This window comes from Nocardioides sp. J54 (genome assembly GCF_000519005.1).
Lineage (GTDB): Bacteria > Actinomycetota > Actinomycetes > Propionibacteriales > Nocardioidaceae > Nocardioides.
Window position 1 is genome coordinate 20,528 of the sequence record NZ_KI912530.1, and the last position, 55,331, is coordinate 75,858.

The 55,331-nt window shown below is 72.5% G+C and carries 54 protein-coding genes and 1 tRNA gene (1 of these 55 cut by a window edge); 14 read left to right on the plus strand and 41 right to left on the minus strand.

Annotated features, from left to right (window positions below; all coding sequences use genetic code 11):
* Nucleotides 1-336: 336 nt before the first annotated feature.
* From NOCJ54_RS0122710 to eno, 8 genes are all read right to left on the minus strand, one after another.
* A tRNA-Leu gene (locus NOCJ54_RS0122710) sits at nt 337-410 on the minus strand.
* Between the two features lie 28 nt (nt 411-438).
* Complete coding sequence (def, locus tag NOCJ54_RS0122715) at nt 439-993, minus strand: peptide deformylase (RefSeq protein WP_028657305.1); 555 nt, start codon at nt 991-993, stop codon at nt 439-441.
* Nucleotides 990-1,514 carry a glycine cleavage system protein R gene (locus NOCJ54_RS0122720; RefSeq protein WP_028657306.1) on the minus strand — a complete coding sequence of 175 codons (525 nt, stop codon included), beginning with the start codon at nt 1,512-1,514 and terminating at the stop codon, nt 990-992. The genes def and NOCJ54_RS0122720 overlap by 4 nt, the downstream gene beginning before the upstream one ends.
* Before the next feature lie 18 nt (nt 1,515-1,532).
* Complete coding sequence (locus tag NOCJ54_RS0122725; protein WP_232221867.1) at nt 1,533-2,255, minus strand: uracil-DNA glycosylase; 723 nt, start codon at nt 2,253-2,255, stop codon at nt 1,533-1,535.
* Nucleotides 2,252-3,166: a Ppx/GppA phosphatase family protein gene (locus tag NOCJ54_RS0122730; RefSeq protein ID WP_028657308.1), complete on the minus strand. Its 915-nt coding sequence runs from the start codon at nt 3,164-3,166 to the stop codon at nt 2,252-2,254. Before NOCJ54_RS0122730 ends, NOCJ54_RS0122725 begins: the two co-directional genes overlap by 4 nt.
* A gap of 10 nt (nt 3,167-3,176) precedes the next feature.
* Nucleotides 3,177-3,671, minus strand: coding sequence for a DUF501 domain-containing protein (locus tag NOCJ54_RS0122735; RefSeq protein ID WP_051486318.1), 495 nt, complete (start codon nt 3,669-3,671; stop codon nt 3,177-3,179).
* A gap of 26 nt (nt 3,672-3,697) precedes the next feature.
* Nucleotides 3,698-4,306, minus strand: coding sequence for an FtsB family cell division protein (locus NOCJ54_RS29245; protein ID WP_084255647.1), 609 nt, complete (start codon nt 4,304-4,306; stop codon nt 3,698-3,700).
* Nucleotides 4,307-4,319: 13 nt separating this feature from the next.
* Nucleotides 4,320-5,597, minus strand: coding sequence for a phosphopyruvate hydratase (gene eno / locus NOCJ54_RS0122745; RefSeq protein ID WP_028657310.1), 1,278 nt, complete (start codon nt 5,595-5,597; stop codon nt 4,320-4,322).
* A 133-nt stretch (nt 5,598-5,730) separates the two neighbouring features.
* On the opposite strand from eno, the gene NOCJ54_RS0122750 reads away from it, so the two are divergent.
* A complete protein-coding gene (locus NOCJ54_RS0122750) occupies nt 5,731-6,648 on the plus strand; it encodes a sterol desaturase family protein (RefSeq protein WP_028657311.1) in 918 nt (305 codons plus the stop codon).
* Nucleotides 6,649-6,666: 18 nt separating this feature from the next.
* Here NOCJ54_RS0122750 and NOCJ54_RS0122755 read toward each other — a convergent pair whose 3' ends face one another.
* A complete protein-coding gene (locus tag NOCJ54_RS0122755; protein WP_028657312.1) occupies nt 6,667-7,368 on the minus strand; it encodes a ferritin-like fold-containing protein in 702 nt (233 codons plus the stop codon).
* Nucleotides 7,369-7,640: 272 nt separating this feature from the next.
* Here NOCJ54_RS0122755 and NOCJ54_RS27815 point away from each other — a divergent pair, with 272 nt between their 5' ends.
* A complete protein-coding gene (locus NOCJ54_RS27815; RefSeq protein ID WP_232221871.1) occupies nt 7,641-9,164 on the plus strand; it encodes a DEAD/DEAH box helicase in 1,524 nt (507 codons plus the stop codon).
* A 99-nt stretch (nt 9,165-9,263) separates the two neighbouring features.
* Here NOCJ54_RS27815 and NOCJ54_RS28775 read toward each other — a convergent pair whose 3' ends face one another.
* On the minus strand, nt 9,264-9,998 hold the full coding sequence (locus NOCJ54_RS28775; RefSeq protein WP_051486306.1) for a L,D-transpeptidase: 735 nt from the start codon (nt 9,996-9,998) through the stop codon (nt 9,264-9,266).
* Nucleotides 9,999-10,001: 3 nt separating this feature from the next.
* Complete coding sequence (locus NOCJ54_RS0122770) at nt 10,002-10,793, minus strand: ParA family protein (RefSeq protein WP_028657313.1); 792 nt, start codon at nt 10,791-10,793, stop codon at nt 10,002-10,004.
* A 75-nt stretch (nt 10,794-10,868) separates the two neighbouring features.
* Here NOCJ54_RS0122770 and NOCJ54_RS0122775 point away from each other — a divergent pair, with 75 nt between their 5' ends.
* Complete coding sequence (locus NOCJ54_RS0122775) at nt 10,869-11,630, plus strand: SDR family NAD(P)-dependent oxidoreductase (RefSeq protein WP_028657314.1); 762 nt, start codon at nt 10,869-10,871, stop codon at nt 11,628-11,630.
* Between the two features lie 272 nt (nt 11,631-11,902).
* Here NOCJ54_RS0122775 and NOCJ54_RS0122780 read toward each other — a convergent pair whose 3' ends face one another.
* The 4 genes from NOCJ54_RS0122780 to NOCJ54_RS0122795 form a co-directional block, all read right to left on the minus strand.
* A complete protein-coding gene (locus NOCJ54_RS0122780; protein WP_028657315.1) occupies nt 11,903-12,511 on the minus strand; it encodes a MarC family protein in 609 nt (202 codons plus the stop codon).
* On the minus strand, nt 12,508-13,383 hold the full coding sequence (locus tag NOCJ54_RS0122785) for a PHP domain-containing protein (RefSeq protein ID WP_028657316.1): 876 nt from the start codon (nt 13,381-13,383) through the stop codon (nt 12,508-12,510). Before NOCJ54_RS0122785 ends, NOCJ54_RS0122780 begins: the two co-directional genes overlap by 4 nt.
* A 73-nt stretch (nt 13,384-13,456) precedes the next feature.
* Complete coding sequence (locus NOCJ54_RS0122790; RefSeq protein ID WP_051486307.1) at nt 13,457-14,131, minus strand: DUF6758 family protein; 675 nt, start codon at nt 14,129-14,131, stop codon at nt 13,457-13,459.
* 61 nt (nt 14,132-14,192) lie between these two features.
* A complete protein-coding gene (locus tag NOCJ54_RS0122795; protein WP_028657318.1) occupies nt 14,193-14,753 on the minus strand; it encodes a histidine phosphatase family protein in 561 nt (186 codons plus the stop codon).
* A gap of 55 nt (nt 14,754-14,808) precedes the next feature.
* Here NOCJ54_RS0122795 and NOCJ54_RS0122800 point away from each other — a divergent pair, with 55 nt between their 5' ends.
* Entirely contained in the window at nt 14,809-15,996 is a 1,188-nt protein-coding gene (locus NOCJ54_RS0122800; protein ID WP_028657319.1) for an MFS transporter, read from the plus strand.
* Here NOCJ54_RS0122800 and NOCJ54_RS0122805 read toward each other — a convergent pair.
* The 7 genes from NOCJ54_RS0122805 to NOCJ54_RS0122835 are packed head-to-tail and all read right to left on the minus strand — an operon-like array spanning nt 15,962 to nt 23,848.
* Nucleotides 15,962-16,603: a TetR/AcrR family transcriptional regulator gene (locus tag NOCJ54_RS0122805; protein WP_051486308.1), complete on the minus strand. Its 642-nt coding sequence runs from the start codon at nt 16,601-16,603 to the stop codon at nt 15,962-15,964. The genes NOCJ54_RS0122800 and NOCJ54_RS0122805 overlap by 35 nt on opposite strands.
* Nucleotides 16,604-16,613: 10 nt before the next feature.
* Nucleotides 16,614-17,198 carry a hypothetical protein gene (locus NOCJ54_RS0122810; protein WP_028657321.1) on the minus strand — a complete coding sequence of 195 codons (585 nt, stop codon included), beginning with the start codon at nt 17,196-17,198 and terminating at the stop codon, nt 16,614-16,616.
* Nucleotides 17,199-17,201: 3 nt separating this feature from the next.
* Nucleotides 17,202-18,830, minus strand: a complete 1,629-nt coding sequence (locus tag NOCJ54_RS0122815) for a choice-of-anchor P family protein (RefSeq protein WP_028657322.1) — start codon at nt 18,828-18,830, stop codon at nt 17,202-17,204.
* A complete protein-coding gene (locus NOCJ54_RS0122820; RefSeq protein ID WP_028657323.1) occupies nt 18,827-19,546 on the minus strand; it encodes an ABC transporter ATP-binding protein in 720 nt (239 codons plus the stop codon). The genes NOCJ54_RS0122815 and NOCJ54_RS0122820 overlap by 4 nt, the downstream gene beginning before the upstream one ends.
* The gene (locus NOCJ54_RS0122825) at nt 19,543-20,358 is read right to left on the minus strand and encodes an ABC transporter ATP-binding protein (RefSeq protein ID WP_028657324.1); all 816 of its coding nucleotides are present in this window, start codon (nt 20,356-20,358) and stop codon (nt 19,543-19,545) included. The genes NOCJ54_RS0122820 and NOCJ54_RS0122825 overlap by 4 nt, the downstream gene beginning before the upstream one ends.
* A 1-nt stretch (nt 20,359) precedes the next feature.
* Nucleotides 20,360-22,327: an ABC transporter permease gene (locus tag NOCJ54_RS27825; RefSeq protein WP_084255651.1), complete on the minus strand. Its 1,968-nt coding sequence runs from the start codon at nt 22,325-22,327 to the stop codon at nt 20,360-20,362.
* Between the two features lie 12 nt (nt 22,328-22,339).
* Nucleotides 22,340-23,848, minus strand: a complete 1,509-nt coding sequence (locus tag NOCJ54_RS0122835) for an ABC transporter substrate-binding protein (protein ID WP_028657325.1) — start codon at nt 23,846-23,848, stop codon at nt 22,340-22,342.
* A gap of 195 nt (nt 23,849-24,043) precedes the next feature.
* Here NOCJ54_RS0122835 and NOCJ54_RS28780 point away from each other — a divergent pair, with 195 nt between their 5' ends.
* Nucleotides 24,044-24,547: a DUF6174 domain-containing protein gene (locus NOCJ54_RS28780; protein WP_051486309.1), complete on the plus strand. Its 504-nt coding sequence runs from the start codon at nt 24,044-24,046 to the stop codon at nt 24,545-24,547.
* Here the strand turns inward: NOCJ54_RS28780 and NOCJ54_RS0122845 are convergent.
* The 6 genes from NOCJ54_RS0122845 to NOCJ54_RS0122870 form a co-directional block, all read right to left on the minus strand.
* Nucleotides 24,534-25,568 (minus strand): MaoC family dehydratase, encoded by a 1,035-nt coding sequence (locus tag NOCJ54_RS0122845; protein WP_028657326.1) that lies wholly within the window; start codon nt 25,566-25,568, stop codon nt 24,534-24,536. The two genes, NOCJ54_RS28780 and NOCJ54_RS0122845, sit on opposite strands and share 14 nt — an antisense overlap.
* Nucleotides 25,565-26,617: a glycosyltransferase family 2 protein gene (locus NOCJ54_RS0122850; protein WP_028657327.1), complete on the minus strand. Its 1,053-nt coding sequence runs from the start codon at nt 26,615-26,617 to the stop codon at nt 25,565-25,567. The genes NOCJ54_RS0122845 and NOCJ54_RS0122850 overlap by 4 nt, the downstream gene beginning before the upstream one ends.
* 99 nt (nt 26,618-26,716) lie before the next feature.
* Nucleotides 26,717-27,910, minus strand: a complete 1,194-nt coding sequence (locus tag NOCJ54_RS0122855) for an acyl-CoA dehydrogenase family protein (protein ID WP_028657328.1) — start codon at nt 27,908-27,910, stop codon at nt 26,717-26,719.
* A 138-nt stretch (nt 27,911-28,048) separates the two neighbouring features.
* Nucleotides 28,049-29,164 carry a hypothetical protein gene (locus NOCJ54_RS27835; RefSeq protein ID WP_051486310.1) on the minus strand — a complete coding sequence of 372 codons (1,116 nt, stop codon included), beginning with the start codon at nt 29,162-29,164 and terminating at the stop codon, nt 28,049-28,051.
* 24 nt (nt 29,165-29,188) lie between these two features.
* Nucleotides 29,189-30,571, minus strand: a complete 1,383-nt coding sequence (locus tag NOCJ54_RS0122865) for an endonuclease/exonuclease/phosphatase family protein (protein WP_028657329.1) — start codon at nt 30,569-30,571, stop codon at nt 29,189-29,191.
* Nucleotides 30,572-30,820: 249 nt separating this feature from the next.
* A complete protein-coding gene (locus tag NOCJ54_RS0122870) occupies nt 30,821-32,887 on the minus strand; it encodes an acyltransferase family protein (RefSeq protein WP_028657330.1) in 2,067 nt (688 codons plus the stop codon).
* A gap of 102 nt (nt 32,888-32,989) precedes the next feature.
* Between NOCJ54_RS0122870 and NOCJ54_RS0122875 the strand changes: the two genes are divergently transcribed.
* On the plus strand, nt 32,990-34,069 hold the full coding sequence (locus NOCJ54_RS0122875) for an endonuclease/exonuclease/phosphatase family protein (RefSeq protein WP_028657331.1): 1,080 nt from the start codon (nt 32,990-32,992) through the stop codon (nt 34,067-34,069).
* On the opposite strand, the gene NOCJ54_RS0122880 is transcribed toward NOCJ54_RS0122875, so the two are convergent.
* From NOCJ54_RS0122880 to NOCJ54_RS30140, 5 genes are all read right to left on the minus strand, one after another.
* Nucleotides 34,017-35,129 (minus strand): hypothetical protein, encoded by a 1,113-nt coding sequence (locus NOCJ54_RS0122880; protein WP_028657332.1) that lies wholly within the window; start codon nt 35,127-35,129, stop codon nt 34,017-34,019. The two genes, NOCJ54_RS0122875 and NOCJ54_RS0122880, sit on opposite strands and share 53 nt — an antisense overlap.
* A 15-nt stretch (nt 35,130-35,144) precedes the next feature.
* Nucleotides 35,145-35,339 (minus strand): DUF6752 domain-containing protein, encoded by a 195-nt coding sequence (locus NOCJ54_RS27840; protein WP_157515027.1) that lies wholly within the window; start codon nt 35,337-35,339, stop codon nt 35,145-35,147.
* The gene (locus NOCJ54_RS27845; RefSeq protein WP_051486312.1) at nt 35,336-36,931 is read right to left on the minus strand and encodes a class I SAM-dependent methyltransferase; all 1,596 of its coding nucleotides are present in this window, start codon (nt 36,929-36,931) and stop codon (nt 35,336-35,338) included. Before NOCJ54_RS27845 ends, NOCJ54_RS27840 begins: the two co-directional genes overlap by 4 nt.
* Nucleotide 36,932: 1 nt before the next feature.
* Nucleotides 36,933-38,318: a phospholipase D-like domain-containing protein gene (locus NOCJ54_RS0122895; RefSeq protein ID WP_028657333.1), complete on the minus strand. Its 1,386-nt coding sequence runs from the start codon at nt 38,316-38,318 to the stop codon at nt 36,933-36,935.
* Nucleotides 38,319-38,437: 119 nt separating this feature from the next.
* A complete protein-coding gene (locus tag NOCJ54_RS30140) occupies nt 38,438-38,848 on the minus strand; it encodes a hypothetical protein (RefSeq protein WP_186449883.1) in 411 nt (136 codons plus the stop codon).
* Between the two features lie 71 nt (nt 38,849-38,919).
* Between NOCJ54_RS30140 and NOCJ54_RS0122905 the strand changes: the two genes are divergently transcribed.
* The 4 genes from NOCJ54_RS0122905 to NOCJ54_RS0122920 all read left to right on the plus strand — a co-directional run bounded on the left by NOCJ54_RS0122905 (nt 38,920) and on the right by NOCJ54_RS0122920 (nt 42,338).
* Nucleotides 38,920-40,173, plus strand: coding sequence for a magnesium transporter MgtE N-terminal domain-containing protein (locus NOCJ54_RS0122905; RefSeq protein ID WP_028657335.1), 1,254 nt, complete (start codon nt 38,920-38,922; stop codon nt 40,171-40,173).
* The gene (locus NOCJ54_RS0122910) at nt 40,170-40,727 is read left to right on the plus strand and encodes a DUF1003 domain-containing protein (protein WP_028657336.1); all 558 of its coding nucleotides are present in this window, start codon (nt 40,170-40,172) and stop codon (nt 40,725-40,727) included. Before NOCJ54_RS0122905 ends, NOCJ54_RS0122910 begins: the two co-directional genes overlap by 4 nt.
* A 50-nt stretch (nt 40,728-40,777) precedes the next feature.
* The gene (locus NOCJ54_RS0122915) at nt 40,778-41,923 is read left to right on the plus strand and encodes an Mrp/NBP35 family ATP-binding protein (protein ID WP_036519564.1); all 1,146 of its coding nucleotides are present in this window, start codon (nt 40,778-40,780) and stop codon (nt 41,921-41,923) included.
* Nucleotides 41,924-41,987: 64 nt separating this feature from the next.
* Nucleotides 41,988-42,338: a sec-independent translocase gene (locus tag NOCJ54_RS0122920; protein ID WP_028657338.1), complete on the plus strand. Its 351-nt coding sequence runs from the start codon at nt 41,988-41,990 to the stop codon at nt 42,336-42,338.
* A gap of 78 nt (nt 42,339-42,416) precedes the next feature.
* On the opposite strand, the gene NOCJ54_RS0122925 is transcribed toward NOCJ54_RS0122920, so the two are convergent.
* Nucleotides 42,417-42,956, minus strand: a complete 540-nt coding sequence (locus tag NOCJ54_RS0122925; protein ID WP_028657339.1) for a hypothetical protein — start codon at nt 42,954-42,956, stop codon at nt 42,417-42,419.
* A 120-nt stretch (nt 42,957-43,076) separates the two neighbouring features.
* Between NOCJ54_RS0122925 and NOCJ54_RS0122930 the strand changes: the two genes are divergently transcribed.
* The 3 genes from NOCJ54_RS0122930 (at nt 43,077) to NOCJ54_RS0122940 (ending at nt 45,537) form a co-directional block, all read left to right on the plus strand.
* Nucleotides 43,077-43,739, plus strand: a complete 663-nt coding sequence (locus tag NOCJ54_RS0122930; protein WP_028657340.1) for a LysM peptidoglycan-binding domain-containing protein — start codon at nt 43,077-43,079, stop codon at nt 43,737-43,739.
* 12 nt (nt 43,740-43,751) lie between these two features.
* Nucleotides 43,752-44,255: an Rv3235 family protein gene (locus NOCJ54_RS28785; protein WP_051486313.1), complete on the plus strand. Its 504-nt coding sequence runs from the start codon at nt 43,752-43,754 to the stop codon at nt 44,253-44,255.
* Between the two features lie 82 nt (nt 44,256-44,337).
* Complete coding sequence (locus NOCJ54_RS0122940; protein ID WP_036519515.1) at nt 44,338-45,537, plus strand: hypothetical protein; 1,200 nt, start codon at nt 44,338-44,340, stop codon at nt 45,535-45,537.
* A gap of 102 nt (nt 45,538-45,639) precedes the next feature.
* Here NOCJ54_RS0122940 and secA read toward each other — a convergent pair whose 3' ends face one another.
* From secA to folC, 3 genes are read right to left on the minus strand one after another with little or no spacing between them, the layout of a single operon-like run.
* A complete protein-coding gene (secA, locus tag NOCJ54_RS0122945; RefSeq protein ID WP_028657342.1) occupies nt 45,640-48,525 on the minus strand; it encodes a preprotein translocase subunit SecA in 2,886 nt (961 codons plus the stop codon).
* A 23-nt stretch (nt 48,526-48,548) separates the two neighbouring features.
* A complete protein-coding gene (locus NOCJ54_RS0122950) occupies nt 48,549-49,013 on the minus strand; it encodes a DUF4233 domain-containing protein (RefSeq protein ID WP_232221868.1) in 465 nt (154 codons plus the stop codon).
* The gene (gene folC, locus NOCJ54_RS0122955) at nt 49,010-50,362 is read right to left on the minus strand and encodes a bifunctional tetrahydrofolate synthase/dihydrofolate synthase (protein WP_028657344.1); all 1,353 of its coding nucleotides are present in this window, start codon (nt 50,360-50,362) and stop codon (nt 49,010-49,012) included. Before folC ends, NOCJ54_RS0122950 begins: the two co-directional genes overlap by 4 nt.
* Nucleotides 50,363-50,405: 43 nt before the next feature.
* Between folC and NOCJ54_RS0122960 the strand changes: the two genes are divergently transcribed.
* Nucleotides 50,406-51,614 carry a glycoside hydrolase family 43 protein gene (locus tag NOCJ54_RS0122960; RefSeq protein ID WP_157515030.1) on the plus strand — a complete coding sequence of 403 codons (1,209 nt, stop codon included), beginning with the start codon at nt 50,406-50,408 and terminating at the stop codon, nt 51,612-51,614.
* Nucleotides 51,615-51,629: 15 nt separating this feature from the next.
* Here the strand turns inward: NOCJ54_RS0122960 and NOCJ54_RS27855 are convergent, their stop codons facing one another.
* The 4 genes in view from NOCJ54_RS27855 to metG are tightly spaced (at most 31 nt apart) and all read right to left on the minus strand, a layout consistent with a single transcriptional unit that may run on beyond the window.
* Entirely contained in the window at nt 51,630-52,538 is a 909-nt protein-coding gene (locus NOCJ54_RS27855) for an alpha/beta hydrolase (protein WP_051486314.1), read from the minus strand.
* Between the two features lie 17 nt (nt 52,539-52,555).
* Nucleotides 52,556-53,482: a GNAT family N-acetyltransferase gene (locus NOCJ54_RS0122970; RefSeq protein WP_051486315.1), complete on the minus strand. Its 927-nt coding sequence runs from the start codon at nt 53,480-53,482 to the stop codon at nt 52,556-52,558.
* Nucleotides 53,483-53,513: 31 nt separating this feature from the next.
* Nucleotides 53,514-54,362, minus strand: coding sequence for a hypothetical protein (locus tag NOCJ54_RS0122975; RefSeq protein ID WP_036519517.1), 849 nt, complete (start codon nt 54,360-54,362; stop codon nt 53,514-53,516).
* A protein-coding gene (gene metG, locus NOCJ54_RS0122980; protein ID WP_028657348.1) for a methionine--tRNA ligase crosses the window boundary here: on the minus strand, nt 54,362-55,331 show its 3' portion. Its footprint extends 821 nt past the window's final position; only the last 970 of its 1,791 coding nucleotides appear in the window; the start codon falls outside the window, past its right edge; it ends in the stop codon at nt 54,362-54,364. The genes NOCJ54_RS0122975 and metG overlap by 1 nt, the downstream gene beginning before the upstream one ends.

Here is a 55,331-nt window from a genome sequence, read left to right on the forward strand (position 1 = left end):
GCCCCCGCCGGTGGTTGAGGTGCGAGGCCGCCCGCGGCCGAGCCTCGAAACCACCCGCCCCGGTTCACCGGACTGTGCCGGGCACAGCCCGCCTCGTGGGGCCCGGAGGTTTCGAGGCTCGGCGCCGGGGCGCCTCGCACCTCAACCACCGGAAGTCCGGCGAAGCGAACCCAGGGCCTGCCGCCAGGCGGACTGTGCCATCCACCGGAGCCAACCGCGTGCGCGGCAGCGTGGCGCCCGCGCCGGAGGCGCGTCGAGGGCAAGTGCGGGCCGAACTTGCGAGTGCCTGCGCGCCGCCCTCGACAGGCGACACGCTCGCGCAAATCAATCCAGGGGTGCCCCCGCCGGGACTCGAACCCGGAACTCGCCGCTTTTAAGGCGGCTTCCTCTGCCAGTTGGGATACGGGGGCGGGCGACGGCCGGGGCCGTGTCAGGTGTTCACAGGTAGGTCTGGCGGGGGTAGATCGCGTGGGCGCCGGCGACGCGGTCGAGGAAGAGGAAGCCGTCGGTGTGGTCGATCTCGTGCTGGAGGGCGCGGGCCTCGAAGGCGTCGGTGGAGAGCTCGACCTCCTCGCCGGTCAGCGGCAGCTGGCCACGGACGGTGAGGCGGGAGGCGCGCTTCACGTCGCCGGTGAAGTCGGGGACGCTCATGCAGCCCTCGCGGGCCTTCTCGTTGCGGCTGGACGCGACGACCTCGGCGTTGCAGAGGACGAAGGTGCCGTGGTGGGTGCGGGTCTTGGGGTGCTCGGTGACGTCGACGCAGAACATCCGTACGCCGACCCCGACCTGGTTGGCGGCGAGGCCGACGCAGCCGGGGCTGACGCGCATGGTGGCGACGAGGTCGGCGGCGAGCTGGACCATGTCGGCCGCGGTGGGGTCGACGTCGGCGCCGCGCTCGGAGAGGACACCGGCGGGGGCCGTCACGACGTCGAGGACACGGCCCTCGACGCCGAGCTCGGCCTCGGTCCAGGCCGCGACACGTTCGCTGCTCACAGCTCGTCGGCCTCCACCGGGCGCAGCGTGGCGGTCACGCCGACCCGCTCCGCGGCGGCACGGATCGCGGCCTCGACGCCGGTGGCGTCGGCGCCCTCGGGCAGCGCGATCTCGGCGACGAGCAGGTAGAGGTCGCCGGAGAGGCGGGTGGTGAGGTCGGTGATGTTGCCGCCGGCCTGGGCGACCTGGCCGACGACCTCGGAGACGATGCCGGGACGGTCGCCGCCGTGGACGGTCAGCACCCACGAGGTGCCGCCGGAGCCCGGGGCGACCTCGTCCACGACCGGGCGGACCGACACGTCCAGGTCCCCGCCGGCGGCGAGCGGCGCGAGGGAACCCTCGACGTCGGAGGCCGCGACGGCGCCGCGGCACAGCAGCATCATCGCGAAGTGCCCGCGCAGGAGGGTCATCGTCGAGTCCTCGATGTTGAGGCCCAGCCCGGCGAGGCCCGCGGTGGTCTCGGCGATGATGCCCGGCCGGTCGTGGCCGATGACGGTGACGGCGTACAGGTCGTTGCTCACCGGGCCATCATCCCAGCCTCAGTCGCCGGCGAGCTCCCGGGCACGGCGGAACACCTCGTCGGTCATCGGCGCGGTGAGCCGGCCGGTGAAGGTGTTGTGCTGGCTGGGGTGGAAGCAGCCGAGCAGCGTCACCTCGCTGCGGCGGGTACGACGGGAGGCCGGTGCCAGCGCCACCTCGGCGCCGTGGCCGAACTTCGGGCGCGGGCGGGGCACGGTCCAGCCGGCCCGGCCGAGCGCGTGGAGGGAGGCGTTCCAGCCGATCGCGCCGAGGGCGACGACGACGCGCACCGACGGCGCCAGGATCGCCAGCTCGCGGTCGAGCCAGCCGGCGCAGCTCTCCCGCTCCTGGGGCGTCGGCTTGTTGGCCGGCGGGGCGCACCGCACGGGGGCGGTCATCCGCAGGCCGTGCAGCTCGAGGCCGTCGTCGATGCTGGTGCTGGTCGGCTGGTTGGCGAGGCCGACACGGTGGAAGGAGGCGACCAGCCAGTCCCCCGACTGGTCGCCGGTGAACATCCGGCCGGTGCGGTTGGCGCCGTGGGCGGCGGGAGCGAGGCCGATCACGAGGATCCGCGCGTCGACCGGGCCGAAGCCGGGGACGGGGCGGCCCCAGTACTCCTCGTCGGCGAACGCGGCCCGCTTCTCGCGGGCGACCAGCTCGCGCCAGGCGACGAGGCGGGGGCACTTCCGGCAGCGGACGACGCGCGCGTCCAGCCGCGCCATCGCCTCGCCGGGGTCGCTCACCGCAGCGACCAGGCGATCCCGTCGAGGATGTCGGTCTCGGCGACCCGGATCGTCGGCACGGCGACCTCGCCGAGCACCCGCGAGACGATGAGCGCGCCGGCGTCGATCACGTCGGCGCGGCCGGGGTGCATCCAGCCGAGGGCGCGCCGCTGGGCGACGCTCATGCCGAGCAGCCGGCCGACGAGGCGCTGCACGTCGGCGACGGCGAGCTCCTGGCCGTGGATGGCGTCGCGGTCGTAGGCGGGCAGGTCGAGCACGCCGGCGGCGATGGTGGTGCTCGTGCCGGCGACCGCGACGACCGTCGCGGCGGCGGCCGGGTCGACCGGGCAGGCGGCCAGCGCGGCCTCGACGTCGCTGACGACGTTGGCGATCTCCACCACGTCGATCGGGTCGTGCCGCACGTGGCGCTCGTGCAGCCGCACCGAGCCGACGTCCATCGAGTGCGCGGCGCTCGGCCCCGTGGCGGGGTCGCCGAGGATGAGCTCGGTGGAGCCACCACCGACGTCGACCACGAGCACCGGTCCGGCGAGGTCGGGACCGATGCCGCGGACGGCCCCGTCGAAGGCGAGCCGTGCCTCCTCCTCGCCGGAGAGCACCTCGGGCGCGACGCCGAGCCGGGCGAGGACGCCCTCGGTGAACTCGGCGGCGTTGCCCGCGTCGCGGGTGGCGGAGGTGGCGCAGAAGCGGACCTTCGTGGCCCCGGCGTCGCGGATGATCGCGGCGTACTCGTCGATCGCGGCGAACGCGCGGTCGAGCGCCTCGGGCGCGAGCACGCCGGTCGCGTCGACGCCCTGGCCGAGGCGGATCATCCGTGCCTCGCGGCGCACCCCGTCGGGATCGCCGGCGGGGTCGCCGACGAGGAGCTTGATGGTGTTGGTGCCGCAGTCGATCGCGGCGATCGGCTCGCCCATCAGCGGCTCATCAGTCGGCGGCGACGGCCTCGTCGACCGTCACGCACGGGCCCTTGGCCCACCAGTCGCCGAGCAGCTCGAGGACCTCGTCGCCGAGGGGGTTCACGCCCGGGCCGGCCGCGAGGGCGTGCGCGGCGAGCACGTGCAGGCACTTCACGCGGTTGGGCATGCCGCCGGCGGAGATGCCCTCGATCTCGGGCACGTCGAAGCCGCCGGCGCGGGCGACGGCGGCGCGGTCGGCGAGGTAGGCCTCGTGGGCCTGCTGGTACGCCGCGGCGAGCTCGGCGTCGGTGCCCAGCCGGTCCTGCATCTCCTTCATCACGCCCTCGGCCTCGAGGGTTCCGATGCGGGCGTTCGCGCGGGGGCAGGTCAGGTAGTAGGTCGTCGGGAACGGGGTGCCGTCGGGCAGCCGGGGCTCCGTGGTCACCACGTCCGGGTTGCCGCACGGGCAGCGGTGCCCGATGTCGTGCACCCCGCGCACGGGTCGACCGAGCTGGGCGGCCATCACCGCCTCGTCCTTCTCGCGCTCGGTCACTCTGACGGGTCCTCCAGGTCTTCCTTGGGCGCCCGGATCTCGTTCTTCGGGGCGGGCACCCTCGTGGGCGGGTTGCCGGCGACCTTCACCGAGTCCCAGGCGTCCTCGTACCACGCCCGCTCGTCGGGGTCGTCCAGCCGCGAGGGGTCGCTGAGCTCGGCGGAGGCGTCGATCGGCTTGCCGTCGGGCCCGATGGCGACGAACGGCGTCTCGCCGCGCGGCACGTACCCGAAGCGGGCGCGGGCCTGCTGGCCGACGTACGCCGGGTCCTGCCAGCGCTCTTTCTCGCGCTTGAGCTCGGCGATGTTCTCCTTGCGCTCGTCGATCTGCGCCTGGAGCTGGTCGATCTCCTCGCGCTGCTGCAGGTAGGCCCGCAGCGAGGACGCGTAGGAGACCGCCAGCACGGCGAGCACGAGCACCAGGATCGCCGCCCGGCCGGTGAGCCGGGAGCGGCGCTGGTGCTCGGCGCGGGCGCGGACGAGCGCGGCCTGCCGGTCGCGGGCGGCCTGCTTGCGCTGGGCCTTGAGGCGCTCGGCGTACCGCGGACCGGACCGCCCCGATGCGGGGCGGCCCGGCTTGCGGGACGTTCGGCGCTCGTCGGCCACGGCTGGCTCCGGGTCAGCCCTGGTAGCGCGGGAAGGCCGCGGCGCCGGCGTAGCGCGCGGCGTCGCCGAGCTCGTCCTCGATGCGCAGCAGCTGGTTGTACTTCGCGACGCGGTCGGAGCGGGCCGGGGCGCCGGTCTTGATCTGGCCGCAGTTGGTCGCCACCGCGAGGTCGGCGATCGTGGTGTCCTCGGTCTCGCCCGAGCGGTGGCTCATCATGTTGCGGTAGCCCGCACGGTGGGCCAGGTCGACGGCGTCGAGGGTCTCGGTGAGCGAGCCGATCTGGTTGACCTTGACCAGCATCGCGTTGGCCTGGCCGCCCGCGATGCCGCGCTGCAGGCGCTCCACGTTGGTGACGAACAGGTCGTCGCCGACGAGCTGGGTCTTGTCGCCGAGCTCCTCGGTGATGGTCCGCCAGCCGTCCCAGTCCTCCTCGTTGAGGGGGTCCTCGATGGAGACGATCGGGTACGCGCCGACGAGCTCGGCGTAGTAGGCGGTCATCTCGGCGGCCGTGCGGGACTGGCCCTCGAAGGTGTAGGCGCCGTCGGCGTAGAACTCGGTGGCGGCCACGTCGAGCGCGAGCGCGACGTCGGAGCCCAGCGTGTAGCCGGCCTTGTCGATCGCCTCGGCGATCAGGTCCAGCGCCGCGCGGTTGGACTCGAGGTTCGGCGCGAAGCCGCCCTCGTCGCCCAGGCCGGTGGAGAGGCCCTTGGCCTTCAGCACCGACTTCAGCGCGTGGTAGACCTCCGCGCCCATCCGCAACGCCTCGCGGAAGGTCGGCGCGCCGATCGGGGCGATCATGAACTCCTGGATGTCGACGTTGGAGTCCGCGTGGGCGCCACCGTTGAGGATGTTCATCATCGGGACCGGCAGCAGGTGGGCGTTCGGGCCGCCGACGTACCGGTAGAGCGGGAGGTCCGCGGAGTCGGCGGCGGCACGCGCCACGGCGAGCGAGACACCGAGGATCGCGTTCGCGCCGACCTTGCCCTTGTTGGGGGTGCCGTCGGCCTCGAGCATGGTCTGGTCGATGAGCCGCTGGTCGGCGGCGTCGAGGCCCTCGATGGCCGGGCCGAGGGCCTGGATCACGCCGGTGACGGCCTGCTGCACGCCCTTGCCGGCGTACCGGTCGCCGCCGTCACGCAGCTCGACCGCCTCGAAGGCGCCGGTGGAGGCGCCGCTGGGCACCGCCGCCCGCGCGAAGGATCCGTCGTCGAGGAGGACCTCCACCTCGACAGTGGGGTTGCCGCGCGAGTCGAGGATCTCGCGGGCGCCGACGGCTTCGATGGCTGCCACTTCTCTTGTGCCTTCCGGTGCGGGGAACGTCGCACGCCAGCCTAGTGCTCCCGGGGCCCGCGTCCGGGAAGCGACCACCGCGCGTTCACCGGCGGGGTAACTTTCCGACGAGTCACCCCTGCGAGGAGCTGCTGTGCACGACCTGCTCGACCCGATGAAGAACCCGGTCACCTACGCGGTGCCGTTCTTCTTCCTCACCATCGCCATCGAGCTGGCCGCCCTGAAGTGGCTGGACCACGACGACCCGGTCAGCGGCCGCGAGCCGACCGGCTACGAACGCCGTGACGCCCGGACGTCGATCTCGATGGGCGCCATCTCGCTCTTCTTCACGCTGGCCTTCAAGATCGGCTCGTTCGTCGTCTACTCGCTGGTCTTCGTCCACCTCGCGCCCCTCGAGCTGCCCACCGACGCGTGGTGGTACTGGCCGGCGGTGATCCTCGCCGTCGACCTCGGCTACTACGGCTCGCACCGGTTCGTGCACCGGGTCAACATCGGCTGGGCGGGCCACCAGGCCCACCACTCCAGCGAGTACATGAACTTCGGCACCGCGCTGCGGCAGAAGTGGAACCCCTGGTTCGAGTTCTTCTTCTGGCTGCCGCTGCCGTTCCTGGGCTTCGCCCCGTGGACGATCTACGTCGCGTTCGGCTTCAACCTGATCTACCAGTTCTTCGTGCACACCGAGACGATCGGGAAGCTGCCGCGGCCGATCGAGTTCGTGTTCAACACCCCGTCGCACCACCGGGTGCACCACGGCTCGGACCCGGAGTACCTCGACAAGAACTACGGCGGGATCCTCATCATCTGGGACCGGCTGTTCGGCTCCTTCCAGCCCGAGCTGCACCGGCCGACGTACGGACTGACGAAGAAGGTCGAGACCTACAACCTCCTCACGCTGCAGTACGGCGACTACGCGCAGATCACCCGCGACGTGCGGAGGGCCCGGTCCTGGCGCGAGCGGGCGGGCTACCTCTTCGGCCCGCCGGGCTGGACGCCGGAGCCGGTCGAGCACGCGGAGCAGGCAGAGCCGGCCGGGGCGGGCAGCCAGGGCTGACCGGGGAAGGAGCCGGGCTCAGGCGTCGAGGCCGAGCTCGCCCATCCGCTCCATGTGCCGCTCGGTGAGCCGGGTGAACATCCGGCCCATCGCGGCCAGGTCGAGGCCGGGGCGGTCGACCCCGCCGGAGAGCAGCGCGGTGAGCGCGTCGCGGTCGGCGGCGACCCGCTGGGCCTGGGTGAGCGCCTCCCCCATCAGCCGGCGCCCCCACAGGGCGAGCCGGCCGTGCAGGCGGTGGTCCTCGGCGATGGCCGCGCGCACCCGGTCGACGACGAACGCGGCGTGGGTGCCGGTCTCCATCGAGGTGATGACCAGGTCGCGGGTGGCCGGGTCGAGGTAGGCCGCGATCTCGCGGTAGAAGTCGTTGGCCAGCCCGTCGCCGACGTAGGCCTTGACGAGGCCCTCGTACCAGTCGGCGGGGGCGGTGTGGCGGTGGAACTCGTCGAGCGGCTCGCGGAAGGGCTCCATCGCCACGAACGGGTCGGCGCCGAGCTCGCGGATCCGGTCGGACAGCGCGTGCACCTTGGTGAGCTCGGTGCTCGCCATCGTCGCGAGGTCGACCTTGTCGGCCAGCGTGGGCGCCAGCTTGGCGTCCTCGGCAAGGCGCTCGAAGGCGGAGATCTCGCCGTACGCGATGACCCCGAGCAGGTCGACGACGGCCTCGCGGTAGGCCGGGTCGGCGTCGGCGGAGGACAGCGTCGCGTCGGCAGATTCAGCCATGGGAGCAGGCTACAAGTACACTGGAGGTCGGCGAGAGCCAGTCCGATCCCCCGATCCGGACCGGCACCGCCCGGGCACCCGCCCACGTATGTGCGCGGCTGAGTGTGAATCGGCCGCTTTGACTCTGGCGCCTGCCACCCCGGCCGACGACACTCACGAAAGCGAACAGAACACTGACTTCCAACGACATCACCGCTGCGTCCACCGAGCCCGCCGAGACCGTGGAGACCACGGACCCGGCCGTGAAGCCCACCTTCCGCGACCTCGGTGTGATGCCGCAGATCTGCGACGCGCTCGACCGCGCCGGGATCACCCACCCGTTCGCCATCCAGGAGATGACCCTCTCCGTGGCGCTCATGGGCACCGACCTCATCGGCCAGGCCCGCACGGGCACCGGCAAGACCCTCGCCTTCGGCATCCCGGTCATCCAGCGCAGCATCGCGCCGACCGACCCCGACTACGCCGAGATCCCCGAGGGCAAGCCGCAGGCGCTCATCGTGGCCCCGACCCGCGAGCTCGCGCTCCAGGTCTCCAGCGACCTCCACCTCGCCTCGGCCGACCGCGGCCTGCGCGTGCTGACGGTGTACGGCGGCGTGGGCTACGAGCCGCAGATCGAGGCCCTCGAGACGGGCGTGGACATCGTGGTCGGCACCCCCGGCCGCCTGATCGACCTCGCGAACCGCCGCGTCCTCGACCTCTCCCACGTGCACGCCCTCGTGCTCGACGAGGCCGACGAGATGCTGGACCTCGGCTTTCTCCCCGACGTGGAGAAGCTGCTCCGGCTCACCCCCGAGACCCGCCAGACCATGCTGTTCTCGGCCACCATGCCCTCGGCGATCGTCGCGCTGGCCCGCATCCACATGCGCCACCCGATGAACATCCGCGCCGAGTCGTCGTACGAGAACGCGACGGTGCCCGCCACCGCGCAGTTCATCTACCTCGCCCACGACCTCGACAAGCCGGAGATCATCGGCCGGGTGCTGCAGGCCGAGGACGCCGGCAAGGTCGTCATCTTCACCCGCACCAAGCGCCAGGCCCAGCGCGTCGCCGACGACCTCGTCGAGCGTGGCTTCAAGGCCAGCCCGCTGCACGGCGACATGGCGCAGGTGGCGCGCGAGAAGGCGCTGACGAAGTTCCGCGAGGACAAGATCCAGGTCCTCGTCGCGACCGACGTCGCGGCCCGCGGCATCGACGTCGCCGGCGTCAGCCACGTCATCAACTACACCTGCCCCGAGGACGACAAGACCTACGTCCACCGGATCGGCCGCACCGGCCGCGCCGGCGCGTCGGGCATCGCGATCACGCTGGTCGACGCGACCGACGTGCACCGCTGGAAGATGATCAACAAGGCGCTGGACCTGCCGTTCGACGAGCCGGTCGAGACCTACTCCACCTCCGAGCACCTCTACCACGACCAGGGCATCGCGCCGGGCACGAAGGGGCGCATCGCTCCCCCGGCCCCGCCGGCTCCCCGTGGCGACCGCGGTGACCGTGGAGACCGTGGCGAGCGTTCCGGTGACCGCGAGCGTCGCTCCGGCGGCGAGCGCAACCGCAACCGGACGCGCACCCGGACCCGCACCCGCGGCGGCCAGCCGGTCGAGGGTTCGACCGAGGGCAGCGGCACGACCGAGGCGAAGGACGGCGGCTCCGAGCGACCCGCCGGCGCCAGCCGCAACCGTCGCCGTCGTCGCCGCAGCAGCGGTGGCGGCCAGGGCGGCCAGCAGCAGGCCCAGCAGCAGGCCCAGGGTGGTCAGGAGCAGGGCGGCTCCGCGGAGACGCAGTCGGCCTCGGCCTGACCTCCGGTCCTCCGGGACCACGAACAGCTGACCGCCTGGGGCTCCGGCCCCGGGCGGTCGTGTGTTTCCGGGTGCCGGGTCTGCCGGGTCAGGTCAGGGTCAGGCGGTGACGACGACCGTCGTACCGACCGGGGCGAAGTCCCAGAGCGCGATCGCGTCGCGGCGCGCCTGGCGGATGCAGCCGTGCGACTGCGGTGTGCCGAGCTCGGCGCGGGTCTGCACCGGCTTCCCGTCGTCGACCGGGATCGTGTGGAAGCCGATCGCCGCGCCGCCGGTGCCGTGGGTGAACCGCACGAAGTACTCCATCGTCCCGGAGTCGTCGATGCCGATCGCGTGGCGGCTGCGGGAGAACACCTCGTAGGTGCCCTCGAAGAGGTTGTCGGTCAGGCTGCCCGAGACGAGGTAGGTGCGCACGACCTTGCCGGCGTCGTCGACCAGCCACACCCGCTGCTGGCCCTCGCTGAACACGATGCGGCGGCCCTCGCCGGAGTCCGGCGGCAGGCTGGTCGTCCCGGACACCGCGGCGACGCGGGTGCCGTCGACGTCGACGAGCGCGCGGCTCGGCGTCGGCTTGCGGGTCTCCTCCGAGCGCGCGGAGGTGCCCGCGACGGCCGGCCCCGCCTGCTGCGGCTGGGCGACGGAAGCGGCCGCGTCGGAGCGGTCACCGCCGGCCGGCAGCAGGCCGAGCCCACCGGCGACCGCCACGGCGGTCACGGACAGGGCAGCACCGAACGCGGTGATCCGGCCGTAGCGCGGGCGGGTCCTGCTGGCCCTGCGCTTGCCGGCGACCGGCGCCTTGTGCCGCCCCTGCCGCGGGGCCCGGTGTGCACCCATCGGTCAGCGGGCCGCCCGGGCGAGGAGGGTGCCGGCGACCTCGCGGTAGGCCTGCGCGCCCTTGCTGGAGCGGCTCGTCGCGAGGATCGAGCGTCCGGCAGCCGGCGCCTCGGCGAACTTGATGGTCTTCGGGATCGGCGGCTCGACGACCTCGAGGTCGTAGGTCTCGGAGATCGTGTCGAGCACCGCGCGTGCGTGGTTGGTCCGGCCGTCGTACAGGGTCGGCAGCACGCCCCAGACCTCGAGGTCGCGGTTGGTGAAGCGTCGTACGTCGTGGACGGTGTCGAGCAGCTGGCCGACGCCGCGGTGCGACAGCGTCTCGCACTGCAGCGGGACCAGCACGCCGGTGGCGGCGGTGAGTGCGGCGACGGTCAGCACGCCGAGCGACGGCGGGCAGTCGAGCAGCACCCAGTCGTAGTGGGTGCCGGCCGCGGCCAGGTCCTCCATGACCCCGCGCAGGACGTGCTCGCGGCCGGTGCGGGTGAGCAGGTCGGCCTCGGCGCGGGCGAGCTCGATGGTCGCCGGCAGCAGGTCGACGCCGTCATCGGTGGAGATGATCACCTCGTCGACCGCGGTGCCCTTGGTGAGCACGTGGTGGACCGACAGCTCCAGGTCCTCGGGGTCGATGCCCAGCGAGAAGGTCAGGCACGCCTGCGGGTCGAGGTCGACCAGCAGGACCGACTGGTCGCGCTCGGCGAGCGCCGCACCGATCGACGCCACGGACGTCGTCTTGGCGACGCCGCCCTTCTGGTTGGCGACAGCCAGGATGGTGGTGCCGGGAGCCTTCGCGTTCATCGAGGACATCATGCCGGACGCCGCGCTGCCGCGGGCGGACGCCTCCGAACTCCGGTGTGGTGTTGACTTGGGCCCATGCCGACCGCACTCGTCACCGGCGCCACCGCCGGCATCGGACTCGAGTTCGCCCGCCAGCTCGCCGGCCGCGGCCACGACGTGGTCCTCGTCGCCCGCGACTCCGCCCGGCTGGAGGCGGTCGCGAAGGAGCTGCGCTCGACGTACGGCGTCGAGGCCGAGACCCTGTCGGCGGACCTCACCGACCCCGGGCAGCTCGCGACGGTCGAGGCCCGCCTCGCCGACCGCGGCCGGCCGGTCGACCTGCTGGTCAACAACGCCGGCTTCGGGCTCAAGGAACGCTTCCTCGACAACCCGGTCGACGTCGAGCAGGCCCAGCAGGACGTGCTCGTGCGGGCCGTGCTGCGGCTGACCCACGCCGCCCTCGGCGGGATGGTCGAGCGGCACCACGGCGGCGTCATCAACGTCTCCAGCGTCGCGGCGTACCTCCCCCGCGGCACCTACAGCGCCGCCAAGGCGTGGGTGAACTCGTTCAGCCAGTGGGCGCACGCCGAGTACCGCCGCGAGGGGGTCACCGTGATGGCGCTGTGCCCCGGCTTCGTGCGCACCGAGTTCCACGAGCGGCTCGGTGTCGACCGCGACTCCTCCGCCCCGCGGCCCCTCTGGCTCGACCCGGACCAGCTCGTCCGCGAGGCGCTGGCCGACTTCGACCGCGGCCGCGCGATCTCGATCCCCTCCAAGCGCTACAAGGCGATCGTCGGCGTCACCCGCCTCGTCCCCCGCTCCGCCCTCCAGGGCCTGCAGTCCCTCGGCCGCAAGTAACCCGTCGAGACGTCACTTCTGGCTCGTCGAGACGTCACTTGGGGCGGGTTGAGTGGTCACCTGTGGCGGGTTGAGTGGTCACCTGTGACGTGTTGAAGCGTCACCAACGGCCCGTCGAGTGGTCAGGCGCGTACGTCGGCGCGACGTGACCACTCAACGGGCCTCATCTGACCAGTCGACCAGCCGGAAGTGACGTCTCGACCTGCCACAACTGACCACTCAACGAGCCAGAAGTGACGTCTCGACGAGTGGGGTGGCGCGGGGAGGGGCGGTCAGCCCTCGCCGGCGATGAAGGCGCGGACGGCGTCGGCGACGAGCTGGACGGCGATGGCGGAGAGCAGGAGGCCGGCGATGCGGGTGACGAGCAGGACGCCGCTCTCGCGGATCAGGCGCAGGATCGGCAGCGAGTAGCGCATCGCGGCCCACAGGGCGATGTGGACGAGGACGATGCCGATGGCGACCGACAGGCCGCTGCCCCAGTCGTCGATCTGCTTGACGAAGAGCATGACGGCGACGATCGCGCCGGGCCCGGCGAGCAGCGGGGTGCCGAGCGGGACCATCGCGATGTTGGCGTCGCCGCTGGCGGCGTACTCCTCCTCCTTGCCGGTCAGCAGCTCGAGCGCGATGAGCAGCAGCAGGAGGCCACCGGCGCACTGCAGCGCGGGCAGCGAGATGTGCAGGTAGTCGAGGATCTTCTGGCCGAAGAAGGCGAACATCGTGATGACCAGGAAGGACACCGCGACCGCCTGCCACGCCGCGCGCCGGGCCGTCGCGGGGGCGCGACCGGCGGTGAGCGACAGGAAGATCGGGACGGTGCCGACCGGGTCCATGATGACGAAGAGGGTCACGAAGACCTCGACGAGCAGCACGTGCTCGATCACGTCAGTTCTGCCTTTCCGATGAGAGTGGTGGGTGAGCCGAGGGACGCGGCGAGGTCGAGGATGCGCGCCAGCTGGTCCGGTGCGGTGGTCTCGCAGCCGAGGTCGTGCCCGGTCTTGCCGGTGCCGTGGTGGTCGCTGGAGCCGGTGACGACCAGGTCGAGCCGCTGCGCGATGGCGCGCAGCCGGTCGCGGGTCCCCGGGTCGTGGTCGAGGTGGTCGACCTCGATCCCGGCCAGGCCCTGGTCCCGGAGCCCGGCGATGGCCCGCTCGTCGAGCACGTGCGCCGAGCCGCGGCCCCACGGGTGCGCGAGGACGGGCACCCCGCCGGCCGCGCGTACGACGGACAGCATCGCGGGCAGCTCGGGCGCGTAGCGGTCCACGAAGGCCGGTCCGCCGTCGGCGAGGTACTCCGCGAAGGCCTGGTCGCGGTCGCGCACGACGCCGAGGCGCACGAGCAGGTCGGCCACGTGGGGCCGTCCGGTGACCTCGCTGTCGCCGGCGGAGGCGGCCAGCGCCTCCTCGGTGGCCGGGATGCCGAGCTCGCGCAGGCGGGCGAGCATCGTGGGCACGCGGTCCTCGCGGCCGCGGACGATGCGGGACAGCTCCTCCTGGAGCGCCGCGTCGCCGGCGTCGGGCAGGTAGGCGAGCAGGTGCACACCGGCACCGCGGAAGCGGGTGCTCACCTCGATGCCGCGGACCAGCGCGACGCCGGCCTCGACGGCCGCGGCGGCGGCCTCGTCCCACCCGAGGGTGGTGTCGTGGTCGGTGATGGCGACGACCTGCAGCCCCGCGGCCGCGGCAGCGTGCACGAGGTCGCGTGGGGACGCGGTGCCGTCGCTGACGCGCGAGTGGGTGTGGAGGTCGATCGTCACCAGACGAGGTTAGTGCCGCAGATTGTCTGACAACGATCCGTCGACGCGGTGAGCGTCGTCACCCTCCGCGAGCTCACCAGGGCGGTGCGGCGCCGCCGAAGGGCAGCGCGACCAGGCCCGGTCCGGTGGCGGACACGTCGCGCAGGATCCAGTCATCGCGCAGCAGCAGGATCGCCGACGCCGGCCGCAGCACGAGCCACAGCCAGCGCCCGCCAGCCTCCCCGGCGAGCACGGAGCGGTCCCACTCCCCCGGCATCGCGCTGACCGACACCGGCCACAGCCCGACCGGCCGCTGGTCGACGCGCACCCGCACCGGGGCAGGCCCCTCACCGACCTCGTGGCCGGGGTCGAGCCGCCCAGTGCCGTCGCCGGCCAGCCCCGCGACGCGCGCGCCGAAGCCGGTGCCCGGCTCCTCGCTGACGACCATCACGTCGACCGGGCCGTCGAGCTGGCTGGCCCCGGACACGCAGGTCATCGTCGCGCGCGCCTCCCCGCCCTTGGTGGCGACGGCCGCGAAGTCGCTGACGGTCCAGCCCGGGCCGAGCGGCCACGGCAGGTAGGTCGGGAACGCGACCAGCCGCTGCAGGTGGGCGGCGAAGGCGTCGTACGACGCGGCGGCGGGCCGCCAGAGGGGGGCGACGACCCCGTGCTCGGGGCAGGACCACTGGCCGTCCCCGACCTCCGCGACCGGCGCAGGGCAGCGCGGGCACTCGACCCGCACGTCGCCGCCCGACTGCTCGCTCGACATGTCCGCAACCGTGCTGCGCACGGACGGGTTCGTCAAGTACCGCAGCCGCGTGCCGCGACCGCTAGGAGTTCCAGCGCAGCAGGACGGGGGTCTCCCGCTCGTGCCCGAGCACCGACACCGTGGAGGTGTCGAGCCGGAACAGCCGGCCCTCCGAGGCCGGCAGGCCGAGCCAGCGCGCCGTCAGTGCCCGCAGCACGTGGCCGTGCGCGAAGACGAGGACCGGGCCGGACGCGGCACGGACCCGCTCCACCACCCGGTCGCAGCGCGCGGCCACCTCGTTGGCGGTCTCGCCGCCCGGTGCGGGGTGGGTCCAGATCGACCAGCCGGGCACGTCCTCGCGGATCTCGGCGGTGGTGCGTCCCTCGTAGTCGCCGTAGGACCACTCCACGAGGTCCGGCACGACCTCGGCGTCGGGGAAGCCGGCCAGCTCGGCGGTCCGTCGGGCCCGCTGACGCGGGCTGGTGAGCACCTCGGCGAAGGCCGACGCCGCAAGCCGGGCCGCGACCTCCTTCGCGCCGCGCTCGCCCTCGGGCAGGAGCGGCAGGTCGGTGGCGGAGGTGTGCCGGCCGGACAGGCTCCACTCGGTGGCGCCGTGGCGGACGAGGGTCACGGTGTCGGCCATGGCCCCATCCTGCCAGTCACCGGCGCACCGGCCCGGTGCGTGGCAGGATCCCGGCATGCCTGTCGCCGGGACGCCGCTCGCCCGCCGCCGCCTGGCCGTCGCCGCTGCCTTTGCGACCCAGGGCTTCGTGTTCATCGGCCTCACCACGCGCCTGCCGGACATCAAGGACCGCTGGGACCTCGGTGAGCTCGGCGTCTCGGCCGTGCTGCTCGCGATCGTGCTGCTCGCCGGCGCCGGCTCGGTGGTGGCGGAGCGGCTGGCGCCGCGCACGTCCAGCGCCCGCCTCCTGCGCGCCGGGCTGGTGCTCATCGGCACCGGTGCGGCGGTGATGCTGGCTGCTCCGGCGTGGCCGGTGTTCCTCCTCGGCGTCGGCGTGTACGGCGTCGCGCTGGGTGTCGTGGACGCCTCGACGAACATGCAGGCGGTCGCCATCGAGCGCGCCTGGGGCCGCCCTATCCTGCCGAGCTTCCACGGCGGCTGGACCTTCGGCGGCCTGCTCGGCGCGGCGACGACTCTCGCCACCGCCGGGCTCCCGCTGGGGTGGACCGCCCTGGTCGGCGTGGTCGGGCTCCTGGCCGCGACCGCCGGCTTCCTGCCCCGCGCCGCCAGCGCCGCCGCCGACCACGCCCCCGAGGCGGACCTGCCCGGTGTCCCGTGGCGCCCGATCCTGCTGGTCGGCCTCGGCATGGTCGTCTTCTACATGGTCGACACCGCCTCGCAGACCTGGGGCGCGGTCTACGTCGACGAGGTGCTCGACGCACCCTCGCGCTGGGTCGCGCTGGCGACGCTGCCCTACCTGGTCGCGAGCCTGCTGGTGCGCCTGGCCGGCGACCACCTCGTCGAGCGGTACGGCGCCGTCGCGGTCCTGCGGGTCGGGGCGCTCGTGGCGTGCGTCGGGCTCCTCGTGGTGACCCTCGCCCCGACCTGGCCGGTCGCGGTCATCGGGTTCACCGTCGTCGGCACCGGCATCTCGGTGGTCGCCCCGCTGAGCTTCTCTGCAGCGGGCCGGATCGCCGGCGGGTCGGTCGAGCGCGTGGACGCGGTGATCGCCCGCTTCAACCAGTTCAACTACGTCGGCGGGCTGCTCGGCGCCGTGCTCACCGGCGTGGTCGGCCAGGACCAGCTGCGCCTGGGGTTCGTCGTGCCGATGCTGCTCGTGCTGGCGCTGCTGCCGCTGGCCCGGTGGTTCGCCGCGGCGAGCGCCGACGTCACCCCCGCAGGTACGACGTCAGCGCGTCCCTGAGGCCCCGACGACCCTCGTCCACGTCGACGTAGCCGCCGAGGTCGCCCTCGACGTACAGGCCGCGCAGCGCGCCCGGCAGCAGGTGCCGCACGCGCATCAGCTTGTCCGCCTCGATGCCCAGGCCCGCGAACGACCGCTCGCACAGGGCGGCCCACTCCTCGTCCCACCGGGCGATGGCGCGGGCCGTGCGCGGGTAGGCCTGCTCGAGCTGCTCGCGGCGGTGCGGCAGGTTGGCCCGCAGCTGGTAGAACGCCAGCGCGCTGGGCTGCTGCACCGCGAACCACATCAGGTCGACGACCGCCTCCACCCGCCCGGCGACGGTCGGCTGGTTCGGCACCGGAAGGCCGCTGAGGCCGGTCTGCCCGGCGATGTGGTCCAGCACCGCGGCCCACAGTCCGTCGGCGTCGCCGAACTGGTGCTGGATGGTCCCCCAGGTGGCGCCCGCGCGCCGGGCGACCGCGTTGGCGCTGACCGCGTCGGGGCCGCCCTCGGCCAGGCAGTGGACGGCCTCGCGCAGCAGCAGCTGCCTGGTCTCGCGACCACGACGGTTGAGCCGGGTGCCCTTGGCGCTCAGCGCCGTGGGGAGTGCGGTGGTCGAGAGCTCCACGTGGCTGGACTCAGCCGCGCAGCGTGGGCCGGCACAGGCGGCACACGGTGAGGTGCGCGCCGCCGTCACCGACGGGGGCCAGGTCGTCGCGGTGGGAGATGAGCGAGCAGTCGCGGCGGTGCACGACCGAGCCGCCGCCGGCGGTCACCGGCACCGCGCCAAGGTCGGCGCCGTGCACGTCGGTGGCGCTGCTGCTCGAACTCACCTCGGCGAGCAGGAGCAGGGTGTCGGCCAGCCGCCTGGACGACTCGCGCCCGTCCGCGGCGATCCGCGCCAGCCACGCCCCGAAGTAGAGGAAGCCGCCGCAGAAGGTGAGCCCGAGCCCGAGCAGGCCGCCGGAGACGAGGTAGGACAGCTGGTCGTACTGGTAGGGCGTGTTCGCGGCGCCGTACCAGCCGAGCACGATGACCACGAGGCCGAGCGGCAGCAGGATCGCGCCGACCCAGAACAGCACGACCTGGAGCAGCGCCGCGTTGTCGTTCTTCAGCGGGGCGACGCCCGAGCGGGACTGCCCGGCCCGCGGCAGGGCGCCGAGCGTGCCGGTGCGCGCACCGCTGGCGGGGGCCGCACCGGTGGTGGAGGACGAGACGGTCATGGCTCAGGCCTTTCTGAGGTCGGGGAGGCCGGTTTCGAGGCCGTGGGCACAGGGGGCGCCGGCACCCAGCGCGGCGGCGCCGAGGCGCCGGAACCAGCTGCCCGCGACGGCCGCGACGGCGAACGCGACGAGCAGCAGCATCCCGGGGATGGAGAACAGCTCCGGCAGGCCCGCGCTGGCCGGGGCCGCGTCGACGAGGTCGGTGACCGGGGCGTCGGAGGGTGCAGCCGGGGTCGCACCGGTCGGCGCGGGCGCACCCGCAGCCGGGGGTACGCCGACCGAGCCGGCCGCCGGGGCACCGCCGGACGGCGCCTCGCCGGACGCGGGCGGCGCCTGGCCGCCCCCGGTGACCGGCGGGATCGGTGCCGCCTCGATCGCGGGCACGGTGTCGACGCTGGCCCGGGCGGCGCCGATGGTGACCACGATCCGCGGCGACAGCGTCGACAGGCCGGACACGACGCCCTTGACCGGGCCGGCCTCGGCCGGGATCAGCTCGGCGAGGACGTTGAACGGCAGCGCCTTGAGCAGCGGGGCCAGCAGCTTGAGGTCGATGGTGATCCGGAGGCCGTCGTAGGCGCTCTGGGCGGCGTCGCCGTCGACGGTGCGGCCGGGCTTCGGGACCTCGAAGGTGATGCCGAGCTGCTCGAGCGCCTTGGCCGGCAGGTCCTGCAGCCCGGGGATCGGCATGGTCTTGCCGCTGACGATCGCGCCGTCGGGCCCGATGCCGAACTCCTGGCCGGCGATGGACATCTTGCCCCAGACCGCCTTGCCGGTGGCCTTGCCCTTCGCGCCGTCGGTGGTGGCGCGGGCGACGGTCTCGACGCCGCCGAGGGTCACCAGGCCGCCGAGGAGGCGCACCTCGCCGAGCAGGGAGCGGGAGACGGCGGTGACCGGCCCCTTGGTGGCGTCCATCTTGCTGACCGACACGTAGCCGTCGACGTCGACGAGGGCGCCGAGCGGGTTGAGCGGTGCGGCCGCCGCCTTCTTCTGGCCGGTCAGGCCGCCGAGCAGGCCCTGGAGGCCCTCGGTGAGGCCGCTGAGCGGGTTGGCGGCGCCGGCCTTGCCGTCCTCCTCGGTGTCGGGACCGAGCACCGCGCCGTCGGGCGAGAACCCGGTCTCGGCGATCGCGGTGTGCTCACCCGACGTGGTCTGCTGGATCGCGCCGGGGATCGTCGCGTCCTTCGCGGTCGGGGTGTCGCTGGGGTAGCGGGAGTTCACCTGGAACTGGTAGCCGTTGGCGGTGAGCGGGGTCTCCGGGAGGCCGAGCTGCTCGGCGAAGGTCTTCAGGCCCTCGCCGACCGGGTCGCCGGGCCAGAACAGGCTGGACCGCCCGCTCCACTCCCCCGAGTCGGCCTTCACCTTGCTGTAGCCCATGAGCAGCTCCAGCTGGGCGATGCCGGCGTCGGTCGGGATCGGCAGTGCAGGCTCGAAGACCTCGACGCGGACCGGGCTCGACCACGCCGTGGCCGTGTAGCCGCCGTACGACACCTCCCGCTCGTCGGCCGCCTGCGCGGGCGTCCCGCTCAGCGTGCCGCTGGTGAGGGGCAAGGTCGAGACAAGGATGCCGCCGGTGACGAGCAGCCGTGCCCGGCGGCGCGGCTGCCGGGACGGCCGGGGTGCGGTGCGGGTCATGCTGCCCCTCCCAGGATGACGTCGGCCATGGTGTCGAGGACCTCCCCGGGCTCACCCGTGGCCACGATGCGGCCGCCGGACATGACGGCCGCGTAGTCGGAGACCCGCAGCGCGGTGCGGGCGAACTGCTCGATGCAGAGGATGGAGACACCGGACTCGGCGATGCGCGCCACGGTGTCGTAGAGCTCCTCGACGATGAGCGGCGCGAGGCCCATCGAGAGCTCGTCGAGGAGCAGCAGCGCCGGGTCGGAGGCCAGCGCCCGCGACATGGCCAGCATCTGCTGCTCGCCGCCGGACATGGTGCCGGCGAGCTGGTGGCGCCGCTCGTGCAGGCGCGGGAAGTAGGCGTAGGCGGTCTCCATGATGGCGCCGGCCGGCACGCCGGCGTACGACATCAGGCGGAGGTTCTCCTCGACGGTGAGGTTCGGGAACACCGAGCGTCCCTCCGGCACCGTGCACAGCCCGACCCGGGCGAGGTCCTCCGGACCGGTGCCCCGCGAGCCGGGGCGCACGTGCACGCCGGCCAGGTGGATGTCGCCGGAGGTGGGCTGCTTCTGGCCGCTGATGACCTTGACCAGGGTGGACTTGCCGGCACCGTTCGGGCCGAGCAGCGCCATCACCGCGCCCTTCGGGACCTTGAGGTCGACGCCGCGCAGGACCTCGATCCGCCCGTAGGCGGCGTGGAGGTCGACGACGTCGAGGATCGGCACGCTCACGACTGGACCTCCGGCTCCACGATCGCGGTCAGGTCGAGCTCGGCGGTGTGGTCGTCGCCGTCGGCGTAACCGAGGTAGGCGCGCTGCACCGCCGGGTCGTTGCGGATCGCGGCCGGCGGACCGGACGCGATGATCTGGCCGAAGTCGAGGACGTGGATGTCGTCGCAGACGGCCATCACCAGGTCCATGTCGTGCTCGACCATGAGGATCGCGACGCCCTGCCGGGCGAGGTCCTTCAGCAGCTCCCCGAAGGCGTCGGTCTCGGTCTCGTCCAGGCCCGAGGACGGCTCGTCGAGCAGGAGCAGGTGCGGGTCGCAGGCGAGCGCACGGGCGAGCTCGAGCAGGCGCGCCGTACCGGTCGGGATGGCGTCGGCGCGCTCGTCGGCGTACTCACGGATGCCGACCCGGTCGAGCAGGATGTCGATCTCGAGGTTGCCCTTGCTCGTCGCCCGGGCCGCCGGGACGGCGGTGCGGGCCCAGGCCAGCGGACCGCCGCGGATGTCGCGGGCGACGCGGACGTTGTCGCGCACCGTGAGCGAGCCGAAGGCCTCGAGCCGCTGGAAGGTCCGGCCGATGCCGTGCTTCGCGCGCTTGTGGACCGGCCAGCGGGTGACGTCGCGGTCGCGGTAGCGGACCCGCCCCGACGTCGGCTTCTGCAGGCCGGTGATCACGTTGAAGCAGGTGGTCTTCCCGGCACCGTTCGGCCCGATCAGGCCGGTGATCTGTCCGCTGTCCGCGGTGAAGGTCGCGCGGTTGACCGCGGTCACACCGCCGAACTTCACGACGACGTCGTCGACCTCGAGCAGCGCCATCTCAGGCCACCCCCTTGGGCTCGTCGATCATCGTCTCGATGACCGTGTCGATGGAGTGTGCCGGTTCGGGCCGGCTGGGCTTCAGCAGGCCCTCCATCCGCTCACGCAGCTTCGCCTCCCAGCCGGGCAGGACGCGGGAGCTGCCGAGGCGTCCGAGCCGGAAGAGGTGGTTGGCGATGCCGTTGGGGTCGCGGCCGAGGAGCACCGCGCCGAACCCGAGGACGGCGAAGAGCAGCCCGGCGAGCTCCGGCGACGACGACTGCCACACCGGCAGCAGCATCAGGGCGGTGCCGCCGAGCAGTGCGCCGGTCACCGAGGTGACGCCGAAGACGACGGCGAGCAGCAGCACCAGCAGCGACTGGAAGTAGAGGAAGTCCGCCGCACCGACGGTGCCGCGCAGGCCCGCGAAGAGGGCACCGGCGACCCCGGCCATGCCGGCCGACAGCGAGAACAGGCCGACGCGGAACCAGCGCAGGTCCAGGCCCAGCGTGCCGCAGCCGGACGGGCTGTCACGGGACGCGATGAGGATCCGGCCCAGCGGACCGCGCCGCAGCCACAGCAGGAACAGGCCCATCACCACGAACGCGAGGACCATGAACCAGACGTAGGAGGTGTCGCTGCCGATCTGCACGCCGAGGATCGACAGCCGCTCGGTGGCGAGCGTCCCGTTGAACTTGAAGGCGTAGTCGGCCTGGAAGATCATCTTGTCCATCAGCACGGCGAACGCCATCGTCGACAGGGCCAGGTAGAGCCCGGTCAGGCGCAGCACCGGGAGCGCGACCAGCGCACCGACGCCCGCGGCGACCAGTGCCGAGAGGGCGAGGCCGACGAGGTTCGGCTGGTCGAGCTTGGCGTAGGCGAGGGCACCCACGCCGGCGAAGGTGAACTGCGCGAGCGAGACGTGGCCGCCGTACCCGGTCAGCAGGACCAGGGAGAGCATGACCATGGCGTACGTCGCGGCGATGCCGATGAGCAGCACGTCGGCGCGCGAGACGACGGCGATCAGCAGGAAGGCGAACCCCAGCAGGACGGCGCCGGAGCCCAGGCTCTTGCGCAGGTTCGGCACGGGTGCGGCGACGATGCCCTTGACCTGCCCGATGCGCAGCTGCGTCTGCGGCATCGCCACGACGACGGCGAACAGGAAGAGCGCCGGGATGACCGGGCGGATGGTCGACCAGAAGCCGTCGGTCGGCAGGTAGGCGACGGCCCACGCCTCGAGGATGCCCAGGCCCATCGCGCCGGCGAAGGTCAGCGGGAGGCTCTTGAGCCGGCCGAGCATGGCGGCTGCGTAGGCGTTGATGACCAGCAGGGTGAGCGCGTAGTAGTCGAGGCCGACGGCCGGGGTGAGCAGGATGCCGCCCAGCGCGGCCAGCGACATGCCGATCGCCCAGGCGATCGCAGCGACGGTGTCCGGCTTGCCGCCGAACAGGCGCAGCAGCTCGGGGTTGTCGACCGAGGCCCGCATCGCGGTGCCGGTGCGGGTGCGGTTGAGCAGAACGTAGAGCCCGCCCGCCACCACGATCGAGCAGATGATGGTGACGACCTGGTGCGCGGTGATGTAGGTGTCACCGAGCTTCCACCCGGTCTCGGCGTAGAACGGCAGCAGCACCCGCGGCTCGGGCGGCCAGATGTACTGCGCGACGCCGATGAGGCCGACGAGCAGGCCGACGGTGACCACGAGGGCGACCGACACCGGGCCCTCCCCCAGCCCGCGGGTCACGAACCGCTGGATGAACCAGCCGATCGCGGGCGCGACCACGCCCAGGACGAGGAACAGCGAGAGCAGGGTCGGCAGGCCCTGCCGCTGGGTGAAGTCCCAGAAGGTGAACGCGAGCACCATGCCGAAGGCGCCGTGCGCGATGTTGAACACGCGCGTGGTGGCGTAGGTCAGCACCAGGCCGCTGGCGACGATCGCGTACGCCGCCCCGGTGAAGAGGCCGAGCAGGGTGAAGGCGAACAGGGAACCCATCGGTCAGACTCCTCAGCCGCCGACGCCGGAGTTCTGAACCGGCCCGCACATGTAGTTGCCGGGCGAGACCTGGCTCCACCGACCGCCCTTGACCTGGGTGATCTTCACGCACCCGGGCGTCTGCGCGCTGCCGACCGCCATCGCGGTGTGCGCCCCGTTGCCGGTCCAGCCGCTGGTCTTGCTGAGCGAGTCCACCAGCGAGGCACGGGTCAGCTTGCCGCCCAGCGCGATGGACTTCTCGACGAAGAGCCGCGTCGCCGACCAGGCGTAGAGGCCGTAGTAGTTCGGGATGGCGCCGGGCTTCACCTGCTGCAGCCAGCGCAGGTAGAGCTGGACCTCGGCGTTCCTGGTGTTCTCGAAGAAGTCGTTGGCCGACCAGACGTAGGTGCCCTCGGCGACGCCCCCGGCCTGGTCGAGGTAGCGCTTGTCGTAGATGGTCGGGTCCTGGAAGAAGAAGTCGGGCTTGAAGCCCTGCTGCTGCATGGCCTGCTGCAGCTTGACCGTCATCTGGTAGGCGCCCATGTAGGTGACCGCCTTGACGCCCTTGTCCTTCATCTGCTGCACGTACGGCGCGTAGTTGAACTCCGCGACGTCGATGCCCTGCTCGTAGACGAAGTTCCAGCCCGCGCCCTTGCCGTAGGCCGCGGCGAGCGACTTGGCGTTGACCGGCGCGGCACCGGCGTTGACGTAGAGGACCGCGGCCTTCTTGACCGCCGCGGGGTACTTCTGGGCGAACCACTTCGCCCCGGCCATCGGGATCAGGTGGGTGGAGATGGCGTACGCCGCGAAGCAGGTCTTGCAGTTCTGGCGCTCCGGGCTCACGATCGCCGACCGGATGTCCGGCAGGCCGCAGGACTGCGCGGTGCCGGCACCGCCGGAGTCGAACGCGGACTGCGAACCGACGGCGGCGAAGGCCGACTCGCAGGCCTTGACGTAGGCCTGCTGGTCCGCGCCGGCGTCGGCGCGGCTGTCGAGGTTGACCAGGGACAGCTTGCGGCCGCAGATGCTGCTCGTCGAGTTGAAGTACTCGATGTAGGCGCGGGTCGCCTGCTGGGCCGACTCGAAGATGCCGGGCACCGGGCCGGAGATGTCGGAGATGTTCGCGAGGGTGATCGTCTTGTCGGTGATGCCGGTCTGGTTCTTGAAGCCGTCGCACGAGGCAGCCTTGACGCCGCCGGTGGCCGAGCCACCGCCCCCGCCGCCGGAGCCGCCGGAGCCGCCCGAGCCACCGCTGTCGCCGCCCGAGCCCGAGCCCGAGCCCGATCCGGAGCCGGAGCCGGAGCCCGCGCCGGAGTCGCCGGTGCCGGCGTCACCGCCGGCCCCGACGTCGCCGCCCGCAGCGGGGTCACCGGCGGCGCCGCCGTCGACGAACTCACCGTCGACGACACCGTTGCCGCCGGAGCCGTTGGAGCCGCCGCCGGCCTGGGCGACCGTGTTCGGGTCGAGCCGGGAGCCGCAGGCGGCGAGGAGCAGGACGAGCAGCGACGCGCCGACCAGACGCGCGAGACGTACCAGAGACAAGACCCAAAACCCTTCGGGGAGCACTGCCGGGATCGAAAGTCTCGACGAGACCTCTATCAAACTAACGACAGCCTGTGACCCGGGTCACGCGACATGACCAAGGAATGAGAACACGTTTCACTTTTTACCCGCCGACCGCCCGTCCCCGGGGGGAACCGTGCGGGTCCGGGGGCCGTCACAGGCATCATGAAGCCCATGCAGATCCGACGCCTCGCCCTGCCCCTGCTCGCGACCACGCTGGCCCTCGGCGCGACCGCCTGCGGAGGGGGCGACGACACGGCGTCGGACCCGGCGGAGCGTCCGGCTGCGGGCACCACGACCGGTACGACGAGCGACGCACCGGACACGCAGCAGTGGCCGGCGTTCGCACCGACCGACTACACCTACCGCCTCGAGGTGGTGTGCTTCTGCCCGCTCACCGGCCCGGTCGAGGTGACGGTCGCCGACGGCGAGGTCGCCTCGGCGACGCGGCTGGAGAAGCCGGGCCGGGGCAAGCAGGCACCGGAGTTCGTCCGGTTGACCATCAACGACATCATCGACCGCGCGAACGACCCGAAGGTCCACGAGGCCGAGGTGACCTGGCCCGACGGCCAGGACCACCCCACGACCGTCGCGATCGACCAGATCGCGAAGGCCACCGACGACGAGGTGACCTACACGATCAGCGACGTGCGGGTCGGCCCCGTCAGCGGGGGATGAATGCCCAGTAGTCGAGGTCGAGGAGCACGCCGGCGGCGTACTTCCCGTCCTCGCCGCGCAGCGTCATCGACTCGTCGCGGCCCTTGGTCGCCACCAGGCGCAGGCGCAGCGCACCGACGCTCGGGTGGGTCGTCTCGGCCTTGTCCAGCACCTCGGACCAGGCGTAGACGGTGTCGCCGGCGAACGCGGGCGAGGTGTGCGCACCGGCGTTGATCGCCGCGACCAGCTGGGCGTTGGCCAGGCCGTTGAAGGACAGGGCACGGGCCATCGAGATGACGTGACCGCCGTAGATGAGCCGGTTGCCGTCGGGACGGGCCTCGACGTTGAAGTGCACCTTGGCGGTGTTCTGCCACAGCCGGGTGGCCTGCTGGTGCTCGGAGTCGGTCAGCGTGACGCCGTCGACGTGGTCGATCTTCTCGCCGACCTCGTAGTCGTCGAAGCGGTGCGGCTCGCCGGCCGCGGCGAAGTCGTAGCCGGAGAAGTCGAGGCCGGACGGGAGCACGAGGTCGGCGGCGGCGACGGCCGGGGCGAGCTCGGGGACGACGGTCTCCGGCGCCGGGGCGTCGACGTCGCGCTTGTGGACCATCACCCAGCGGGCCCACTCCAGGGCGACCTCGCCGCGCTGGTTGGTGGCGGTGGAGCGCACGTAGACCACGCCGCTCCTGCCGTTGGAGTTCTGCTTGAGGCCGATCACCTCGGACGTCGTGGAGAGCGTGTCACCGGGGACGACCGGCTGGTGGAAGCGGCACTCGGCGTAGCCGAGGTTGGCGACCGCGTTCAGCGAGATGTCCGGGACGGTCTTGCCGAAGGCGATGTGGAACGCGACCAACTCCTCGACCGGGTGGGGGTCGAGGCCGACCGAGGCGGCGAAGGTCGCCGACGACGGCACGGCGAACCGGGTCGGGTAGAGCGAGCCGTACACGGCACGGTCACCCTCGGTCACGGTGCGCGGCGTCGCGTGGACGATGCGCTGGCCGACGGTGAAGTCCTCGAAGAAGTTCCCGGGGTTCGTCTTGGTCACGATCGCCCATTCTTCCGCCACCACGTCTTCTTGCCGTCACCGGCTCCAAGGCGTGAGAGGGCCTCGCCCACCGGGCCGGCGGGCTTGCAGACCCCGAAGAGGTCCTTGGGCTGCCCGGCCAGCCCGGCGAGCGCGGCGGCGAGCTGGTCGCGGCTCTCCAGCGGCTGCGGGACGTGGGTGCCACGGTCGGGGTCGACCTCGACCAGCAGGCCGAGCTCGCGCAGGGTGTCGAAGTCGTCCTGCGTGGTCGCCTCGAAGATCCGCATCAGGTAGCGCTCGCGCAGCTCGGGGGTGAGCGGCTTGCCGACCAGCGCCTGCACGGCGGCCTTGGTCCGCTCGCGCACCGGCCGGAGGCTGATCTGCGGTCCCGCAGCCAGCATCGCGCTCCACTTCCGCACGAAGTCCTCGCCCGAGTAGGACTCGTAGTGCAGCACGTTCAGCCCGGGCGCGGTGAAGTGCGGCACCTCCTCGCGCTGCTCGTCGACGGTGCGGTGGATGGTCAGCCAGCGGTCGAGCCGCGGCCGGGTGGCGGTCTTGCCCTCGACGTGGCCGTGGAAGTAGTGCCCGTTCGCGGGCTTGCCGATGACCCCGAGCACCTCCAGCAGCTGGAGGTCCGGCTCGTCGAGCAGCCGCTTGAACCAGGTCGGGCTGGCGTCCCACTGCGGGCGGCTGACCGCCTCCAGCGGCGCGAGCCGCACGGCGTCGTACGACGCGGGGACGGCGTCGATCGCGGCGCGGTCGATCTGGCAGATCTCGTCGGCGTCGACGTGGAAGAGCCAGTCGACGCCGGGGACGACGGTGAGCACCGCCTTGACCAGGTTGGCCGAGATCCGCTGCCGGTCGTTCAGGTCGGCCGGCCGGTCCCCCCACCAGGCCTCGTCGGCGACCACGTGGGTGACGTGCTCCTGGTCGGCGAGCCACGCCTCGACCTCGGGGGCGGGGGCGTCGAGCAGGACGACCATGTGGTCGACTCCCCCGGCGAGGTTGCCGCGCACGAAGCGCTGGACGTTGGCGAGCGTGTCCTTGACGGTGCTGACGGTCGCGATCACGCGGCGACACTACCGAGCACCGGCTGCCCACCGACGCACCGAGGCCCGCCGCGACCGCGGTGGTCGGGGCGGGCCTCGAGGAGCGGCAGGCTCGGCAGGTCAGAGGCGGTAGTCCTTGAGCAGGCTGCGGCCGATGATCATCTTCTGGATGTCGGAGGTGCCTTCACCGATGAGCATGAACTTGACCTCGCGCATCAGCCGCTCGATCTCGTACTCCTTGGAGTAGCCGTAGCCGCCGTGGATCCGGAAGGAGTCCTCGACGACCTCGTTGGCGTACTCGGAGGCGACCATCTTGGCCATGCCGGCCTCGACGTCCATGCGCTGTCCGGTGTCCTTGAGGCGGGCGGCGCGCACCATCATGTTGTGCGCGACCTCGACCTTGGTCGCCATCTCGGCGATGCGGAAGAGCACCGCCTGGTGGTCGGCGATCGGCTTGCCGAAGGTCTTGCGCTGCTGGGCGTAGGAGATACCGAGCTCGAAGCCACGCCAGGCCAGGCCGCAGGCGCGGGCCGCGACGTTGACGCGGCCGACCTCGACCCCGTCCATCATCTGGAAGAAGCCCTTGCCCGGCTCGCCACCGAGGATCTGGTCGGCGCCGATGCGGTGGTCCTCGAGGATGAGCTCGGTCGTCTCGACGCCCTTGTAGCCCATCTTCTCGATCTTGCCCGGCACGGTGACGCCCTGGGCGGTCTCGCCGAAGCCGGCTTCCTTCTCGACCAGGAAGGTGGTCATGTTCTTGTAGACCGAGTCGGCGCCCTCGTCGGTCTTGGTCAGCAGCGCGACCAGGGTGGAGGTGGCGCCGTTGGTCAGCCACATCTTCTGGCCCGTGATCGAGTACGACCCGTCGTCGAGCCTCGAGGCCTTGGTCGAGACCGCGGACACGTCCGAGCCCAGGCCCGGCTCCGACATGGAGAACGCTCCGCGCACCTCGCCGGCGGCCATCCGGGGCAGGTACTTCTGCTTCTGCTCCTCGGTGCCGTGCTGCATCAGCAGGTAGGCCACGATGAAGTGGGTGTTGATGACGCCGGAGACGCTCATCCAGCCGCGGGCGATCTCCTCGACCACCAGCGCGTAGGTCAGCAGGGACTCGCCCAGGCCGCCGAACTCCTCGGGGATGGTCAGGCCGAAGACGCCGAGCTCCTTGAGCCCGTCGATGATCTCCTGCGGGTAGGTGTCGGAGTGCTCGAGCTCCTGGGCTACCGGGATGATCTGCTCGTCCACGAAGACCCGGACGGCCTTGAGGATCTCGGACTGGACCTCGGAGAGACCCTCGGTCTGACAGAGCTTCGGCATCGCTTCCCTTTCGCTGGTGCTAGCGGCGTTCGCACTGTACCCGCGAGTAGGGTTCTCCCACCCCCTCGAACAGGGGACGAGACCGGGACCTGTGAGCGATGTCACCGGACCCCCGGGAGGTGGGCTCCGGGCGAGCGGTCAGGCGTCCCCGCGGGGGCGCCGCACCCGTCCGGCCCAGCGTCGGAGGCGGGCGGCCGCGGCCGCGCGTACGCCGCCGGCAGGCTCGCCGCTGCGCACCTGGAGCCGCTGCTCGCAGCGCTCCTCGACCACCTCGCCCAGCGCGCGCGTCGCGACCGCCAGCACCTCGGTGTCCGACGGGCCGGAGCTGTCGGCGAAGACGGACGGGTCGGGCACCAGGTCGGCCGGGTCGCCGACCACGTCGCAGCCGAGCTCGGCGAGCACGTCGATCGACTCCCGGGCGATCTCGCGGCACCACTCCTCGTGGGCGCGGCCGAGGCGGATCGGTGCGGAGCCGCCGCGGGCCAGGATGCCCATGGCGAGCCAGCGCTTGCCCACCTCGCCGTAGGGGACCCGGCGCCGGTAGCGCTGCGGGACCTGCGCGTTCACCCGGCGCAGCAGCTCGGCCTCCGCCTCGCCCAGCCCCGGGTTGCCCGGACCGGCCTTGGCCGGGTCCAGGGCGGCAGGGTCGACGCCGAGCACCGAGCAGTACCGCTCGAGCAGGGCCTCGCGCGGGCCGCCGGGGCCGGGGACCGTCACGACGTGGATCCGTTCGGCCGGCACCTCCGCCGCCCACCGGCGCAGCACGCCGGCCAGGTCGAGGCGGCGCCACACGTTGCCGGTCCGCTTCCCGGCGGAGCGCAACGCCGCGACGTACTCCTCCAGGGTGTCCTCACGACCGACCTTGAGCCCCTCCTGCCACAGCGAGGGGACCTGGCGGGCGATGTCGCGCGCTGTGACCACCACGTGCACCTCGTGCCCGGCGCACGCCTCGAGCAGCCGGCGGACCTGGCGCGGCGAGGCCGAGCCGAGGGTCTCGTGGCTGACCAGGGCGCTGGCGGTCCCGACCTCGGCGAGCTGCCCGGGGAGCATCTCGACCGAGCGACCCACCCGGGGTGAGTCATGCGGGTCGATCCGGCCACGGACGTCGAGGGCGAGCCAGAAGGTCTGCAGCCGGCCCGGCGGCGTCATGGTGACGCCCTGGTCGCGCAGCTCCGGCTCGGAGGACCAGCACACGTTCTGCAGGTAGGAGGTGCCCGTCTTCTGCAGCCCGATGTGGAGGAATACCTTCGTCACGCCCCCATGTCTACCGGACCCGGGCTACTTGAACTGGACCCGGATCCCGTCCCGGATCCGGACGAAGTCCGCCCGCTCGACCGTGAACTCCCCGCGGGCCTCACGGCTGTTCATCGCGCCGTTGAGCGGCTGGTCGACCTGGATGCCGAGCAGCTTCACCCCGGCCGAGCTGGTGAACAGCACGGCGGTGGCGGGCAGGCCGGCAGCCTTCGAGTAGCTGCGCCGGATCATGAACGACGGCTTGCCCTTCGTCCCGCCGATCGCCTTCTGCAGCAGCTGCTCCTGCGTGGTGGCCTTCGCACTCCAGGAGACGACCCGCACCTTCACCCCGCGCTGGTGGGCAGCCACCAGGGCGTTGCGCATGCCGGGCCCGTCGAGGCGGGCGGTCGCGAGGAGGATGGTCGACCCGGCCGGGGCCTGCCGGACGGCCTTGAGGACCCGCGTCGTGACGGCACGCCGCCCGGCGGAGATCGGGGAGTCCGGGATGTTGACGACGTGGCCGCGGATGAAGCTCATCGACGGTCGCGCAACGGTGACGCCGGGCTTGAGCACGAGGTCGGCGACGACGGCGTGGTGGTCGGAGTTGAGGTCACGGGTGACCTGCTTGGCCACGGTGAACTGCGAGGCGTTGCGCACGAAGATGTGGTCGATCGTCGCCTTGCCGTGGGTGACGAGCACCTTGCCGGTCAGGTCCCACGTCGGGGTCATCTGGTACGACGTCAGCAGGTCGCGCGGGTACAGCGGACCCTTGATGTGCTGGTTCATGTCGCCACCGAGGATCACCGGCCCCTCGGTCGCGAGGTGCGTGGCGAGGCCGCCGAGCTTCTCGACGGACGGGATCAGCAGGTTGCCGATCGGCTGGGTCTTCGGCGCGACGTGGTAGGAGACGACCGACAGCGTCTGGCACCCGTCGGCCGAGCGGACGGTCACCCAGTTGGCGTACCGGAGGCCGAGCTCGGTGGTCTGGTTCTTGGTCTTGCCGCCGACGTTGGTGACGTAGATCGTCCCCTTCGCCACCGGGTTCCAGCGGTCGGTGCGCCACACGACCGGGTTGGCCCCGGTGTAGCGACCGGGCGTGCGCCAGATCCCGTAGCCGGCCGGGGCCAGCAGTGAGTCGGCCCGTCCGGCGACCTCGTTGAGGGTGACGAAGTCGGGCTGGTCCTTGAAGACCTTCTTCAGGTCGGCCTTCGTCTGGGCCTTGGTCATCCCGGCCTTCACGTTGGCCTGCACGACCTGGAAGGCGCGGTTGGCCGCGCAGGTCTTCTTCGCCGCCAGGCGCACCGGGTCACCGCCGGCCGGCACCGCGCCGGGGGCGAGGGCCAGGAGCGTGGTCGCCGCGGCCGCCCCGGCGACGAGGCGGCGTGCCCGGACGAACCGGCGCCGGTGGGCGCTTGTCTGCTCCCGCATGTGGATGAATTCCCCTCATAAAGACAATCCCGAAACAACAGTCACACGAATCTCACCAGTCACCGGGAAATGCGGCAACTCATTCCGATTAACTACAGAGCTGTAATTCGGATAATCACAACGATGTAATTCGACCGGCCCGAGAAAGGCAGAAAATGCCGGACCGGTCCTCATCGGCAGGGCCGTCGAGGACGTGAGGACTCGTGCCGGAACCGGCCCGGAAGCTCCGCTCGGGAGCGGGTCGGCTCGTCAGCGGATGCCGAGGGCAGCCGCGAGCGGGCCGGCCAGCCGCGTGGCGTACTCGACGGTGACGTGCTCGCGGTCCCGCAGCGGCACGGTGCGCCCGATCACGGCCGGGCAGCGGCCGTCGGCGCAGAACCAGCGGCGCGCGTCGACCCAGGTCATGCCGAGGTCCTCGACGGTCTCGCCGAACTCGACCTGGAGCCGACCGACCGCGGGCATCGGCCGCTGGAGGCAGTCACCCAGGCTGGCGCCGCGCGCGGTCAGGCAGGTGCCCGGCGCCGCGGGCAGGCGCGGGCTGTTGCCGATCATCGCGACCCGCCCGGCCAGCGGGCGCAGCAGCTCGAGCTGCTCGCGCAGGCCGTCGACCTGCTCGGCCTGCATCTGCGGGGTCCGGTAGGCGTTGTTGGCGACCACGACGAGGTCGGGCTCGAGCTCACGCACCTGCTCGAGCGCCCACTGCTTGAACTCCGCGCACTCGGTCCACTCCTCGCCGCCCACGCGTCGGGTGACGGTGGTGGCCGGGCAGCCGCTGTAGACGAAGGCGTAGACCGCGTAGCCGTGCTCCTCGCCGATCGCGGTGAGCGCGGGGCTCCAGTGGCGCGCGTGCGAGTCACCCATCACCACGATGGTGCGCTCCGCGTCCGGGTCGCCGAAGGGGCACAGCTCCCGGGTCCCGGTTCGGTAGTCGCACTCCCCCAGCGGCGCGACGGACTCGCGCACCGCCCCCAGCTCCGGCCTGACCCCGCCGGGCACCGGCCGGTCCTCCTCGGCGGCGAGCACCGACGCCTCGACCAGCGCGACGGCCGGGTCGCGGCTCAGGTCGTCGCGGCCGTAGTCGCTGACGGAGATGCCGGGGTTGTCGGCCAGGTCGGCGAGCCGGGCGTCCACCCACGCCTGCGAGCCCAGCGCGGTCGCGACGACCAGGACGAGGCTGACCGGGTAGAGCGTGATCGCCCGCATCCGCGGGCGCCAGCGCACGCCCTGGCGGAACGGCTGCTCCACGAGGTAGTAGCTCGCGGCGCTGAGCGCGAAGATCACGACCAGCGCGACGAGCAGGTGCGGCTTCGAGAGCCGGGGCTCCTCCCAGTACTCCTGGGCCAGGCGCAGCACCGGGAAGTGCCACAGGTAGAGCGAGTAGGACCAGTCACCCACGACGCGCGCCGGCGCGATCGAGAACAACCGGAAGAGGTACGTCGACGACGCGCCCGTCGTGCTGCCCGCGACCAGCATGAGCACCGCTCCCAGCACCGGGACCAGCGCGGCGGTGCCGGGCATCGCGGTCTGCTCGTCGAAGCGGAGCGTCGCCCACGCCACGAGCACCAGGCCGACCGCGAACAGCGCCTCGGTGGGCCACCGGCCCAGCCGCGGCGCGCGGCCCCACACCAGGGTCGCCGCGAGCCCGCCGAGGCCGAGCTCCCACGCGCGGGCGGGGGTCGAGAAGTAGGCGGCGGTCGGGTCGTTCGCGGTCACGACGACCGACCACACGAGCGAGGCGAGGGTCACCGCCCCCAGCACGACGAACACCGTCCGGCGCACCAGGCGTGTGCGGCTCGCGCCCGCGGCGTCACCGGCGCGGCGTCGTACCCACAGGGCGACGAGGAGCAGCAGGAGCGGGATCGCGATGTAGAACTGCTCCTCGACCGACAGCGACCAGTAGTGCTGGACCGGGGAGGGCGGCTCGCCCTGGGCGAAGTAGTCGGTCTCGACGAGGCTGAACCGGATGTTGGCGCCGAAGAAGGCTGCCCACACCGAGTCCTTGATGACCTCGGTGCTGCGCACCAGCGGCAGGACGTACGCCGCGGCGACGGCGGTCACGACGAGCACCACCGTCGCGGCCGGGATCACCCGCCGCGCCCGACGGGCGTAGAAGTCGAGGATCGAGATCCGCCCGGTGTCGCCCGCCTCGCGCACCAGCAGGCCGATGATGAGGAAGCCGGAGATCACGAAGAAGACGTCGACGCCGACGAACCCGCCGGAGGCGGTGCGGAAGCCCGCGTGGGCGAGGATGACCAGCCCGACGGCGAGGGCGCGCAGGCCCTGGATGTCGGAGCGGAAGGACCGCGTGCCCGTCACCGCGATCCTCCTCCTGTCGTGGCCTCGTCGGGGCCGTCGTCGTGCTCGTGCGGGGTCTCGTCGACCCCGCGATCAGGCGGAGCCTCGGGTACGATACCCGCCATGCCCGACCACTCTGCTGCGCGCCGGCGCGCGGCGCGGTCGGACCTCGTCCCGGTGGTCGCCGTGGTGGTCCTCAGCGCCCTCCTCCTCGGCCTCGCCTTCCTGTGGGGCGACGAGCCGGAGGCCGCGTCCGACCCGGTCCAGGCCCGTGCGGACATCGCGCGCGCCGTCGACACCTCCCGCGCCCGGCACGACGCCGAGGACCGCGAGGTCAGCGGCGAGCTGATCGAGCCGTTGAGCGACGAGGCGGCCAGCGTCCCCCGCACGAAGGCGAAGCCGAAGAAGCAGGACGAGCGGGCCAGCGACCTCGAGGACCTGCGCGTCGCAGCGGAGTCGCAGGTCACGAAGATCCACGAGGTCTCCTTCGGCATCGCCACCTTCAACGTGCTGGCGAGCAAGCACACCGACGGCGGCGCGCGGTCGTCGTGGCCCGGCTCCGGCTGGCGCACCCCGCAGGCGGCCGCCTACATCCGCAGCTCGGGCGTCTCGGTGGTCGGCCTGCAGGAGGTGAAGTCCGGCCAGCTGTCCGGGCTGACCTCGAGCCTGGGCTTCCAGGCCTGGCCGGCCGGTTCGGACCCTGACAACTCGGTGATCTGGGACCCGGCCGTCTTCGAGCTGGTCTCGGGCGACGCGTTCTACATCAAGTTCATGCACGGCACCCGGATGCAGCCCATCGTCCGGCTGCGCCACAAGAAGACGAACCTCGAGTTCTACTTCCTGAACATGCACGCCTCCGCCGGCGGTGGGCCGCACGCCGCCAGCCGGGCCGCCGGCCACAACACGGCGGTCGCGACGGTGAACCGGCTCAAGGCCGAGGGCATCCCGATCTTCCTGACCGGCGACATGAACGACCGCGAGGCCTTCTTCTGCCGCGTGCTGCCGCCGACCGGCATGGTCGCAGCCGTGGGCGGGTCGACCGCGGGCGGCTGCCGCCCGCCGGGCCAGATGCCGGTCGACTGGATCGTCGCGACGCCCGACGTCTCGTTCAGCGGCTTCGTCAACGACAAGTCGACGGTGGCGCGACGGGTCAGCGACCACCACTACGTCTGGGCGACCGCCACCGTCCAAGGCGCTTCCTGAGCCGGTCCGCCAGGCCGGGGGCAGCCTCCGCTCCCCCGCGGCGGGCGGCGTTGCGCAGCTCGCGCACGTCGCCGAGCAGCACGGCGACCAGCTCCGTGGCCGCAGCCGCAACCTCGGCGTCGGTCACCGAGTCCGGCGTACGACGCTCGGGCAGCTCGTCGGGGACCCGCAGGTGGTCGACGTCGCCGACGACGTCGACCCCGTGCTCACGCAGGTAGTCGATCGCGGCGAGCGAGCGCCGGCGGCACTCCTCGACCTGGTCGGGGTAGGGCCAGAACTTCTCGCCCTTGCGCGGCACGAGGCGCTCGTCGGCGAGGAAGGTGCGGATGTAGACCCCGCGGTCGAAGGCCTTGTCGAAGGAGTCGAGGTGGGCGTTGACCCGGCGCAGGAGCTCGGCCTCGACCACGCCCATCGACTCGTTCGGGAAGGACTGCGACAGGTCGTAGTCGGCCGTCGGGAGCCCGAGCAGACCGCCGAAGCGGTGCCAGATCTCGTCGCGCGGCGCGGTGCGGTCGAGCGGAAGCACGTGGATCCGGTCGTGCGGCACGGCGGCCGACCAGCGCTCGAGGACCAGGCGGAGGTCGAGGGTGCGCCAGTTCCAGATCGCGCCGGGGTTCGGTGACTCCGCGCGGGAGTAGTCCGCCATCGGCGTGGTCGACCGGTTCTTCAGGCTCTCCTGCCAGCTGGCCGTGAACAGGCCCAGCGGCTCGCGGGCGGTGACCACGACCTCCACCTGTGCCGGCGCGAGCGCCTCGACCATCCCGACGGCCTGCTCGCTGCTCGCAGCTGCGAAGAACTCGTGGCTGACCAGCCCGTCGCCGTCCCAGTCGGCGAGCTCGGCACGCAGGCGCTCCCACGAGGTGCGCTCGTGCTCGGCGCGGCGCGCGATGCCGTCGCTGCCGCGCACCACGCGGCTCGCCCAGAGGTGGTCGCGGCGCTCACGGCCGGGCAGCAGCAGGCCGTCGGCGCGCAGCTGGTCACGCGAGGACCACAGGATGGTCTGGAGGTAGCTGGTCGCCGTCTTGGGCAGCCCGATGTGGATGAAGACCCGACGTGCCATCAGCGCACGCCTCGCTCAGAGACCCTGCTGGAACTTGTCGATCGCCGCGGCGATCCGCTCCTCGTCCCGCGCGGCCACCGGCAGCAGCAGCTCCTGGACGAGGTCGGTCAGCTCGGCGAGGCGCAGGTGGTGACGGCGCAGCTCCGCGATGGAGGCCTCGAGCTCGGCGACCCGCGCCTGGAGCTCCTTGAGCTCGGCCTGCTTCGTCATGCCCACTGCACCACCCATCGTCGGACCTGGTTCGGGGCGTCACCGTCGGTGACGTCCTCCGCGGAGAGGATCGTTCCCCCGTGCTGCTCGAGGAGCGCTCGCAGGTGGTCGACCTCGACCGGACGGACCCCGAACGGCGGCTCACCGCGTCCCGTCCAGGTGTCAGCATAGAGCGTGCCGCCGCCGCGCAGCGCCATCGACGCGAAGCGCACGAGGCCCTCCCGACCGGTGCGGTTGGTCGCGTCGAGCACGTGGCGGGCGAGGATGACGCGCTTGCCCGGCTCCCGCGGCTCCCGCGCGACGCGGGCACCCTCGGAGAGCACCGAGCGGAAGTCGGTGAGGTTGAGCGGGCGCGAGGTCAGGTCGAAGCCGCGCTTGCCGGCCGAGGCCACCGCTCCCCTGCTGCCGCGCGGGACGTAGTCGTAGGCGACGACCTCGCGGCCCTGGCTGGCCAGCCAGAAGGCGTCGCGGCCGAGGCCGGCGCCCACGTCGAGCACCTGCGCGTCAGCAGGGACCTGGTCGAGCACGGTCCTCGCGAGGCCCGACGGGGCGCCCCGCGGGGCCTTGCCGCCGGCGCCGACGAGGCGGCGCTCCCACTCGCGGCGGTAGACGGTCATGCCGCGGAACCAGTCGTTGAGGCGACGCGTCGTCGACCTCGGCGTCTCGAACTTGAAGGCCGGGTCCGGCACCTTCCAGGACGGCCCGTACATCGCCTCGAGGAGCTTCTCGGGCTTCGCGGGGGCGGGGTACTCCCGGCCGGCGAGGGTGCAGGTGGTCAGCGGGAAGAGCCACGACTCGTCGTACGGCATGCCGACCTCGCCCATCAGGTAGAGCCGGCCACCGTCCATGAAACCGCCGAACAGGTCCAGCCCGCGCACCGAGCCGTCGCTCTCGCGCACGTCGATCCGGAAGGCCGCGCCGCTGTAGCGGTAGGTCGAGAAGCCGCGCTCGATGACGGCGCGCTGCAGGTGGTAGGACTCGGTGATCACGTCGACCGGGGTGCTGTGGCGCGAGACGTAGCCGAGGTCGGCGTCGGAGTCGTGGCCGAGGAACTGGCCCTCGCGGACGGCTCCGAGCAGCGTGCCGTAGGCCGGGAACGCCTCGACGCCGAGCTCGCGCAGCATCGCGATGACCGTGTCCATCGCGTCGAGCAGCGGCCGCAGGTGCTCCTCGCTGCGCCCGCCGAAGGTGGGGCTGAACCGCCCCGACTTGTCGAGGCTGATCTCGAGGCCCTGGGAGTTCACGAAGCGCACCCGGCCCGGCTCCTCGCCGAACTGGTGCTCGCCGTGGAAGAGGTCGGTGCCGGCGACGTGCTCGCGGACGACGAGCTCGGTGCCGCCCTTGAGGTAGCGGCGCATCCGCTCGGGCCACTCGACCGTGCGGTGGACGAGGTGTCCCTCGACGCGCTCGGTGTCACGCAGCAGCCAGAACGACCAGATCCGGCGGCCGTCGAAGAGGACGTCGACCACGCGGTCCTCGCCGTGCACGACGAGCTGGAGCCCGGAGTCGTCGACCCCGGTGACGCGGGTCCGGCCACCCCGCGCGAGGACCCAGCGGGCCGCTCCCGCGGCCCGCGAGGTCAGCTCGGCCACCTCAGTCCATCTCCATGTTGGCGTAGGGGTCGAGGTTCTTCGGGACCAGGCTCGGCACGACCGGGCGGCTGCGCGGCGGGTTCTTGAACCAGTACTCGATGTGGCGCTGGTACTTCATCGTCACGGCCTTCATCCGGAAGATGCCGATGTTCTCGTCGGAGACCTTCGACAGCGCGGAGATGTTGGACGAGCCGTTCATCGTCCAGTAGGCGCGCTTGTCGTCACCGATCACACCGTTGACCGTCCACGCCTTGAGGTGGAAGTACTTGTCGAAGACCTTGTCGCCGTTGACGTCGGAGACCAGGTGCTTCATCGGGACGGGGCCACGCTTGCCACCCTTGTTGAGCAGGATCTTGCGGGTGCTGACGCCCAGCACGGTGTAGCCGATCTTGACGTCGCATCCGGCGCGCCACAGGTTCCGCAGCCGGGTGGCGACCTTGTCGGCCCACGCGCCGCGCATCACGTCGGGCGCGGAGCGGATGACGGTGCGCCCGCTGGAGGTGTTCACGGCGCCGCTGCACTTGACCTTGTTGAGCGTGCCGAGCAGCGGGTCGTTGGGTGTCGTGGTGTTGACCTTGTCCTTGATCCGCGGCGCGAAGTAGAGGTCGAAGTTGGCGGAGCGGTAGCCCTCCCAGGTGGGCGCGACGTTCCTGTCCTGCCACATCTGCATGTGGATGCGCCGGGCGAAGTCGTAGACGCCCTTGCGGTTGACGTAGGTGTAGATGTCGTTCCACTGGTTGTTGGCCGAGGCCTGCGTCAGGTTGGCCGAGCCCTGGATCAGCACGTGCTTGGTCTTGCCGACTGCGGAGAACAGGAAGAACTTGGCGTGCGAGGACGCGGTGTTGCCCCGGCGGCACGCGCCCTGGCAGGTCTTGGCGTAGCTGCGCTTGTCCTTGCGGACGTTGTGCTTCTTGTTGAAGGCGGCAAGGCCGGAGCGGAGGCGCTTGAAGCTGGGGTTGGCGACCTGCGTGAGGTTGGTGTTGTCCATCAGCACTATCACGCGCACCCCGCGGTGCTGCGCGCGGAGCAGCTCGGTGGCCGCGGTGTCCGACATGATGTTCCAGGACATGATCCGGATCTCTTCGCCGGCCGGCGTCTTCCGGATCGCACCGAGGATCTTGTTGACGATCTTTTGCTTGGCAGCCTTGGTGCCGGTGGCGGAGTTGAACGTCACGCCGCCGGAGAAGGCGCAGGTGCGCGTCTTCAGCCAGCAGTCGTACTTGCCCTTCTTCGCCTTCGCCAGCACCGGCGGCGCCGTGTCGGCGACGGCCGGGCTGTCAGCGACGGCCGGGCTGTCCGCGACGAGCGGACTGGCTGAGGACGGCACCACCTGGCTGAGCGGCAGGAACAGCATGACGGCGACAAGCACCGGGAGCAGGCGACGCACGACTCAGCAACCTCCGATGGTCCGTTCGGGTACCGGGATGGCAACTCCATGGCTGCCCGAAGGGCCGGACCGGGCCCTCCCACGCCCGCCACCCTAACTCACTGTGACTGGTGGGACCGTCATCCCCGGCAGATGGCGACCTGCTCGGTGTACTCCTCCGAGTCCGCCAGCGGAGTCTCGCCACCGGCGATCCGGCCGCCGCGAACGGCCCAGAACCGGTCGTCGTACCGCACCAGCGCCTGGCCCGACGAGCAGCCGAGGCGGTCCGGCTTGACCAGCGCACCGTCCTGCGCGCAGCCCTTGTAGCCGCGCGGCAACGTCGCGCCGGCCGACCAGACGTCGGCGCACTCGGGGGTGCCGGCGGGGACCTGCTCGGCCACCGGGGACTCCGAGGCGGCGTCGCTCGACGACTCGGTCGCGCTGGGCGACGTGGAGTCGTCGGCAGTGCCGCTGTCGTCCGACCCGCAACCCGCCAGCAGCAGCGTGGCGGCGGCCGCGAGGCCCGCCCACGCCGTCATCCGTGCACCCATGCGGCAAGGGTAGACCCTCTGCCGGGGCGGCAGCCCGGAGTTGGCCCACTCCGACGGTAGCGTTGTCCGACGTGAGCTCCACCCCCTCCCGCGTGTTCGCGGCCAGGCTGGTCGGACTCCCGATCTTCGACCCCCAGGGCGACCAGGTCGGGAAGGTCCGCGACCTCGTCGTCGCCATGCGCACCGAGGGGACGCAGCCGCGCGTGCTCGGGATGGTGGCCGAGGTCTTCGGCCGGCGCCGGATCTTCGTGCCGATGACACGGGTGACCAACATCGACAGCGGCCACGTCTACACGACCGGCCTGCTGAACATGCGCCGCTTCGAGCAGCGCTCCACCGAGACCCTCGTCATCGGGCAGATGCTCGACCGCCAGGTGACGATCAAGGACTCCGGCATCACCGGCACCGTGTACGACGTGGCGATGGAGCCGGCCCGCAACCGGGACTGGGTGCTCAGCCGGGTCGCCGTGCGGGAGCCGTCGAAGGGCTTCCGCCGTCGCGGCCAGACCCACGTGGTCGAGTGGCGCGACGTGATCGGCCTGACCCGCACCGACGAGGCGCAGGGCGCGACCCACCTGATCGCCGCGCTCAACGAGATGCGCCCGGCCGACGCCGCCAACATCCTCCACGACCTGCCGCCGGACCGACGGACCGCCGTGGCGCTCGCGCTCGACGACGAGCGCCTCGCCGACGTCCTCGAGGAGATGCCTGACAAGGACCAGGTCGAGATCCTCAAGCGGCTCGACTCCGAGCGTGCGGCCGACGTCCTCGAGGAGATGTCGGCCGACGACGCCGCCGACCTGGTGCGGGACCTGCCGCCGGAGACCGCCGAGATCCTGCTCGAGCTGATGGAGCCCGAGGAGGCGGAGGACGTGCGCCGGCTGATGTCCTACGTCGAGGACACCGCCGGCGGCATGATGACGCCGGAGCCGGTGATCCTCGGCCCGGACGCGACGATCGCCGACGCCCTCGCGCACGTGCGCAACCCCGACCTGACGCCCGCGCTGGCGGCGCTGGTCTACGTCTGCCGCCCGCCGCTGGAGACCCCCACCGGCAAGCTCGTCGGCGTGGCGCACATCCAGCGGCTGCTGCGCGAGCCCCCGTCCACGCTCGTCGCGGGCGCCCTCGACGACTCCCTCGAGCCGCTGCGCGCGGAGGCGAGCATCGACGAGGTCGCGGCGCACCTGGCGACGTACAACCTGGTCGCCGCGCCCGTGGTCGACGAGAACGGCCGCCTGATCGGCGCGGTCACCGTCGACGACCTGCTCGACCACATGCTGCCGGCCAACTGGCGCGACCGGGCCCGGGCGAGGGGGCCCCGATGAGCGACACCCACCGCAGCCGCGAGCGGCTGGACACGCCGAGGGAGGAGCGCCGCCCGTGGTTCCGGCGGCGCCCCGAGCGCGAGGACACCTTCGGCGTCTTCGCCGAGCAGTTCGCCCGGTTCATGGGCACCGCACGCTTCCTCATCTACATGACGCTCTTCGTGGCGCTGTGGATCGTGTGGAACACGATGGCCCCCGAGGGCCTGCGCTTCGACAAGTACGCCTTCATCTTCCTGACGCTGATGCTGAGCCTGCAGGCGTCGTACGCCGCCCCGCTGATCCTGCTCGCCCAGAACCGCCAGGAGGCGCGCGACCGGGTGATCGCCGAGCAGGACCGGCAGGCCGACGCGCGGGCGCACGCCGACATGGAGTTCCTCGCCCGCGAGGTCGCGTCGCTGCGCATGGCGATGGGCGAGGTGGCCACCCGCGACTACCTGCGCTCCGAGCTGCGCTCCCTGCTCGCCGAGCTCGACGAGAGGGCCGAGGAACGCGCCGGGGACCGTGCGGCGTCTCACGAGGACGCCGACGACCGCGCGCAGCCGCCCACGACCTAGACTCGGCCGACGTGAGCAGCGTGCAGCAGTCCCCGTCCGTCGAGCAGGTCATGACGGCCCTGAGCCGGGTCAACGACCCGGAGATCAAGCGGCCCATCACCGAGCTCGGCATGGTCGACTCCGTCGACATCGCGCCGGGCGACGGCGGCTCGGTCGTCAGCGTCAAAGCGCTGCTGACGGTGGCCGGCTGCCCGCTCAAGGACACGATCACCCGCGACGTCACCGCAGCCGTCTCCGCCGTGCCCGGCGTGACCGGCGTCGAGGTCGAGCTGGGCGTGATGAGCGCCGAGCAGCGCCAGGGCCTCCACGAGACCCTGCGTGGCGGCCAGGCCCAGCGCGAGATCCCGTTCGCCCAGCCCGGCTCGCTGACCAAGGTGTTCGCCATCGCGTCCGGCAAGGGCGGCGTCGGCAAGTCGTCGGTGACCGTCAACCTCGCGCTCGCCCTGGCCCGCGCCGGCCGCAAGGTCGGCGTGGTCGACGCCGACATCTACGGCCACTCGGTGCCCGCCATGCTCGGCGTCGCCGACTCGCGCCCGACCCAGGTCGAGGACCTGATCATGCCGGTCCCGACGGCGTCCGGCGTCTCGGTCATCTCGATCGGCATGCTCAAGCCGCGCCGCGACCAGGTCGTCGCCTGGCGCGGCCCGATGCTGGACCGGGCCCTGGTGCAGATGCTCGCCGACGTCTACTGGGGTGACCTCGACGTCCTGCTGCTCGACCTGCCGCCGGGCACCGGCGACGTCGCGATCTCGCTCGGCCAGCACCTGCCGGGCGCCGAGGTGGTCGTGGTGACCACGCCGCAGGAGGCCGCCGCCGAGGTCGCCGAGCGCGCCGGGACGATGGCCTCGATGATGCACCAGCGGGTCGTCGGCGTCGTCGAGAACATGAGCTACCTCCCCTGCCCGCACTGCACGGCGGAGGGCAAGGACCACAAGCTGGAGATCTTCGGCGCGGGCGGCGGCGAGCGCGTCGCCGAGACGCTGTCCCAGCGCTTCGGGTACGACGTGCCGCTGCTCGGTCGCGTCCCCCTCGACGTGTCGCTGCGCGAGGGCGGCGACGCCGGCAAGCCGATCGTCGAGTCCGACCCGACCTCCGCCTCCGCGTCCGCGCTGACCGCGATCGCCGACCGCCTCGACGGCCGCACCCGCGGCCTGGCCGGCCTGCAGCTCGGCCTGACCCCCACCAGCAAGTTCTGACCCGGGCCGACCAGGCGACACGGGCAGCTCAGGCGACGCAGGCGAGACGGGACGGGCACGCGCGATGTTCGGGATCGGCTTCGGCGAGCTGGTGGTCATCGCCTTCCTCGCCGTGCTGGTGTTCGGCCCGGACAAGCTGCCCGAGCTCGCCCAGCAGGCGGGCCGCTTCCTGCGCCAGCTGCGCCGGTTCGCGACGAACGCCCGCGACGAGCTGCGCGCCGAGCTCGGCCCGGAGTACGCCGACCTCGAGCTGACCGACCTCGACCCCCGCGCGATCGTCCGCAAGCACATCGCCGAGGCGATGGCCGAGCTCGACGAGCTCGAGGACGTCATCCGCGAGGACCCGGCCGACGTCGTCCACCACGAGCCGCTGGCGGAGGGCGAGCTCCCGCCGTTCGACGTCGACGCGACCTGACGACTGCAGGAATCCCCGCTCAGCCGGGGATTCCTGCGCTTGTCGGCCGTTGCAACGGTCGACAAGCGCGAGAAACCGTCACCAGGTTCGCGACTGCGCGGCGGCCAGCGCCGTGAAGGCGACCAGGACGGTACGCCGCTCCTCGCCCTCGACGAGCTCGCAGAAGTCCGCGCCGACGCGGCGCAGCACGCCCTCGTGACGGGTGCCGTCGCGCAGGTGAAGGACGCACTCCTCCCCCGCCTCGGCGATCCGGCGCAGCGCCGAGCCGAGCCCGAGCCGGGTCAGCGGCGACCAGGCGACCTCGGGGACGGAGCGCACGGACGCACCCTCGACGGTCGCGACCGCGCCGGTGGCGACCACCCAGTCGTGGTCGCCGGCGGAGAGCAGCAGCCAGCCGTCAGCGACCCGCTCCAGCGTGCCGGCGACGCGGCCGGCCCCGGTGATCCCGAGCGTGACGGAGGTCCCCGCGCTCGCCATCAGCCGGCTGGCGAGGGTGACCTGCTGGTACTCCGCACGGGCGCGGTCGGCGACCTCGGCGCTCCGCTCGGCGGCGTGGAGGGCGCTGGCCTGGTCCTCGAGGTCGTCGAAGAGCGCGAACAGCTCGTCCTCCCAGCCCATGGGGCCACCCTCGCACGCCGTCGGCGAGCTGGCCGCCGCAGGCTGTGGAAGACTGATTGACGAAGCCGGCCAATCAGGCGCATGCTGACGCAAACGCAAGCAAACGCAAAGGTCCTCGGGATGCGTGGTGCGACGACGAGCGTCCGGCAGCGGGCGGCGGCGCTGTGGCTGGCGGTGACGGCCGCGGTGACGGCGGCGCTCGCGCTCGTCGGCCCCGCGGCGGCGCGTCCGCTCCGGGAGCCCTCCGACGCCGAGTTCGCCGACCTGGTGGTCGCCGCCTGCGGCGCCGCCGCGGTCGTTGCAAGCCTCCTGCTCTGGACGAGTGCCACGGACGTCGCGTGGAGCCTGCTGCGCGCCCCGGGCGGCACCGGCCCCGGCGGGCGTCGGGTCGGACCCGTCCGGACCGCCCTGCTCGCCCTGTGCGGGGTCGCCGGCGTCGCCGTCACCGCGGCACCGGCGACCGCGGGCGGCGGCGACGTGCCGGCGCCCGGCCTGGCCGGCCTGCCGCTGCCCGACCGCGCGAACGGAACGGACCAGCCCCGCCACACCCCTCGGGCCGCCGACCACGCCGACCACGCCGACCACGCCGGCCACACCGTCCGGGTCCGTCCCGGCGACAGCCTGTGGTCGATCTCCGCCCGCGTCCTCGGCCCCGCCGCGACGGCGGCCGACGTGGCGTCGTACTGGCAGCGGCTGCACGCGCGCAACGCCTCCACCATCGGCGTCGACCCCGACGTCATCCACCCGGGGCAGCAGCTCCGGCTCCCACCGAGTGAACGCTGACAGGAGACCACGATGACGGCAGCACCTTCCGCCCTCGGCCACCGCGAGGCCGTGCCGGTCGCGGCGACCCAGGGCACCCTCGCGCTCGCCCTGCTCCCCCGCCAGGCACCGCCGGTCGCCGCCCCGCCCCGCCGCCCGGGTGCCGCCGTGGTGTCGATCGACCGCCGGCTGCGCCGCACGATCGAGGAGTGGACGCACCGCTTCGCGCAGGCCGTCGTCGAGATCGTCGGCGGCGACCGCCCGGTGTCCCAGCTCGTGCGGTGGACCACCCCGGATGTGTACGCCGACCTCCGACTGCGCGCCCACCTCGTCGCGCGCGCAGGCGGCCACCAGCCCGGGCTGGCGCAGGTGCAGGCGGTGCGGCCGAAGGTGCACAGCGTGCACGCCTGCTTCGTCACCGACCGCGTCGTCGAGTGCGGCATCCACGTCCGCCACGGCGAGCGGTCCCGGGCCCTCGCTGCCCGCTTCGAGCGCACCGGGCAGCGCTGGGTCTGCACGGCCCTCGACTTCTCCTGACCGCCCGCCCCGACGGCCGGGCTGCCGCGTCGGACGAACGCGACTCTTGTTCACGTGTGACCTGCGTCACTACTGTCCGTCCATGATCCGTGCACTCGTGGCCTCGCTGGCCGCCCTCGGCGCGACGCTCGTCGCCCCGCTCACCGCGTCCCCCGCCCACGCCGACGGACCCGGGGTCGGCAGCCCGTGGGTCGTCTCCGTCGGCGACTCCTACATCTCCGGCGAGGCCGGCCGCTGGGCCGGCTCGTCCAACAGCAGCAGCGCCCGCGCCGACGCCCTCGGCCCGACGGCCTACTACGACAACGCGAGCGGGACCGGCGAGGCGATCAACCGCTGCCACCGCTCGCGCAGCGCCGAGATCCACATCGGCGGCGGGGTGAACAGCCTCAACCTGGCCTGCTCCGGGGCGAAGGCCGCCACCGCGACCGGCTCGGAGTTCAAGCCCGGCCTCGACTTCTACAGCGGCAGCCAGGGCGTGGGCCAGGCCCGCGCCCTGCAGACCTTCGCCACCACCCACAACGTGCGGATGGTGGTCGTCTCGATCGGCGGCAACGACTTCAACTTCGCCGGCATCGTCCAGCAGTGCGTCCAGGACTTCCTGCTGTCGCCGTCGTGGTGGAAGGACTACTGCTACGACGACAGCAGCGTGACCAGCAACTTCACCACGAGCAACGTCACCACCGTCCGCACCCGGATCGCGAACGCCCTGCTCAACGTCCGCACCGCGATGCGCAACGCCGGCTACGCCGACGGACAGTGGACGATGCTCGTGCAGACCTACCCCTCGCCGATCCCCACCGGCTCGGGCCTGCGCTACAGCCAGAGCGGCTACACGCGGCAGAGCACCGGCGGGTGCGGCTTCTGGAACGCCGACGCCGACTGGGCCAACAACACCGCGCTGCCGAAGATCAACGGCACCGTCACCAGCGCGATCAGCCAGGCCGGCGTCACCAACGCGAAGGTGCTGGACCTGGCCCGCGCGCTCAACGGCCGCCGGCTGTGCGAGAGCGGCGTCGGCCTCTACGAGGAGGTCGGCATCGCGGGCTGGACCTCGCCGGGTGCGGTCGACCGCACCGAGTGGGTCAACCAGATCCGCACGGTCACCACCATCGGGAGCAGCCCCTACTACATCCAGGAGTCGCTGCACCCGAACTACTGGGGCCAGCTCGCCGTGCGCAGCTGCGTCCGCCAGGCGTGGAACGGCGGGTCGCCCCGCGGCGGCACCTGCGTCCGCTCCGCCAACGGCCTGCTGAACGGCGAGCCGCGGATGGCGCTCAACTAGCACTCGTCTAGTCCGTCCGGCGCCACCCGCGTCCCGGACGCACGACGCCCCCTCCCGGACCCGGGAGGGGGCGTCGTCGCGTCCTGCAGGTGCGCCGGCGGCTCAGCTGACCCGCGCGGTGGTCCCGGTGGGACCGCCGGGGGCGCCGTGGCACCGCTTGAACTTCTTGCCGGAGCCGCAGGGGCACAGCGCGTTGCGGCCCACGTCGGCGTACTCGTCGCCCGCGTTGGTCACGGTGCCGCCGCCGCGGACCTCCTCGTGCCCGGTCTCGTCGGGCGCCGAGTAGGCGAGGTTCTGCGGCTGCTTCGGGGTGTCGAGTCCCTTGGCGCGGACCTTCGGCCGCGCCGCGCCGCCGTCGAGCTCACCGGCGATCTTGTCGAGGCTGACGCCACCCTGGACGACGCCGACCGGGGGCTCGGCGAACGCGCCCTCGTGCATCGGACCGGCGTGACGGCTGCCGTCGGCGTGGTAGTGGAACTCCTCCTCTTCCTCCTCGACCTGGACCTCCAGGTTGAAGAGGAAGCCGACGGTTTCCTCCTTGATGCCGTCCATCATCGCGGCGAACATGTCGTAGCCCTCGCGCTGGTACTCGACCAGCGGGTCGCGCTGCGAGTACGCGCGGAGGTAGATGCCCTCGCGGAGGTAGTCCATCTCGTAGAGGTGCTCGCGCCACTTGCGGTCGAGCACGGAGAGCAGCACGCGGCGCTCGAGCTCGCGGGCGGCCTCCTCGCCGACCTCCTCCTCGCGACGGTCGTAGGCCGCGTGGGCGTCGGCCTTGAGCGCCTCGATCAGGTCCCGCTTCTCCAGCGCGGCCTGCGAGCCGGCGTCCTCGACCAGGTCCTTCCACGAGATCGAGACCGGCCAGAACTGCTTGAGGTCGGTCCACAGCTGCTCGAGGTCCCACTCCTCGGAGAACTCGTCGAGCGCGCCGTTGACGTAGCCGGCGACGACGTCGTCGATGAACCCGCGGATCTGCTCCTCGAGGTCGACGCCCTCGAGGACCTCACGACGCTCGGCGTAGATCACCTTGCGCTGGCGGTCCATGACGTCGTCGTACTTGAGGACGTTCTTGCGGGACTCGAAGTTCTGCGACTCGACCTGGCTCTGCGCGTTGGCGATCGCGTTCGTGACCCGCTTGTTCTCGATCGGGACGTCGTCCGGGATCTTGAGCAGCAGCAGCACCCGGTCGACCCAGTCGGACTTGAACAGCCGCATCAGCTCGTCCTGGAGGGACAGGTAGAAGCGGCTCTCGCCCGGGTCGCCCTGGCGACCGGAACGACCGCGGAGCTGGTTGTCGATGCGGCGGGACTCGTGGCGCTCGGTGCCGATCACGTAGAGGCCGCCGAGCTCCTTGACCTCGTCGTGCTCGCGCGAGACCTGGTCCTTGAACCGCTCGACCATGGCCGGCCACGCGGCGTCGTACTCCTCCGCGGTCTCGCCGGTCGGCTCGAGGCCCTGCTTGCGCAGCTCCTGGTCGGCGAGGAACTCGTAGGAGCCACCGAGCATGATGTCGGTGCCTCGACCGGCCATGTTGGTCGCGACGGTGACCGCGCCCTTGTGACCGGCGAGCGCGACGATCTTCGCCTCCTCGGCGTGGACCTTCGCGTTGAGGACCGAGTGCGGGATGCCGCGCTTCTTGAGCAGGTTGGAGAGGTACTCCGACTTCTCGACCGACACCGTGCCGACGAGGATCGGCTGGCCCTTGGCGTGCCGCTCGGCGATGTCCTCGGCGACGGCCTCGTACTTCGCCTCCTCGGTGCGGTAGACGAGGTCGGGCTGGTCCTTGCGGAGCATCGGCTTGTTGGTCGGGATCGGGACCACGCCGAGGTTGTAGATCTTGTCGAACTCCGACGCCTCGGTGAGCGCCGTACCGGTCATGCCGGAGAGCTTCTCGTAGAGGCGGAAGTAGTTCTGCAGGGTGATGGTGGCGAGGGTCTGGTACTCCTCGCGGACCTTCACGCCCTCCTTGGCCTCGATGGCCTGGTGGAGGCCGTCGTTGTAGCGGCGGCCGGCCAGCATGCGGCCGGTGTGCTCGTCGACGATGAGCACCTCGCCCTCCATGACGACGTACTCCTTGTCGTTCCGGAACAGCTCCTTGGCCTTGATGGAGTTGTGCAGGAACGAGATCAGCGGAGTGTTCGCCGACTCGTAGAGGTTCTCGATGCCGAGGTGGTCCTCGACCTTGGTGATGCCCGCCTCGAGGACCGAGATCGTCCGCTTCTTCTCGTCGACCTCGTAGTCGACGTCGCGGGTGAGCTTCTGCGCGATCTTGGCGAACTCGGCGTACCACTTCACCTCGTCCTGGGTCGGGCCGCTGATGATCAGCGGGGTCCGGGCCTCGTCGATGAGGATCGAGTCGACCTCGTCGACGATGGCGAAGTTGTGGCCGCGCTGCACGCACTCCTCCAGCGAGGAGGCCATGTTGTCGCGCAGGTAGTCGAAGCCCAGCTCGTTGTTCGTGCCGTAGGTGATGTCGCACGCGTACGCCGCACGGCGCTCGGCCGGGCGCATGCTCGGCAGGATCACGCCGACGGACAGGCCGAGGAAGTGGTGGACGCGGCCCATCATCTCGGACTGGAACTTGGCCAGGTAGTCGTTGACGGTGACGACGTGGACGCCCTTGCCCTCGAGGGCGTTGAGGTACGCCGGGAGCGTCGAGACGAGGGTCTTGCCCTCACCGGTCTTCATCTCGGCGATGTTGCCCATGTGCAGCGCGGCGCCGCCCATGACCTGCACGTCGAAGTGGCGCTGGCCGAGCACGCGGCGCGCGGCCTCGCGGACCGTCGCGAACGCCTCGGGCATGATGTCGTCGAGCGTCTCGCCGTCCTCGAGGCGCTTGCGGAACTCGTCCGTCATGCCCTGCAGCTCGGCGTCGGACATCGCCTTGAAGTCGTCCTCGATGGCGTTGACCGCCTTGGCGATCCCCTCGAGCTGGCGGAGGATCTTGCCCTCCCCGATGCGGAGGAGCTTGTCGATGATCACAGGCACCCCGCCACTCTACCGAGCGGTCGTCACTCGCCCGATTCCCGGCGCCGGTCGTACTCCGCGAAGGCCTCCGCCCGCTCCCGCTCGATCTTGGCGCCGAGGCGCCAGGCGGTGATCCAGAGCACGGCGAACACGCCGCCGACGAAGTACATCAGCGGGGCCAGCAGGCCCAGGGCGATCGCGGCCGGCTGGAGCAGGTGCCCGAGCAGGTAGGCCTGGGGACGGCGCAGCGCCCCGGCGACCAGCACGCACAGCAGGGCCAGGCCCAGGCCGAGCGACAGCGCGAGCGCCGGGTCGACGTCGGAGAGGGTGATCATCACCGGCGTGGACAGCCCGACGGCGATCGCCTCGAGGGTGAGCACGGCGGCGCACATGCTGCGCCGCGGCGACTCGGTGCGCTCCGGGTCCAGGGCCGGGTCCAGGGCCGGGTCCACGGCAGGGTCCACGGCGGGATCTGCGGCAGGGTCCGGCTGCTGGTCCTGCTGGCTCACTTGCGACCTCCCAGGAGCGCGCGGGCCTCGCCCACGGTGACGACGGAACCGGTGACCAGCACCGCCCCGGAGCTGAGCGCGTCCGAGCCGGCTGCCTCCGCACGCGCGGCGGCCTCGTCGATGGCGTCCGCGAGCCGGGGCACGACGCTGACCCGGTCCTCGCCGAACACCTCCCGGGCGGTCTCGGCCAGCTGGTCGGCGGGCATGGCACGGGCGGTGGAGTTCTGGGTCACCACGACGTGGGCCAGGTGGGGCTCGAACGCCGCGAGCAGGCCCTCGGCGTCCTTGTCACCCATGACCCCGACCACGCCGACGAGCGGGTCGAACTGGAAGGAGTCGTCGAGCGCGGCGGCCGTGGCCTCGGCGCCGTGCGGGTTGTGCGCGGCGTCGAGCACGATGGTGGGGCTGCGGCGCACGACCTCGAGCCGGCCCGGCGAGGTCATCTCGGCGAACGCCCCGCGCACCACGTCGTCGCCGAGCGGCTCGTCGCCGCCGACGAAGGCCTCGACGGCAGCGAGGGCGGTGGCGGCGTTCTGCGCCTGGTGGGCGCCGTAGAGCGGGAGGAAGACGTCGTCGTACCGGCCGCGCAGGCCCTGGAGGGTGACGACCTGGCCGCCGACGGCGGCCGCGCGGGTCACGACCCCGAACTCGAGGCCCTCGCGGGCGACGGTCGCGCCGACCTCGGCGATCCGCTCGAGCAGGACGGGTGCGACCTCGGCGCTCTGCTGGGCCAGCACGGCGACCGAGCCGGGCTTGATGATGCCGGCCTTCTCGCGGGCGATCGCGGCGGCGGTGCCGCCGAGGTAGTTGGCATGGTCGACCGCGATCGGGGTGACCACCGCGACGTCGGCGTCGATCACGTTGGTGGCGTCCCAGGAGCCGCCCATGCCGACCTCGACGACGGCGACGTCGACGGGCGCGTCGGCGAACGCGGCGTAGGCCATGCCGACGACGGTCTCGAAGAAGCTGAGCGGATGGGCCTCGGACTCGTCGACGAGGTGCGTGTACGGCGCCACGTCGTTGAAGGCGCGGACGAAGGCCTCGTCGTCCAGGGGCTCGCCGTCGATGCTGATCCGCTCGGCCATCCGCTCGACGTGCGGGCTGGTGAACCGGCCGGTGCGCAGGTCGAGGGCGCGCAGCAGGCCGTCGATCATCCGGGAGGTCGACGTCTTGCCGTTGGTGCCGGTCAGGTGGATCGACCGGTAGGCGCGCTGCGGGTCACCCAGCAGCTCGGTGAACGCCTGGATCCGGTCCAGGGAGGGCTCGAGCCGGGTCTCCGGCCACCGGGACAGCAGCGCGTCCTCGGCCTCGGCGACGGTCTCGGCAGGGCGCGCGGCAGGCTCAGTCATGGCGCGGAGAGTCTATGTTGTCCGCTCGGGAGGGAGGGAAAGCATGACGACTGGTCGACGGGTCCGGGTGCTCGCCGCCGGCGCGCTGGCCGTGGCGGTCGCGCTCGCCGGCTGCAGCAGCGACGGCGACGGCACGCCGCAGGCAGGCCCGAGCACAGCGCCGACGTCGTCGGACGCTCCCCTCATCCCGGAGCCGACGGAGGTGCCGACCGAGCTCCCGGAGGACCTGCTCGTCGGCGAGATGCAGGACCTCGCGAAGCTCGCCGAGCGGCTGGCCCAGCAGCTGCCGCAGCAGCGTCGGCCGGCGCCGGTGGTCGTCGCCGGCGGCAGCGAGCAGTGGCGCGCCGGGGTCGCCTACCGCGGCTACTTCGCCGACCCGGACGTGGTGCGCGCGAACGGCCGCTGGTACGCCTACGCCACCAACACCGCCGGCCTGCGGCTGCCGACCCTGGTCTCGCGCGACCTGGTGACGTGGACCCCGCTCACCGACGGGGCAGGCCGGGCGGTCGACCCGCTGCAGCCGGCCGGCTGGGTGCGCTCGCGCGGTCGCGGCAAGAGCCTGTGGGCGCCGGGCGTCGACAAGGTGGGCAACGGCTGGACAGCGGCGTACGCCGCCCCGGCCGGCACCAGCGGCGGCGAGCGGCACAACTGCATCGGGCTCTCCCGCGGCCCCTCCCCCGCCGGCCCGTTCCGGCCGGTCGGTGAGCCGCTCTGCTACGGCCAGGCCCAGCTCGGCGTGATCGACCCCGACGTGTTCGTCGACGAGACCGGGGTCCCGTGGTTGCTGTGGAAGTTCTCCGGTGTGGTGAACCGGCGCCCCGCGGGGTTGTTCATCCGCCAGCTCAACCGCGACGGCACCGGTTTCGCCGAGGGCTCCGAAACCCGCGAGCTGCTCACCCTCTCCGAGCGATGGGAGGGCGACACCATCGAGAACCCGTCGATGGTGCAGTTCCGCGGGGTGACCTACCTCTTCTACTCCGGCAGCTCGTGGGAGCGGGCCGACTACGCCACCGGCTACGCGATCTGCGCCGGCCCGCAGGGGCCGTGCGTACGGCAGAACCAGGGCCTGCCGCTGCTGTCGACGGCCACGACCGGTCACCCCGGGCCGGGCGGGGCGTCGGCGATCGTCACCGGCAAGTCGCTGCGCCTCGTCTACCACGCCTGGGACCGGGTCGGCGGGCTGCGCCGCCTCCACGTCGCTGGGCTGTGGCAGCGCGAGGACGGGACGCTCGAGGTCGTCCACCCGGGCTGAGCGGACTGAGCCGGGCTAGGGCCGCGGGGACTCGCCGCGGGCCCGCTCGACGAGCATCCGCATCCACCCGGCGACCTGCCTCATGGCGGGCTCCGCGGCGTCGAAGACCGTCACGTGCCGCCAGTAGCCGTGGACCTGGCCGAGGTAGCGGGTGCCGACGACCTCGACCCCGGCCTCGGCCAGCAGGTGGACGAGGTGCTCGCCCTCGTCGCGCAGCGGGTCGTGCTCGGCGGTCGTGACCAGCGTCGGCGGCAGGGTGTGGAGCTTCCCGGACAGCAGCGGCGCGAGGTCCGGGTCGGTCAGGTCCGCCGGCGAGGCGGCGTACTGCTCCCAGAACCAGGCGGCCTCGGCAGGGTCGAAGCCCTCGGCGGCGGTGCGGTAGGAGTCGAAGGACGCCGCCGGGTCGAGGAACGGGTAGATCAGCGCGACGCCGGTGAACCGGCCCGGGTGGCGCAGCGCGGCGACGAGGGCGAGGTTGCCGCCCGCGCTGTCGCCGTGGGAGAAGGTCGGCAGGTCGGCGAGCCCGGGCTGGGTGTCCAGCCACCCGATCGCGGCGGACAGGTCGTCCGGCGCCGCCGGGAACCGGTGCTCGGGCGGGCGGCGGTAGTCGACGCTCAGCACGGCGACCCGGGCGATCGTCGCGAAGCGGCGCACCGCCGCGTCGTGGACCTGCACGTCGTTGAGGACGAAGCCGCCGCCGTGCGCGTGCACGACCACCGCGTCGTACCCCTCCGGCAGGTAGAGGCGGGCCGGCACACCGCCGGCGTCCACGTCGCGCACCTCGGCGACCGGGACCTTCTCCAGCTTCGCCGCCTCGGCCCGGTCCTGCTGACGCGCGGCCGCGATGTCGTAGTCGGGGTCGGTCACGGGCATCTCGCCGGCGGACGCCTCCACGGCGCGCCGGGCCTGGGGGTGCAGGGCCATGCCCGCCACGGTAGTGGTCAGGTGATGGCGAGCTGGACGGTGTCGACGACCGGCTCGAAGCCCAGGGCCCGGTAGAGCTTGTTGGACGTCGGGTTGGCCTGGTCGGTGAACAAGGTGACCCGGTCGCCGCGGTCGGCGAGCCGGCGGCACACCTCGGCGACGGCGGCGCCGCCCCAACCCCGGCCGCGGTCCACAGCAGGCGTGTAGACCGGGCCGATGCGGCTGACGCCGTGCGCGGGCGGATTCGCACCCGTCAGGTGCACCGGGCGGTCGTCCTCGTCGACCCAGAACCACAGCACGCCGTCGCCGATGCGCCGCTGCACGTCGTCGAGGGAGAAGGCCGTCGCCTCCGTGAGGTGCCCGGCCGCGCGGCCGGCCTGGGCGTCGGCGTCGCGGAGGAACTGCCGGATCCACCCCAGCGCCAGGTCCGCCTCGTCGGGACGCACGTCGCGCAGCCGCCCGGGGACGGGACGGGGGTCGACGAGGGTGCGCAGCTCGAAGAGCCGGTTGTGCAGGTGCACCTCGACGTGGCGCCCGGTCGCGTCGGCGACGGCTGCGGCGAACACGTCGGCGGCCGGGCGCAGGCCGCCGACGCCGGCGACGTCGGCGCCGCGGTCCAGCACCGCCCGCGCCAGCGCGGTGGCCGCGGCGTCCGGCATCGCGAGGAGGTACGGCGGCCACGGCTCGAACGGCGCGGTGCGCATCGCGAGCCCGGCGACCGAGCCGTCCGCACCGGACACGACCGCGAACCACGCGTCAGGCACTCCCGGGGGAAGCCCGTGGCGGGCGCAGCGCCGGGCCATGGAGGCGACCACGGTGGCGGTCACGGGGTCCCGGGCCAGCTCCTCCCCGGCGCGGGCGAGGAAGGTGTCCGCGTCGGTGGTGAACCACACGTCGTACGCACTGCCGGCGGGGTCCGTGGGAGCCGGTGCCGTCGGAGCCATGCCAGATCGTCGCCCGGGCGCGGGCGGGCCCTCAACCGGTTTTCGGCTCCAGCTTGTAGTGCAGGCGCATCGCGGTGGCGCCCCACATCCGCAGCACGTGGTCGGTGCGCAGCACCCCGTGGTCGTCGACGTGGACGTGGAAGCTCTCGTGGACCGGCGCACGGGAGGCGTGGGTCCGGCCGCCGTCGGCGACGACCACGTAGGCGCCGTCGGCACCGAACCCGCCCGGCGGCGACTCGAGGCGGAGGGAGCCGTCGGGCTGGACCTCCGGGCGCAGGAAGACCTGGACGTTGCCGGACTCGAGCGGGAAGGCGACGTGCACCGAGGGCCGGTCGGCGCCGGGCAGGGCACGCGTGGAGTAGCAGCCGCTGAAGACGAACTCCCCCGTGGCGCGCAGCGTGCGCAGCCAGCCGGCCGCGACCTGGCCGCCGGCGCCGTCGCGGATGACAGCGACGCGGGAGTCCATGCCGTGGGCGACGTCGAGCGGGCGCGTCGGGAGCGCGAGCTGCTCGACCCGCTTGCCGAAGAGGCGCGAGACGAGCTCGCCCGCCGGCCACGCCCACGGCGCCCACGCGCTCCACACCTCGACGTGCCAGTCCGAGGTGTGCTCGTAGAAGGCGCGCACCTGCGGCAGCAGGTCGGCGGCCCGGAAGCCGGGTCCGTCGAGCTCGGCCATCGAGGCCAGCAGCCCGGCACCGGGGGTCGCCTCGTCGACGTACCCGCCGTGCCGCTCGGCCTCGGCCGCCAGCCAGCGGTCCCGGACGACCGGTCCGGCGCTGCTCGGGGCCCGCAGCCAGGCGTGCTCGCCGGCCAGGTCGACCGGTCGGCCGGCGGCCCGCCAGAACTTCCGGGTGCCGAGGTCGGCGAGCGGGCCGAGCATCAGCCGCCCAGCCGGGCGAGCTCCTCGTCGACCACCGAGGCGTCGAGCTTGGTGAAGACCGGCGTCGGCTTGGCGACCGGCCGGCCCACCTCGACCGGCTGCCGGCCCCAGGCGGGCACGGCGGTGTAGTCGCCGGTGATCACGGGGTAGGACCGCGACGGGTCGTCGAGGTCGGTGACCTCCTCGATCCGCGGCATCGGCGCGACCGCGCCGGCCCCGCCGAACGCCTTGTCGACCTCGTTGGCCGAGAACGGCAGGAACGGGCTGAGCACCACGTTGAGGTCGGCCACGCACTGCGCCATGACGTGCAGGACCGTGCCGAGGCGCTCGCGGTCCTCCTTGATCTTCCACGGCTCGGTGTCGGAGACGTACTTGTTCACCTCGGCGACCGCCCGCATCGCCTCGCCGATGGCCTGCTTCTGGCGGTGGCGGCCGATGAGGTCGCCGACGACGCCGAAGGCGGCCTCGGTCGCGTCGAGGACGGCCTGATCCTCGGCGGTGAGCTCGCCGGCCGGCGGGATCTCGCCGAAGTTCCTGGCGATCAGGTTGGCGGTGCGGTTGACCAGGTTGCCCCAGCCGGCGACCAGCTCGTCGTTGGTACGACGGACGAACTCGGCCCACGTGAAGTCGGAGTCCTGGTTCTCCGGGCCGGCGGCGGCGACGAAGTAGCGGAAGGCGTCGGGCTGGTAGCGGGCCAGCAGGTCGCGCACGTAGATGACGACCTTCTTCGACGAGGAGAACTTCCTGCCCTCCATCGTCAGGAACTCGCTGGACACGACCTCGGTCGGCAGGTTGAGCACGCCGTACTCCCGCGGCTCGCCGCCCTTCGACCCGCGGCCGGCGTAGGCCAGCAGCTCGGCGGGCCAGATCTGGGAGTGGAAGGTGATGTTGTCCTTGCCCATGAAGTAGTACGACAGGGCCTCCGGGTCGTTCCACCACTCGCGCCACGCGTCGGGGTTGCCGCTGCGG

What these genes read in the sequence shown, in the direction of transcription:
- NOCJ54_RS0122730 (WP_028657308.1), bottom strand. Translation starts at nt 3,166, where the DNA reads ATGGGCGAGCCGATCGCCGCGATCGACTGCGGCACCAACACCATCAAG.
- NOCJ54_RS0122735 (WP_051486318.1), bottom strand. Translation starts at nt 3,671, where the DNA reads ATGGCCGCCCAGCTCGGTCGACCCGTGCGCGGGGTGCACGACATCGGG.
- NOCJ54_RS0122755 (WP_028657312.1), bottom strand. Translation starts at nt 7,368, where the DNA reads ATGGCTGAATCTGCCGACGCGACGCTGTCCTCCGCCGACGCCGACCCG.
- NOCJ54_RS27815 (WP_232221871.1), top strand. Translation starts at nt 7,641, where the DNA reads ATGCCGCAGATCTGCGACGCGCTCGACCGCGCCGGGATCACCCACCCG.
- NOCJ54_RS28775 (WP_051486306.1), bottom strand. Translation starts at nt 9,998, where the DNA reads ATGGGTGCACACCGGGCCCCGCGGCAGGGGCGGCACAAGGCGCCGGTC.
- NOCJ54_RS0122770 (WP_028657313.1), bottom strand. Translation starts at nt 10,793, where the DNA reads ATGAACGCGAAGGCTCCCGGCACCACCATCCTGGCTGTCGCCAACCAG.
- NOCJ54_RS0122775 (WP_028657314.1), top strand. Translation starts at nt 10,869, where the DNA reads ATGCCGACCGCACTCGTCACCGGCGCCACCGCCGGCATCGGACTCGAG.
- NOCJ54_RS0122790 (WP_051486307.1), bottom strand. Translation starts at nt 14,131, where the DNA reads ATGTCGAGCGAGCAGTCGGGCGGCGACGTGCGGGTCGAGTGCCCGCGC.
- NOCJ54_RS0122795 (WP_028657318.1), bottom strand. Translation starts at nt 14,753, where the DNA reads ATGGCCGACACCGTGACCCTCGTCCGCCACGGCGCCACCGAGTGGAGC.
- NOCJ54_RS0122800 (WP_028657319.1), top strand. Translation starts at nt 14,809, where the DNA reads ATGCCTGTCGCCGGGACGCCGCTCGCCCGCCGCCGCCTGGCCGTCGCC.
- NOCJ54_RS0122810 (WP_028657321.1), bottom strand. Translation starts at nt 17,198, where the DNA reads ATGACCGTCTCGTCCTCCACCACCGGTGCGGCCCCCGCCAGCGGTGCG.
- NOCJ54_RS0122815 (WP_028657322.1), bottom strand. Translation starts at nt 18,830, where the DNA reads ATGACCCGCACCGCACCCCGGCCGTCCCGGCAGCCGCGCCGCCGGGCA.
- NOCJ54_RS0122825 (WP_028657324.1), bottom strand. Translation starts at nt 20,358, where the DNA reads ATGGCGCTGCTCGAGGTCGACGACGTCGTCGTGAAGTTCGGCGGTGTG.
- NOCJ54_RS27825 (WP_084255651.1), bottom strand. Translation starts at nt 22,327, where the DNA reads ATGGGTTCCCTGTTCGCCTTCACCCTGCTCGGCCTCTTCACCGGGGCG.
- NOCJ54_RS28780 (WP_051486309.1), top strand. Translation starts at nt 24,044, where the DNA reads ATGCAGATCCGACGCCTCGCCCTGCCCCTGCTCGCGACCACGCTGGCC.
- NOCJ54_RS0122855 (WP_028657328.1), bottom strand. Translation starts at nt 27,910, where the DNA reads ATGCCGAAGCTCTGTCAGACCGAGGGTCTCTCCGAGGTCCAGTCCGAG.
- NOCJ54_RS0122865 (WP_028657329.1), bottom strand. Translation starts at nt 30,571, where the DNA reads ATGCGGGAGCAGACAAGCGCCCACCGGCGCCGGTTCGTCCGGGCACGC.
- NOCJ54_RS0122875 (WP_028657331.1), top strand. Translation starts at nt 32,990, where the DNA reads ATGCCCGACCACTCTGCTGCGCGCCGGCGCGCGGCGCGGTCGGACCTC.
- NOCJ54_RS0122880 (WP_028657332.1), bottom strand. Translation starts at nt 35,129, where the DNA reads ATGGCACGTCGGGTCTTCATCCACATCGGGCTGCCCAAGACGGCGACC.
- NOCJ54_RS27840 (WP_157515027.1), bottom strand. Translation starts at nt 35,339, where the DNA reads ATGACGAAGCAGGCCGAGCTCAAGGAGCTCCAGGCGCGGGTCGCCGAG.
- NOCJ54_RS30140 (WP_186449883.1), bottom strand. Translation starts at nt 38,848, where the DNA reads ATGGGTGCACGGATGACGGCGTGGGCGGGCCTCGCGGCCGCCGCCACG.
- NOCJ54_RS0122910 (WP_028657336.1), top strand. Translation starts at nt 40,170, where the DNA reads ATGAGCGACACCCACCGCAGCCGCGAGCGGCTGGACACGCCGAGGGAG.
- NOCJ54_RS0122915 (WP_036519564.1), top strand. Translation starts at nt 40,778, where the DNA reads ATGACGGCCCTGAGCCGGGTCAACGACCCGGAGATCAAGCGGCCCATC.
- NOCJ54_RS0122920 (WP_028657338.1), top strand. Translation starts at nt 41,988, where the DNA reads ATGTTCGGGATCGGCTTCGGCGAGCTGGTGGTCATCGCCTTCCTCGCC.
- NOCJ54_RS0122925 (WP_028657339.1), bottom strand. Translation starts at nt 42,956, where the DNA reads ATGGGCTGGGAGGACGAGCTGTTCGCGCTCTTCGACGACCTCGAGGAC.
- NOCJ54_RS0122930 (WP_028657340.1), top strand. Translation starts at nt 43,077, where the DNA reads ATGCGTGGTGCGACGACGAGCGTCCGGCAGCGGGCGGCGGCGCTGTGG.
- NOCJ54_RS28785 (WP_051486313.1), top strand. Translation starts at nt 43,752, where the DNA reads ATGACGGCAGCACCTTCCGCCCTCGGCCACCGCGAGGCCGTGCCGGTC.
- NOCJ54_RS0122940 (WP_036519515.1), top strand. Translation starts at nt 44,338, where the DNA reads ATGATCCGTGCACTCGTGGCCTCGCTGGCCGCCCTCGGCGCGACGCTC.
- folC (WP_028657344.1), bottom strand. Translation starts at nt 50,362, where the DNA reads ATGACTGAGCCTGCCGCGCGCCCTGCCGAGACCGTCGCCGAGGCCGAG.
- NOCJ54_RS0122960 (WP_157515030.1), top strand. Translation starts at nt 50,406, where the DNA reads ATGACGACTGGTCGACGGGTCCGGGTGCTCGCCGCCGGCGCGCTGGCC.
- NOCJ54_RS27855 (WP_051486314.1), bottom strand. Translation starts at nt 52,538, where the DNA reads ATGGCCCTGCACCCCCAGGCCCGGCGCGCCGTGGAGGCGTCCGCCGGC.
- NOCJ54_RS0122970 (WP_051486315.1), bottom strand. Translation starts at nt 53,482, where the DNA reads ATGGCTCCGACGGCACCGGCTCCCACGGACCCCGCCGGCAGTGCGTAC.
- NOCJ54_RS0122975 (WP_036519517.1), bottom strand. Translation starts at nt 54,362, where the DNA reads ATGCTCGGCCCGCTCGCCGACCTCGGCACCCGGAAGTTCTGGCGGGCC.